The 57,161-nt window shown below is 59.3% G+C and carries 50 protein-coding genes; 29 read left to right on the top strand and 21 right to left on the bottom strand.

Annotated features, from left to right (window positions below):
- Positions 1–163 precede the first annotated feature (163 nt).
- The 7 genes from pstC (at position 164) to H8Z83_RS05895 (ending at position 6,606) form a co-directional block, all read left to right on the top strand.
- Entirely contained in the window at positions 164–1,123 is a 960-nt protein-coding gene (pstC, locus tag H8Z83_RS05925; RefSeq protein ID WP_187014215.1) for a phosphate ABC transporter permease subunit PstC, read from the top strand.
- A gap of 1 nt (position 1,124) precedes the next feature.
- The gene (pstA, locus tag H8Z83_RS05920) at positions 1,125–1,979 is read left to right on the top strand and encodes a phosphate ABC transporter permease PstA (RefSeq protein WP_187014214.1); all 855 of its coding nucleotides are present in this window, start codon (positions 1,125–1,127) and stop codon (positions 1,977–1,979) included.
- Between the two features lie 9 nt (positions 1,980–1,988).
- Complete coding sequence (gene pstB, locus H8Z83_RS05915; protein ID WP_187014213.1) at positions 1,989–2,744, top strand: phosphate ABC transporter ATP-binding protein PstB; 756 nt, start codon at positions 1,989–1,991, stop codon at positions 2,742–2,744.
- Between the two features lies 1 nt (position 2,745).
- Positions 2,746–3,402, top strand: a complete 657-nt coding sequence (gene phoU, locus H8Z83_RS05910) for a phosphate signaling complex protein PhoU (RefSeq protein ID WP_187014212.1) — start codon at positions 2,746–2,748, stop codon at positions 3,400–3,402.
- Between the two features lie 10 nt (positions 3,403–3,412).
- A complete protein-coding gene (locus H8Z83_RS05905) occupies positions 3,413–4,087 on the top strand; it encodes a response regulator transcription factor (protein WP_187014211.1) in 675 nt (224 codons plus the stop codon).
- Positions 4,084–5,748, top strand: a complete 1,665-nt coding sequence (locus H8Z83_RS05900) for a sensor histidine kinase (RefSeq protein WP_187014210.1) — start codon at positions 4,084–4,086, stop codon at positions 5,746–5,748. The genes H8Z83_RS05905 and H8Z83_RS05900 overlap by 4 nt, the downstream gene beginning before the upstream one ends.
- Before the next feature lie 93 nt (positions 5,749–5,841).
- Positions 5,842–6,606 carry a TatD family hydrolase gene (locus H8Z83_RS05895; protein ID WP_187014209.1) on the top strand — a complete coding sequence of 255 codons (765 nt, stop codon included), beginning with the start codon at positions 5,842–5,844 and terminating at the stop codon, positions 6,604–6,606.
- 41 nt (positions 6,607–6,647) lie between these two features.
- On the opposite strand, the gene H8Z83_RS05890 is transcribed toward H8Z83_RS05895, so the two are convergent.
- On the bottom strand, positions 6,648–7,403 hold the full coding sequence (locus H8Z83_RS05890) for a sulfite exporter TauE/SafE family protein (RefSeq protein ID WP_187014208.1): 756 nt from the start codon (positions 7,401–7,403) through the stop codon (positions 6,648–6,650).
- A 180-nt stretch (positions 7,404–7,583) separates the two neighbouring features.
- Between H8Z83_RS05890 and H8Z83_RS05885 the strand changes: the two genes are divergently transcribed.
- The 5 genes from H8Z83_RS05885 (at position 7,584) to H8Z83_RS05865 (ending at position 10,218) form a co-directional block, all read left to right on the top strand.
- Positions 7,584–8,282: a M23 family metallopeptidase gene (locus tag H8Z83_RS05885; RefSeq protein ID WP_187014207.1), complete on the top strand. Its 699-nt coding sequence runs from the start codon at positions 7,584–7,586 to the stop codon at positions 8,280–8,282.
- A gap of 210 nt (positions 8,283–8,492) precedes the next feature.
- Positions 8,493–8,789, top strand: coding sequence for a 30S ribosomal protein S6 (gene rpsF / locus H8Z83_RS05880; protein ID WP_187014206.1), 297 nt, complete (start codon positions 8,493–8,495; stop codon positions 8,787–8,789).
- An 11-nt stretch (positions 8,790–8,800) separates the two neighbouring features.
- Positions 8,801–9,259: a single-stranded DNA-binding protein gene (locus H8Z83_RS05875; RefSeq protein WP_187014205.1), complete on the top strand. Its 459-nt coding sequence runs from the start codon at positions 8,801–8,803 to the stop codon at positions 9,257–9,259.
- A gap of 24 nt (positions 9,260–9,283) precedes the next feature.
- Entirely contained in the window at positions 9,284–9,538 is a 255-nt protein-coding gene (rpsR, locus tag H8Z83_RS05870) for a 30S ribosomal protein S18 (RefSeq protein WP_187014204.1), read from the top strand.
- A gap of 203 nt (positions 9,539–9,741) precedes the next feature.
- Entirely contained in the window at positions 9,742–10,218 is a 477-nt protein-coding gene (locus tag H8Z83_RS05865; protein ID WP_187014203.1) for a hypothetical protein, read from the top strand.
- A gap of 68 nt (positions 10,219–10,286) precedes the next feature.
- On the opposite strand, the gene H8Z83_RS05860 is transcribed toward H8Z83_RS05865, so the two are convergent.
- The 3 genes from H8Z83_RS05860 to H8Z83_RS05850 all read right to left on the bottom strand — a co-directional run bounded on the left by H8Z83_RS05860 (position 10,287) and on the right by H8Z83_RS05850 (position 16,056).
- Entirely contained in the window at positions 10,287–13,340 is a 3,054-nt protein-coding gene (locus tag H8Z83_RS05860) for an S-layer homology domain-containing protein (RefSeq protein WP_187014202.1), read from the bottom strand.
- A gap of 275 nt (positions 13,341–13,615) precedes the next feature.
- Positions 13,616–14,884, bottom strand: a complete 1,269-nt coding sequence (locus H8Z83_RS05855; RefSeq protein WP_187014201.1) for a DNA glycosylase AlkZ-like family protein — start codon at positions 14,882–14,884, stop codon at positions 13,616–13,618.
- 320 nt (positions 14,885–15,204) lie between these two features.
- Positions 15,205–16,056: a tyrosine-type recombinase/integrase gene (locus H8Z83_RS05850; protein WP_187014200.1), complete on the bottom strand. Its 852-nt coding sequence runs from the start codon at positions 16,054–16,056 to the stop codon at positions 15,205–15,207.
- Between the two features lie 231 nt (positions 16,057–16,287).
- On the opposite strand from H8Z83_RS05850, the gene H8Z83_RS05845 reads away from it, so the two are divergent.
- The 3 genes from H8Z83_RS05845 to H8Z83_RS05835 all read left to right on the top strand — a co-directional run bounded on the left by H8Z83_RS05845 (position 16,288) and on the right by H8Z83_RS05835 (position 22,037).
- Positions 16,288–17,139: a tyrosine-type recombinase/integrase gene (locus H8Z83_RS05845; RefSeq protein ID WP_366463854.1), complete on the top strand. Its 852-nt coding sequence runs from the start codon at positions 16,288–16,290 to the stop codon at positions 17,137–17,139.
- 338 nt (positions 17,140–17,477) lie between these two features.
- Positions 17,478–18,728, top strand: a complete 1,251-nt coding sequence (locus H8Z83_RS05840; protein ID WP_187014199.1) for a DeoR family transcriptional regulator — start codon at positions 17,478–17,480, stop codon at positions 18,726–18,728.
- Between the two features lie 324 nt (positions 18,729–19,052).
- Entirely contained in the window at positions 19,053–22,037 is a 2,985-nt protein-coding gene (locus H8Z83_RS05835; protein ID WP_187014198.1) for an S-layer homology domain-containing protein, read from the top strand.
- 69 nt (positions 22,038–22,106) lie between these two features.
- Here H8Z83_RS05835 and H8Z83_RS05830 read toward each other — a convergent pair whose 3' ends face one another.
- Both H8Z83_RS05830 and H8Z83_RS05825 read right to left on the bottom strand, forming a co-directional pair.
- A complete protein-coding gene (locus tag H8Z83_RS05830; RefSeq protein WP_187014197.1) occupies positions 22,107–22,577 on the bottom strand; it encodes a hypothetical protein in 471 nt (156 codons plus the stop codon).
- 433 nt (positions 22,578–23,010) lie between these two features.
- Positions 23,011–23,922 (bottom strand): nucleoside recognition domain-containing protein, encoded by a 912-nt coding sequence (locus H8Z83_RS05825; protein WP_187014196.1) that lies wholly within the window; start codon positions 23,920–23,922, stop codon positions 23,011–23,013.
- Positions 23,923–24,022: 100 nt separating this feature from the next.
- Between H8Z83_RS05825 and H8Z83_RS05820 the strand changes: the two genes are divergently transcribed.
- The 7 genes from H8Z83_RS05820 (at position 24,023) to recD2 (ending at position 29,997) form a co-directional block, all read left to right on the top strand.
- Complete coding sequence (locus H8Z83_RS05820; RefSeq protein ID WP_187014195.1) at positions 24,023–24,316, top strand: YabP/YqfC family sporulation protein; 294 nt, start codon at positions 24,023–24,025, stop codon at positions 24,314–24,316.
- Positions 24,310–25,518: a sporulation protein YqfD gene (locus H8Z83_RS05815; protein ID WP_187014194.1), complete on the top strand. Its 1,209-nt coding sequence runs from the start codon at positions 24,310–24,312 to the stop codon at positions 25,516–25,518. Before H8Z83_RS05820 ends, H8Z83_RS05815 begins: the two co-directional genes overlap by 7 nt.
- Positions 25,519–25,534: 16 nt before the next feature.
- The gene (locus H8Z83_RS05810) at positions 25,535–26,509 is read left to right on the top strand and encodes a PhoH family protein (protein WP_187014193.1); all 975 of its coding nucleotides are present in this window, start codon (positions 25,535–25,537) and stop codon (positions 26,507–26,509) included.
- Complete coding sequence (gene ybeY, locus H8Z83_RS05805; protein ID WP_187014192.1) at positions 26,509–27,006, top strand: rRNA maturation RNase YbeY; 498 nt, start codon at positions 26,509–26,511, stop codon at positions 27,004–27,006. Before H8Z83_RS05810 ends, ybeY begins: the two co-directional genes overlap by 1 nt.
- 1 nt (position 27,007) lies before the next feature.
- A complete protein-coding gene (locus tag H8Z83_RS05800; protein ID WP_187014191.1) occupies positions 27,008–27,328 on the top strand; it encodes a hypothetical protein in 321 nt (106 codons plus the stop codon).
- 50 nt (positions 27,329–27,378) lie between these two features.
- Positions 27,379–27,717, top strand: a complete 339-nt coding sequence (locus H8Z83_RS05795) for a hypothetical protein (protein ID WP_187014190.1) — start codon at positions 27,379–27,381, stop codon at positions 27,715–27,717.
- A gap of 66 nt (positions 27,718–27,783) precedes the next feature.
- Positions 27,784–29,997 carry an SF1B family DNA helicase RecD2 gene (gene recD2 / locus H8Z83_RS05790; protein WP_187014189.1) on the top strand — a complete coding sequence of 738 codons (2,214 nt, stop codon included), beginning with the start codon at positions 27,784–27,786 and terminating at the stop codon, positions 29,995–29,997.
- Between the two features lie 53 nt (positions 29,998–30,050).
- Here recD2 and H8Z83_RS05785 read toward each other — a convergent pair whose 3' ends face one another.
- Genes H8Z83_RS05785 through H8Z83_RS05775 form a run of 3 tightly spaced genes read right to left on the bottom strand, consistent with a single transcriptional unit; the run spans position 30,051 to position 31,887 of the window.
- Positions 30,051–30,662, bottom strand: coding sequence for an ABC-2 transporter permease (locus H8Z83_RS05785; protein ID WP_187014188.1), 612 nt, complete (start codon positions 30,660–30,662; stop codon positions 30,051–30,053).
- Positions 30,659–31,513, bottom strand: a complete 855-nt coding sequence (locus H8Z83_RS05780; RefSeq protein ID WP_187014187.1) for an ABC transporter ATP-binding protein — start codon at positions 31,511–31,513, stop codon at positions 30,659–30,661. Before H8Z83_RS05780 ends, H8Z83_RS05785 begins: the two co-directional genes overlap by 4 nt.
- Entirely contained in the window at positions 31,510–31,887 is a 378-nt protein-coding gene (locus H8Z83_RS05775) for a GntR family transcriptional regulator (RefSeq protein WP_187014186.1), read from the bottom strand. Before H8Z83_RS05775 ends, H8Z83_RS05780 begins: the two co-directional genes overlap by 4 nt.
- A gap of 140 nt (positions 31,888–32,027) precedes the next feature.
- Between H8Z83_RS05775 and H8Z83_RS05770 the strand changes: the two genes are divergently transcribed.
- The gene (locus H8Z83_RS05770) at positions 32,028–32,318 is read left to right on the top strand and encodes a NifU family protein (RefSeq protein ID WP_187014185.1); all 291 of its coding nucleotides are present in this window, start codon (positions 32,028–32,030) and stop codon (positions 32,316–32,318) included.
- Between the two features lie 64 nt (positions 32,319–32,382).
- Here H8Z83_RS05770 and H8Z83_RS05765 read toward each other — a convergent pair whose 3' ends face one another.
- Positions 32,383–34,104, bottom strand: a complete 1,722-nt coding sequence (locus H8Z83_RS05765; protein WP_187014184.1) for an ammonium transporter — start codon at positions 34,102–34,104, stop codon at positions 32,383–32,385.
- A gap of 327 nt (positions 34,105–34,431) precedes the next feature.
- Positions 34,432–36,099, bottom strand: a complete 1,668-nt coding sequence (locus H8Z83_RS05760; protein WP_187014183.1) for a ribonuclease J — start codon at positions 36,097–36,099, stop codon at positions 34,432–34,434.
- A 477-nt stretch (positions 36,100–36,576) separates the two neighbouring features.
- Between H8Z83_RS05760 and H8Z83_RS05755 the strand changes: the two genes are divergently transcribed.
- Positions 36,577–37,602 (top strand): LacI family DNA-binding transcriptional regulator, encoded by a 1,026-nt coding sequence (locus tag H8Z83_RS05755; RefSeq protein ID WP_187014182.1) that lies wholly within the window; start codon positions 36,577–36,579, stop codon positions 37,600–37,602.
- 96 nt (positions 37,603–37,698) lie between these two features.
- Positions 37,699–38,886: an MFS transporter gene (locus H8Z83_RS05750; RefSeq protein ID WP_187014181.1), complete on the top strand. Its 1,188-nt coding sequence runs from the start codon at positions 37,699–37,701 to the stop codon at positions 38,884–38,886.
- A 263-nt stretch (positions 38,887–39,149) separates the two neighbouring features.
- On the opposite strand, the gene H8Z83_RS05745 is transcribed toward H8Z83_RS05750, so the two are convergent.
- The 5 genes from H8Z83_RS05745 to H8Z83_RS05725 all read right to left on the bottom strand — a co-directional run bounded on the left by H8Z83_RS05745 (position 39,150) and on the right by H8Z83_RS05725 (position 45,215).
- On the bottom strand, positions 39,150–40,445 hold the full coding sequence (locus H8Z83_RS05745; RefSeq protein ID WP_187014180.1) for a cation:proton antiporter: 1,296 nt from the start codon (positions 40,443–40,445) through the stop codon (positions 39,150–39,152).
- Between the two features lie 360 nt (positions 40,446–40,805).
- A complete protein-coding gene (gene gpmI / locus H8Z83_RS05740) occupies positions 40,806–42,320 on the bottom strand; it encodes a 2,3-bisphosphoglycerate-independent phosphoglycerate mutase (RefSeq protein WP_187014179.1) in 1,515 nt (504 codons plus the stop codon).
- 52 nt (positions 42,321–42,372) lie between these two features.
- Positions 42,373–43,146, bottom strand: a complete 774-nt coding sequence (gene tpiA / locus H8Z83_RS05735; RefSeq protein ID WP_187014178.1) for a triose-phosphate isomerase — start codon at positions 43,144–43,146, stop codon at positions 42,373–42,375.
- Between the two features lie 270 nt (positions 43,147–43,416).
- Positions 43,417–44,685, bottom strand: a complete 1,269-nt coding sequence (locus tag H8Z83_RS05730) for a phosphoglycerate kinase (protein WP_187014177.1) — start codon at positions 44,683–44,685, stop codon at positions 43,417–43,419.
- Positions 44,686–44,720: 35 nt separating this feature from the next.
- Entirely contained in the window at positions 44,721–45,215 is a 495-nt protein-coding gene (locus H8Z83_RS05725; protein ID WP_187014176.1) for a TrmH family RNA methyltransferase, read from the bottom strand.
- A 331-nt stretch (positions 45,216–45,546) separates the two neighbouring features.
- Between H8Z83_RS05725 and H8Z83_RS05720 the strand changes: the two genes are divergently transcribed.
- The 4 genes from H8Z83_RS05720 to mfd all read left to right on the top strand — a co-directional run bounded on the left by H8Z83_RS05720 (position 45,547) and on the right by mfd (position 51,368).
- On the top strand, positions 45,547–46,032 hold the full coding sequence (locus H8Z83_RS05720) for a hypothetical protein (RefSeq protein ID WP_187014175.1): 486 nt from the start codon (positions 45,547–45,549) through the stop codon (positions 46,030–46,032).
- A gap of 50 nt (positions 46,033–46,082) precedes the next feature.
- On the top strand, positions 46,083–47,042 hold the full coding sequence (locus tag H8Z83_RS05715) for a ribose-phosphate pyrophosphokinase (protein WP_187014174.1): 960 nt from the start codon (positions 46,083–46,085) through the stop codon (positions 47,040–47,042).
- Positions 47,043–47,151: 109 nt separating this feature from the next.
- Entirely contained in the window at positions 47,152–47,742 is a 591-nt protein-coding gene (pth, locus tag H8Z83_RS05710) for an aminoacyl-tRNA hydrolase (protein WP_187014173.1), read from the top strand.
- A 110-nt stretch (positions 47,743–47,852) separates the two neighbouring features.
- Positions 47,853–51,368, top strand: coding sequence for a transcription-repair coupling factor (gene mfd, locus H8Z83_RS05705; protein ID WP_187014172.1), 3,516 nt, complete (start codon positions 47,853–47,855; stop codon positions 51,366–51,368).
- Positions 51,369–51,490: 122 nt separating this feature from the next.
- Here mfd and guaA read toward each other — a convergent pair whose 3' ends face one another.
- The 5 genes from guaA to H8Z83_RS19390 form a co-directional block, all read right to left on the bottom strand.
- Complete coding sequence (guaA, locus tag H8Z83_RS05700) at positions 51,491–52,471, bottom strand: glutamine-hydrolyzing GMP synthase (protein ID WP_187014171.1); 981 nt, start codon at positions 52,469–52,471, stop codon at positions 51,491–51,493.
- Between the two features lie 96 nt (positions 52,472–52,567).
- Positions 52,568–53,146: a xanthine phosphoribosyltransferase gene (locus H8Z83_RS05695; RefSeq protein ID WP_187014170.1), complete on the bottom strand. Its 579-nt coding sequence runs from the start codon at positions 53,144–53,146 to the stop codon at positions 52,568–52,570.
- A gap of 209 nt (positions 53,147–53,355) precedes the next feature.
- The gene (locus H8Z83_RS05690) at positions 53,356–54,174 is read right to left on the bottom strand and encodes an Mrp/NBP35 family ATP-binding protein (RefSeq protein WP_187014169.1); all 819 of its coding nucleotides are present in this window, start codon (positions 54,172–54,174) and stop codon (positions 53,356–53,358) included.
- Between the two features lie 293 nt (positions 54,175–54,467).
- Positions 54,468–56,726, bottom strand: a complete 2,259-nt coding sequence (locus H8Z83_RS05685) for an ATP-binding protein (RefSeq protein ID WP_187014168.1) — start codon at positions 56,724–56,726, stop codon at positions 54,468–54,470.
- Between the two features lie 82 nt (positions 56,727–56,808).
- Positions 56,809–57,161: hypothetical protein (locus tag H8Z83_RS19390; protein ID WP_207732003.1), on the bottom strand; the 353-nt coding region annotated here is incomplete at its 5' end.

Genomic DNA, 57,161 nt, shown 5'->3' with positions numbered 1-57,161 from the left:
CATGGATTTCAGCAAAGGCTGAAATCCGGGCGATTAAAAAAGTGCAGGGAACCCTTCCTGGGTTCCCCGCACACACCCCTTCTTCCCGCAGCATGACAAGTCCGCCTCCATCCATAGCTGTGGGTGGAGGCTGTTCCCGTGAAAAACAAGAAAGGAGCCTAGCATGGACTCTGACGTAATTTTGACCGCCGTCAACGCGGTGGAAAGTATTACAAATCCCCCGCATACACCGGAGCGGAGCAGCTACCGCGCCCGCAAAACCGTGGAACAGATCATCCATTTGATTTTTTTGCTGTGCGGCATCGTGGCGGTGGCCTTTGTGCTGCTCATCAGCATTTATCTGATTCTCTCCGGTCTGCCCGCCATTCGGCAGATCGGCCTGTTTCAATTCCTGTTGGGCAAGGTCTGGGACCCCACCAACACCACCACCGGCGCACAGTACGGAATTCTGCCCTTTATCCTGACCTCTGTTTACGGCACTGCCGGTGCCATTGTCATCGGCGTTCCTGTGGGACTGCTGACTGCTGTATTTCTGGCGAAGGTGGCCCCACCGAAGCTGGCGGCGGTGATCCGCACGGCGGTACAGCTGTTAGCGGGCATCCCGTCGGTGGTGTACGGTCTGGTGGGCATGATCGTGCTGGTGCCGGCCATCCGGAACCTGTTCCACCTCAGCTCCGGCGCCTGCCTGCTGGCCGCTATGATCGTGCTGGCTATTATGATCCTGCCCTCCATCATCAACGTGTCGGAAACGGCGCTCCGGGCCGTTCCAAAGGAGTACGAGGAGGCCAGTCTCGCCTTAGGCGCGGCGGAGATGGAGACCTATTTCCGGGTCAGCGTCCACGCCGCCCGCAGCGGCATCGCGGCGGCGGTGGTGCTGGGCGTGGGCCGGGCCATCGGTGAGGCGATGGCCATCATTCTGGTGGCGGGCAACGTGTCCAATATGCCGGGGCTGTTTACGCCGGTGCGCTTTCTCACCACCGGCATTATCTCCGGCATGGCCTACGCCAGTGTAGGAAGCCTGTATCAGCAGGCGCTTTATTCCATCGGCCTGGTGCTGTTCCTCTTTATCATGCTCATCAATGTGTTTCTGAACGTGTGCGTTAAGAACCGGAAGGAGGGCTGACATGAACGGACAAACCTTATCCCTTCGCCGCCGGGTCTACAACCGGGGGATGCGTGCGCTGGTGTGGCTATGCGCCGGACTGACCTGCGCGCTGCTGGTGTTTTTGATCGGCTACATTTTCTGCCGGGGGATCCCGGGGCTGACCTGGGAGCTGCTGTCCGGCCAGACCAGCTATATTAAGAATACGATCGGTATTTTACCAAACATTCTCAACACTCTGTATATCATTTTGGCGGCCATGGTCATCGTTCTGCCCTTGGGCGTGGGGGCCGCCATCTATCTGACGGAGTACGCGGAAAACCGGCGGCTGGTGAGCCTCATTGAGTTCGCTGCCGAGACCCTGACGGGGATCCCCTCCATTATTTTCGGTCTGGTAGGGATGCTGTTTTTCGTGCAGAAAATGAATTTGCAGGCAGGCGTGCTGGCGGGTGGACTGACTCTGGTGGTGATGATTCTACCTACCATTCTTCGCACCACTCAGGAGAGCCTGAAAACCGTACCCCAGTCCTACCGGGAGGGAGCATTGGGGCTGGGGGCCGGAAAGTGGCGCATGGTCCGTACCGTGGTGCTGTCCAACGCCATCGACGGCATCGTCACCGGCTGCATTTTGGCCGTCGGCCGCATCGTGGGGGAAAGCGCGGCGCTGCTGTACACCGCCGGGTTTGGTCTGGTGCTCAACGATTTCTTCACGGCCCTTCATTCCTCCTCCGCCACGCTGACGGTGGCCTTGTACGTCTACGCCAACGAACGGGGCGAGACGGCGGTGGCCTTCTCCATCGCCACCATTCTGATGCTGTTGACCCTGCTCATCAACCTCTCCGCCGTGTTTCTGGGGCGGAAGCTGAAAAAGAATTGAGGAGACCCTATGGAACCGATTTTGGAAGCAAAAAAACTGAATCTCTGGTATGGCCCCAACCATGCCCTCCACGATGTATCCATCGCCATTCCCGAACACGAGATCACCGCCTTCATCGGTCCCTCCGGCTGCGGCAAGTCTACCTTCCTGCGGACGCTGAACCGGATGAACGACCTGATCCCCTCGGTGAAGATCACCGGCGAGGTGGATTTCCACGGACAGGACCTCTACGGCAGCTCTGTGGACCCCACATGGCTCCGCAAGCAGATCGGCATGGTGTTTCAGAAGGCCAACCCATTCCCTATGAGCATTTACGATAACGTGGCCTACGGCCCCCGGACCCACGGCATCCGAAACCGGGTGAAGCTGGACGAGATTGTGGAGAACTCTCTGCGTTCCGCCGCTATCTGGGACGAGGTAAAGGACCGGCTGAAGAAAAGCGCCTTGGGGCTTTCCGGCGGTCAGCAGCAGCGGCTGTGCATCGCCCGGGCTTTGGCGGTGGAGCCGGAGGTGCTGCTGATGGACGAATCCACCAGCGCTCTGGATCCCATCTCCACCTCTAAAATTGAGGATCTGGCGGCGGAGCTGAAAAGCCAGTACACCGTGGTCATGGTGACCCACAATATGCAGCAGGCCGCCCGTATTTCCGACAACACCGCCTTTTTCCTGCTGGGGGAGCTGGTGGAGTTCGGCAAGACAGAGCAGCTGTTTTCCACCCCCGCCGACAAACGGACGGAGGATTACATCACCGGGAGGTTTGGGTAAGATGCGCAGTAAATTCGACGAACAGCTTTTGCAGCTCAACCACGAGATGATCGAGATGGGGGCGCTGTGCGAGGAGGTCATCGCCCTGTCCTCTCAGGCGCTGACGGAGGGGGACACGGCGCTGGCCTCCAAGGTAGCTCCTCTGGACAGCGAGATCGACCACAAGGAGCGGGAGATCGAAAACCTCTGCCTGAAGCTGCTTTTGCGGCAGCAGCCGGTGGCCCGGGATCTGCGGCAGATCTCCGCCGCATTGAAGATGATCACCGACATGGAGCGCATCGGCGATCAGGCGGAGGACATCGCAGAGATCGTAGCCTTTTTAGACGGGAGGCAGGCGGAAAACGACGCCCTTTTGAAGGAAATGGCGAAGGCGGTCATACAAATGGTGACGGAAAGTGTGGACGCCTATGTGAAATGTGATATAATGTTGGCGAAAAAGGTCATCGCGGCGGATGACGTTGTGGACGAGCAGTTTGCCCGGGTCAAGCAGAGCCTGATCGGAAAGATCGCGGCGGACCCGGCAGACGGCGAATACGCCCTGGACCTGCTGATGATCGCCAAGTACTACGAGCGCATCGGCGATCACGCCACGAACATTGCCGAGTGGGTCATTTACTCCGTGACCGGGACCCACAAGGACGAAATCACACTGACATAAGGAGATTGCTATGATCTGGTGCGTGGAGGACGACGCCAGTATCCGGGATATTGAGCTGTACGCCCTGACATCCACCGGCTTTGAGGCCAGAGGCTTTGACGATGGAGCATCCTTCTGGGAGGCGCTGCAGACGGAAACGCCGGAGCTGGTGCTGCTGGACGTGATGCTGCCGGGGGAGGACGGTGTGTCTCTGCTGAAAAAGATGAAGGCCGCACCGGCCTTGCGGGACATCCCCGTCATCATGGCCACGGCCAAGGGCGCGGAATATGACAAAATTCAAAGTCTGGACTTAGGGGCCGACGACTATCTGGTGAAGCCCTTCGGCGTCATGGAGATGGTTTCCCGGGTGAAGGCGGTGCTGCGGCGGTGTCATCCCGCCGATACGGGCCATGTGCTCTCTGCCGGGGGCCTTTCTATGGACCTGGACTGCCGCACCGTGACGGCGGACGGCCAGCGGCTCCAGCTCACTTATAAGGAGTTTGAGCTTTTGCGGCTGTTTCTGTCCCATCCGGGAATGGCATTCACCAGAGAACAGCTATTCACACAGGTGTGGAATATGGAGTACATGGATGACAGCCGCACACTGGATATGCACATCCGCACCCTGCGGCAGAAGTTAGGGGCCTACGGCAAGCTGATCGAGACCGTTCGGAACGTGGGCTACCGTATGGAGATCGGCCTATGACCGGGAAGATCTTTCGTTCAACTCTGGCGGCGTCACTGACGGTGCTGCTGGCATCGCTGCTGGTGATCACCGGCTGCCTTTACACCTATTTCGCCACGGTGCGGGAACAGCAGCTTCAGACAGAACTGACACTGGCTGCGGCGGCGGTGGAAGCGGACGGCGCGGACTATCTGGCCCGCGTCCGGGACACGGCGGAGCGGCTGACCTGGGTGGCATCGGACGGCACAGTGCTGTATGACACCCGAACGGATACGCAGCCCATGGAAAATCATGGCCAGCGGGAGGAGATCCGGGAGGCGCTCACCGGCGGCAGCGGCAGCAGCGCCCGCTATTCCGAGACGCTGACGGAAAAGATGCTCTATCAGGCGGTGCGCCTGACGGACGGCTCTGTGCTCCGCATTTCCGGCAGTCAGAAAACGGTATGGATGCTGGTTCTTGGGATGCTCCACGCCGTCATCGTGGTGGCACTGTTGGCGGTGGGACTTTCCGCACTCTTGGCGAGCCGGGCGGCCCGACGGGTGGTGGAGCCGCTGAACCGGCTGGATCTGGAGCACCCGCTGGACAACAACGCCTATGAGGAGCTGTCTCCGCTGTTGGGGCGGGTCTACGCCCAGCAGCAGGAGATCCGCCACCGGACCAGAGACCTCCGGCAGCGGCAGGACGAATTTGAACAGATCACCGGCAGTATGCGGGAAGGTCTGGTGCTGCTGGACCACGGCGGGCGCATCCTCAGCATCAATCCGGCGGCCCAAGCACTGTTTCATGCGGACGGTACCTGCGTAGGACAGGATTTCTTGACAGTGGACCGCCATCCGGACCTGACCGCCGCCATCCATGCTGCCGCCGAGACCGGGCACAGTCAGCTGCGGGCAGAGCGGCGAGGCCGGGAATACCAGCTTGATTTCAGCCGTATCGAATCCAACGGCAAGGTGCTGGGTACGGTTTTGCTGGCCTTTGATGTGACGGAGCAGGCGGAAGCCGAGCGGATGCGGCGGGAGTTCACCGCCAACGTGTCTCACGAACTGAAAACGCCCTTGCAGTCCATTATCGGCAGCGCGGAATTGCTGGAAAACGGTCTGGTGAAGCCGGAGGACCAGCTCCGGTTCCTGAGCCGCATCCATCAGGAGGCGGACCGGCTGGTGGCGCTGATCAACGATATTCTCCGCCTGTCCCAGTTGGACGAGGGCGGTGCGTTGCCCCATGAGCAGGTATCCGTTTTGGAGTTGGCGCAGGAGGCGGCCCGCTCTCTGACAGCACAGGCGGCGGCACAAGCGGTGCACATTTCCGTGACCGGCATCGCCGGAACGGTTTTCGGCGTTCGGCGACTGCTGTACGAGATCGCCCGAAACCTCTGCGAGAACGCCGTGAAGTACAACGTCCCCGGCGGAAGCGTCACCGTAGAGGTGGCGGAAACGGATCGGGACGTGACCCTCTTGGTTCGGGATACCGGCATCGGCATCCCGGAGGGGGATCAGAGCCGGGTCTTTGAGCGGTTTTACCGGGTGGATAAGAGCCATTCCCGGGCCATTGGTGGCACGGGGCTGGGGCTGTCCATCGTGAAACACGCCGTAGCGTATCACCACGGTACCCTCCGGCTGGAAAGCCAGCCGGGGAAGGGAACCGTGATCACGGTGACGCTGCCCAAGGAGCCAACAGAATGAACTTCGGAAAACCGTGGGTCCTCCCACGGTTTTTCTTTTCAAACGGCCGCTTTCCGTGTATACTGGAACAAAAAACGAACGAGGTAGAGGATTATGCCGATTTTTGATACCCATGCCCATTATGACGCGGACCGCTTTGACAGCGACCGGGATGCGCTCCTTTCCGCCATGCCGGGGGTCGGCGTGGGGCTGGTGCTGGACCCGGGATGCGACCTGCCCTCCTCCCGTGCGGCGGCAGAGCTGGCGGAACGGTACCCGCATGTGTACGCCGCCGTGGGCGTCCATCCGGAGGACTGCGACGGCTTTCAGGACAGCGACCTGACGGAGCTGCGGCAGCTTTTGGAGCGGCCCAAGGTGGTGGCCATCGGGGAGATCGGACTGGACTACTACTGGGAGGACAATCCGCCCAGAGCGTTTCAGCAGACGGTATTCCGCAAGCAGCTGGCACTGGCGGCGGAGCTGGATTTGCCGGTGATCGTCCATGATCGGGAGGCCCACGGGGACTGTCTTGCCATCATCAAGGAATTTCCCACCGTCACCGGCGTGTTCCACTGCTTTTCCGGCTCACCAGAGATGGCGGCGGAGCTGCTGAAGCGGGGTTGGTATCTGGGCTTCGACGGGCCCATCACCTACAAAAACGCAAAGCGGGCCCCGGAGGTGGCGGCCATCACGCCCCTGGACCGGATGGTGGTGGAGACGGACGCTCCCTATATGGCTCCGGTACCCATGCGGGGCAAGCGGAATGACAGCCGCTATCTCCCCTATGTGATCGAAAAGCTGGCGGAGTGGAAGGGCGTGACGGCGGAGGAAATGACCCGCGTGACGTGGGAAAACGGCAGACGGCTGTTCCGAATTTGAGATAAAAACACTCCCGCACCGAAAAGGTGCGGGAGCGTTTCTTATGTATGCAGCAAAACGGATTTCACGATGATGCTGACGCCGCCCAGCAGGAAAAACACGATGGACAGCTTTTGCAGACGCTCTCCGCTGATGTGAGGGGAGAGGAGCCGGGCCAGCCGGGCGGCGCAGAAGGCGGCGGCCAGCGAGATAAGGCTGAAGCACAGGGAGGAGCGGTTCAGGAGCCCGGTGCAGAGATACAGCCCGGTGCGGAACAGGTTTTCACCCAGAAAGAGGAAGCAAATGCTGCCCTTGAATTCATCGTAATCCTTGGCAGTGCGTTGAAGGTAGGCTACCAGAAACATATTGATGCCGAACAGCCCCGCGCACATACCGGAGAAGAAGGCCACCAGATACCGCAGCCACGGGATCTCCCGACGGTCCGGGCGGATGGGGCGCAGCCGGCGAGTGGCCATTTCCAGTCCCAGAAATACCACAACGCCGCCCAAAACCGTTTTGATAATCCAAGGCAGGGAGAAGCGCAGCAGCCAGGTCCCGGGGACCACCCCGGCCACCATGGCCAGCAGCAGGGGAAGGATGGCCCGCCAGCGGAAGTTGTTCCGGTTTTGCCAGGTGATCCGGCCGTTGATGACCAGATCCGGCAGCAGACTGCCCGGTGTGATCAGGGTGTTGTCCAGCCGCATGGCCAGCAGCGGCGCGGAGATCAGGGGATTCCCGAACCCAATGAGCCACTTGAGGGTGTACGCCGCCAACTGGACGAGAAAAATAAACAGGATCATGCTTCCGGTGTAGTTCATGAGATCCCCTCCCACGCGAAGTTCTGTGTACGTTCCCAACTATACCACATCGTATCGGAGAAAAAAAGCTTTTTTCTCATTTCCGCGCCGCTGACAGTGGAAAATTGCCGGGTTTGGTATAGCCTTTGGATTTTTTGACCATACTCCTTCCGTACCTATGAACAGGAAGGGAGGTATTGTATGGAAAACAAGGTGAAAAACGTACTTTCGGGCATTGGCTTCTACGGCACGCTGGCGGTGTGCCTGCTGGTGGTGGGGGTGTGCGGCTGGGTCCTGCTGCAGGACCGGGAGGACCCGCTGCCCCAGCAGGCGGTGACGCCTCAGGTCCCCGTGTCGCAGCCGGTGGAAATGCCGGAGGTGCGGCTTCCGACAGTGGAGACTTTGGAGCCGGCGCCGGTGCCGGTCCCGCCAAAGGAAACCAAGGAGCTGCCGGAGGTGGAGGTGGATCACACGCCTGTGGCGGCGGAAGCACCCCGTCTGGTGGTGGCCCCGCTCCGAGGGGATGTGCTGACGGCTTTTTCCATGGAGGAGCTGGTATACAGTCCTACTTTGGGAGATTGGCGTACCCACAACGGCGTGGACATCGCCGCTCAGCAGGGAACCACGGTACTGGCGGCCTCCGCAGGGGCGGTGCTGTCGGTGACGGACGATCCCCTGATGGGCACCACCGTGGTGCTGGAGCATGACAACGGCTATCAGACCACCTATGCCAATCTCCAGGCCAAGCCCAACGTGGAGGCCGGGGACCCGGTGTCCGCCGGGCAGATCATCGGCGCGGTGGGGACCACCGCGGCGGCGGAGTCCGGACAGCCCCATCTGCACTTCGCCGTCACCAAGGACGGCAAGGCCGTAGACCCCAACGAATATTTGAGCGGTTGAGCGGAACAAGGCCCCGGATTTCCGGGGCCTGCCGCTTTTTTTAACCGTTTTCCCGGGGAAAGTTACATCAATTCGGATTTTTTCGAAAAAATTCAATATTTTCCTTGACATTTGCTGTATTTCGGATATAATGATAAGGCTTGCAATATGTAAGTAAATCCTTGCCCTCATCTGAGAATGAGGGCCATTTGTCCAAAAGGAGGTGCAAATATGGCAAAGATTACTGCCAATTACGAGGTCGTCTATGTGCTCGACCCTGCACAGGGTGAGGAGGCTATCGCCGCTCAGGTTGCGAACTTCAAGTCCCTGGCCGAGCAGAACGGCTCTGACGTCGTGGTTGAGGAGTGGGGCAACCGCAAGCTGGCTTATCCCATCAACTACAAGACCGAGGGCTACTATGTGCTCATGACCTTCGTCAGCGGCCCGGCATTCCCCCGCGAGCTGGATCGTAAGCTGCGAATCGCCGAAGGCGTCATGCGTTCCCTGATCGTCTGCAAGGGCGAGTAAAGGAGCAGCACATGCTGAATCGAATCATTCTCATGGGTCGCCTGACCCGTGACCCCGAGCTCCGGCGCACCGGCAGCGGTACGGCGGTGACGTCCTTCTCTCTGGCTGTTGACCGGGACTTCAAGTCCCAGTCCGGCGAAAAGGAAACGGACTTCATTGACATCGTGGCCTGGCGCAACACCGCCGAATTTGTGAGCAAGTACTTCACCAAGGGCCGCATGGCCGTGGTGGAGGGCCGCCTGCAGATCCGGGACTGGACCGACAAGGACGGCGGCAAGCGCCGCAGTGCCGAGGTCGTGGCCGACAATGTGTATTTCGGGGATTCCAAGCGCGACGGCGGCGACAATTCCGGCTACAACCCCGGTTATGCTCCCGCCCCCGCTTCCCACAGCGCCGCTCCCAGCAATTTCAGCGCCAGCGGCTCTGACTTCGCCGAGATCGGCGAGGATGACGGCGAACTGCCGTTCTGATATTACTATAAGGAGGAAGCAATCATGGCTTTCGATCGTGAAGCTCGTCCCGCCCGTCCCGCACGCGGCAACAAGCGCCGTAAGGTCTGCCAGTTCTGCGCCGAGAAGTGCGAGTGCATTGATTATAAGGACGCCGCCAAGCTGCGTCGTTTCATTTCTGAGCGTTCCAAGATCCTGCCCCGTCGGACCACCGGCACCTGCGCCATGCATCAGCGTGAGCTGACTGAGGCCATCAAGCGTGCCCGTCAGATCGCTCTGCTGCCCTACGTCACCGACTAAAAGCGGCTGAATCGAATCAATCGACTGAAAAAGTCCCGAAGGTTTTCCTTCGGGGCTTTTTTTGTCATGTTTTGAGGGAAATGAAAAGTGTTGCAGCAATTTTGCACCAACGCTGCACGGCTTCGTGCGATCTTTTTCCGCGGGCGGGGGAGGCGAATATGGCAGATGCAATTCGTTACGACTGCATAACAAGGAGGAATCGCATGGAAAACACAAGCAATTACGGCCTGAAGCGCTGGGACCCGGAGGACCGCATCCTGCACACGGAGTTCAACGACAACTGGGACAAGATCGACACGGCGCTGAAAAGCAACGCCGACGGCGTGGCGGCGCTGCAAACGGCGCTGGCCAGCTGCGGAAACTGCAAGATCGTATACGGCACATACACAGGAAGCGGCAAATCCGGCAGCGCGAATCCCAACAAGCTGACCTTTGACGGAAAGCCCGTGCTGGTCATTGTACAGGAGGAAAAGCAAACCGCTGATATGGATATAAATCTCCGTATGCTGCGGCCCTGTACTTGGGCACAAGGCGCAGCAACCAACGACAACTGGGTGAACGCTGTCACTTGGGGTGCAGCACAGGTACAATGGTATAGCCGGAACGACTACGCGCCGACACAATTTAACGAAACCGGTAAAAAATACTACTATCTGGCTTTAATTGATGCGGCTGTTTGAAAAGAGAAGCCCCCGGACTTTCGTCCGGGGGCTTCTCTTTAGTTGGAATCGCTAATATCTAATCTAAATTAGAATGCGAAACCCTTGACAGCGGTAGTAGCAGAAGCCACAACCTTGCCGTCCTTGTCCAGAATGCGAATCACAGCATAGTAGTCGCCGTTCTGAGCGATGGCAGAAGAAATCTCAGAATGATCGTCCTTGTTACCGCTGACGCCGGTAACAGAATCCTTCAGATACTCCTTGGTGCCGTCAACCAGATAGAAGTCAACAACGTACTTGGAGCCTGCATATGCATTGTTATCGGTCCAAGTGGCAACCAGCTTGCCGGAAGCATCCTTGGAGATAGCGGCCTCGGTGATCTTGCCGGTGGTGTTGTCCTTGATGTGGCCGTCCTTGGCAACCTTGTCAACCAGAACAACACTGGACACAATGCCGTCCTTGAACATCAGGTAGATCTCGCCCTCGAAGGTTGCGAACTTATCCTTGGTGTCATAGGTCTCCATGGAGCGGACAGCCTTCTCAACGGTGGTGTACTCGACGGTATCGTCGATCTCCCAGTTACCCTTGCTGTCCTTGTTCAGCTCAACGATGACAGCGGGGCACTTGTCGGCCAGAGCGAAGCCGCGCTTTGCGGTCTGATCGGTGATCCACAGGGTGTCCTTCTCAACCTGAACCTTCTCAGAAGTGAACTCACCCTTATTGGTAATGATGTTCAGATCATCGGGCTTCTGGTTATTGTACTTGGACAGCAGGATGTAGTCGTTATCAATGCCTTCCTTCAGCTTATCGGCGTCAACGGCATAACCGTCCTTATCGTAGGACAGCTTGAACATGCCGCCCTCAACGCCCATGGTGTCCAGAACGGTATCCTTGAAGGGCAGGTCGGACTTGAAGGTAACAGTGGTCTTCACGCCGTCGATGACAGCGTCCATCTCCCAATAGTAGACGTCCTCGGACTTGTTGTAGCGCTCGTAGTTGGGCTCGTCATACAGGTAAGCATAACGATCGCTGACGGAACCGTCATCGCCCACCACGATGGAAGCGCGGGCATAAGCCTTGTTCTTCTCGTAGACGGTGTAGATGCCATAGGTCACGTCCGTAGCGTTGGGCAGCTCAGCCTCAGTCTTGGCCTTGGCCTTATCCCAGACGTTGATGCTGACGTTCTTCACGCCCTTGACAACGCTCTCGACCTTGTCAACAGCAACCTTGTCATTCACATCATCAATGCTGACGGTGATGTAGTTGGTGTCGGCATTGCCGTAGTAGTAATTGCTATCAGCCTTCTGAGTAGCGGTGTTAAAGCCCTTCTGGCTGACGTGCTTGGAGTCGATCTTATCGGTGTCGGTGTCGTGGATCTGAGTGGCAGCCAGAGTCAGCTCGTAGGAGTCGTTCTTCACGGTGTACTCATACCAGCGGTTCTCGTTGGTCTTGCCCTTCTCGCCCGCAGTCCAATCGGTGACAACGTCATCATCGGACTTCTTCAGGTTGACCTCGATGTCCTTGGTGGTGCCGTCCTCGAAGATGGCGGTGGCCTTGGCGGTGCGGTTGGTCATCCACTTGCTGGTGACCTCATAGGAGGTGATGAAGACGTACTCCACGTCATCCTCAACCTGCTCAATGCCGATCAGGTAGCCGTACTGATCCAGATACAGATCGAAGGTCTTGTCGTCCAGGTTCTTGTTGTCGTAATTGTTCAACTCATCAATGCCGAAGGAGCCATCCAGCTTGCCGGTAGCGGCGTAGCTGTACTTCTGGCCGGCGTTGACATAATCCTGCTTGGAGAACTCGTCAATCTCGGTGCCCTTCACGGTCTCGGCAGGAGTGATGGTCTTGACCTCGCCGTTAGCGATGGTCAGCAGGACCATATCGCCGTCCTTGTAGTCCTTGATGGAAGCGATGTCGTCCAGCTCGACGGCCTCAACAGCCTTGACGAGCTTCTTGGTCAGCTTCACATCGCCGTAACCATAGATCTCGTTGAACTTCAGGGTTTCCTTCTTCTCGTTGTAATCGTCGGTCTTAGCCAGATAGGTGTTGATCTCAACGATAGTCAGAGCCTCGTCGTCGTTGTCCACGAAGATCTGGGTCAGAACGCCGTTGCCGGAATCGCCCATCTTGTCGTCGTTCTTCTTGGCAATGTAGGAGGACTGAGTCTTGACAGCATCCTTCTCCAGCTTCACGCCGTCGACATAGTAGGTCAGATCATAGTCAGCAGCCACGGAGCCGATGTCGGAATAGACATTGCCGCCCTTGACCTTGGTGGTGTACTCAGAGACCAGCAGGTCATAGTTGACATAGGTGCCGACGTCCTTCTTGTCATAGGTCCACTTGCTGGCGGGCCGGCCGAAGTCGTCGGTGTCATCGGTGCGGGTCAGCTTCTCGAAGTACTGCTCGCCGAACTGGACATAGCCGTCCTTCTTGATCTTGCCGTCGTTCAGGGTGCCCTTGTTCCAGGTCAGGTCCTTACGGACGCCGGAGATGGCAACAGCGGAGCTGCCCTCGCCGACAACGATGCGGTTGTCATACTCGACCATGGTAGCCTTCAGGGTGTTGAAGGCATACAGGCAAGCCTCTTCACGGGTCACAGCCTTGACGCCGTTGAAGCTGCCCTTCAGGCTGTTGTTCAGGCCGGCGTTGATGGCCTGCTTGGCAACAGCGATGGACCAGTTGGCGCCGGTGTAGCCCTCGATGGCAGAGTCATAGCCCAGAGCGCCCAGCAGCATCTTCATGAAAGCATAGCCGGTCAGGGTGTTGCCGGGCTTGAAGGTGCCGTCAGCGTAACCGGAGATGATGCCTTCCTTCTGGCAGTAAGCGATGTAGCCAGCGAAGGTGCTGTTGGTGGGAACGTCCTTGTAAGGAGCGGCGTCAGCCACCAGAGCAGAGGCGGTGGTGGGGCCAAGGATCAGGTTGCAGATGATCTTGGCGGCAGCGCCACGGGTCAGGGTGTTGGTGGGACGGAAGTCACCTTCGGCATAGCCGTCGATGACCTTTGCGGCGGACATCACGGCAACGGCTTCATCATAAGTGATCTTGTCGTTGTCGGTGAAGTCCTTGGCACCAGCGCTGACGGTGACCAGAGACATGGTCATCACCAGAGCCAGTACCAGAGAAAGGAACTTCTTCATGGGATTTCCTCCTTGATAAAATGTCGAAACATTCCCTTGGATCTCCCCGCCCCCGGTTCCGGGTTTCGTGTCGGGGCTAGCCGAACCTGCGATGTGCAGGCCTACACCAAGCACGGAGCTTGGAGGCAGTTTGCCCGCGGTTCTGTTTCGCAAGCCTAATGTAACAGGCCCCGGCCGGGATGTAAATAGATTCGCCCGGTTCGTAATGCAGATGTAAAAAAGTGCGGAAATAACGTAATTTCCGCACTTTTTGTTGTTTGCAAACGTGGCAATATTCAGTTCGTTTCAAGGGGCTTTTCCTTGGGGGGCAGGGCGTACCGCTTGCCGGTGAGGAGGAGCTCGCCCCGGTCTGCCATGCGCCGCAGCAGCGCCGTACACTGGGCGGGGGGCAGATTCAGAAGCTCCGCCAGCTCCTTCCGAACGGCGGTGCCGTGAGCGGCGAGGTAGGCCGTCACCGCGGCGGACTGGTCCTCCGGCAGGACCACGGCCCCCGCCGGGTAGTAGCACCCGCCTATACGGACCACGGCTCCGTCCTGACGGAGCTGGTTCAGCAGCTTCAGCGCGGCGCTTTTGGACACGCCCAGTAGGTCCATGACCTCCTCGCGGGTCATGGAGCCGACTGCGGAGAGACGGGCCAGCACGGTCTGACGTTGGCTGCCCCGGCGGCTGAGGCGGCTCAGATCCCCTAAGCTGAGCTGTTCCAGCCCGCCCCGGATCAGGGCAGTGCGGATCACGGTGGAGAGGCGGGCCAGGTCCATGGGCTTTCCGGTGCCGGGGGTCAGGAGGACACGGTCCTGAGCGGGGTCCTTGCGGTGGTCGCAGACATCTCCCAGCAGGCGGCTGAGGCGGCTGCCCATGGGGATTTCCCGGTCCGGCAGGCGCAGGAGACCCCGGTCCAGATCCACCTGCGACCATGTGAGATTCAGAATTTCTCCCGGCTGCATCTGAAGCTTCCAGCCCATCCAGAGAGCCAGTCCTACCACGGAGCTGCCCTCCTGCTGAACGATCCGCCAGAGGAGATATTCGCTGTCCGGCGGCAGCTCCGGCGCGGCGTCCCGGTGGTCTTGGAAGTATTGGGAAAAGGAACCCCGGAGGGTGGAGACCGCCATGCCGCTGACCCGGGCGGCGTAGGTCCAGTCATGAGTCTGAAGCTGGCGGATGACGAAGTCCTGACGGAGATCCTTGAGACTGACCTTCTGGCCCTCGGTGTCCAGCGCGGTCCGGGCCAGCCGGGAGACGGACTCCGGCGGCATGGGCCGCTGATATCGGTCGGAAATGATGACATGGGGGTCCCGCTGGGCGTACAGGCGATAGCGCTCCCGGAGGCAGTCCTCCGCGGAGGGGGCCAGCGGGACGGTCCGATCCGGAAGGGTCAGGGCATTGCCCTCAAACTGCACCTGATCCCAGGTGAGGGCGGCGATCTCCTCCCGGCTCAGGCCCTCCAGCCACGCCAGACGGAGAATGGCCCCTTCCGGGCTGTACGGGAACTGAGTCAGTATCCGCTCCATAGCAGCCGGGTCCGGCCGTTTGAATGTATACCCCATTCCGGGACCTCCCCTTCTCCGCCGGGAGTCCCGGCGGGAAAAATCAAGGCCGATGGGGCGTATACAAAATAACCCTTTTGTAAATATTCGCCCTCTGACGAGGGCCGCAGGCCGCCCACGGAACCAAACGAATCGGGGTGGAAGCGAAAAAAGCCGCACTGAATGAGATCGGTTTTAAAAGTTTCAGAACCGATCTCATTCAGTGCGTTCAAAGCGGGATTTCCCTTGCTTTTTCCGCTGCTTTTCAGTAAAATTAGGTTGTCGATGTGGGGCGGCGCTTTTCTTTTGGCGCTGCGCAGATAACAAAAGGGTTATTTTGTCTAACAGAGCAGCCCCAGACGTTCCAGCCGCCGCAGATGCTCCGTGCCGGTGGTCAGCAGGTAGATCCGTGTGGTCTCGATGGAACTGTGGCCCAGAATATCCGCCAGCTTCACTACGTCCTGACAGGCCCGGTAAAAGGTCCGGGCGAACAGGTGCCGCAGATTGTGGGGGAAGACCTTATCCGCCGCCACGCCGACAGCGCAGCACAGCCGCTTCATCTCCGCCCAGATCTGCACCCGGGAAAGACGTTTTCCGCCTCCGGTGAGGAATACCTCACCGGAGGTGATTTTTTGCCGTTTTACGTATTTTAAGAGCTTTTTGCACAGCTTCTCCGGCAGCAGGATCGTGCGGACCTTACCCTTCAGGGCCACCACCGCCTTTCCACGGCGGTGAGCCTCCACCGTGATATACGGAACTTCGCCCACCCGGATGCCCGTAGCACAGATAGTCTCCATCACCAGCGCCAGCCGCTCCCTCCCCAGCGTTCTGGCGGTGCGGACCAGCGTGCGGTATTCTTCCCGGTCCAGTTCCCGTTCCGCCTCCCGGAAGCTGCGGCGCTGGAGCCGCAGCGCCTTCACCTTACATTCCGGCCAGCCCATAAAGGCGAAAAAGCGGTTGATACCTGCCAGCATGGCATTGACGGTGGCAGGGGCATACCGGGCTGTGAGCTGCGCCTTCCATGTCAGGACCAGCCCCCGCTCCACCTCGCCACCGCTCCACCGGGCAAAGGCCCGGACTGCCCGGAGATAGTTCTCCGCTGTTCCGACGCTGTATTCCTTCCGCAAAAGCTCCGCCTGAAAAGCTGTCAGCCGGGCGGGGTCGATCCGGCGCAAGCGCTCCTGTGTCTCCATCTGTATCCTCCCATTTTATTGACGACGGTCTCTGAGAACCGTGTTTTTTCTCTGATCTATGCAACAGCATACTCCCCACAGCCGCCGCAGACAAGAAGGCCGCCCTGATCGGGCGGCCTTTTCCTAATGGCGATATACGGTGAAATAGAGGTTCACACCCAGCGGTTCCTGTGTGAAAATAAGGAAAGATGTCGGAGATCACCGGCGGATATGCTGGGAGGGGGAAGAAACATGAAACAGAAAAAGGGAATGGAGCTTGTCACGGAGCGGACGGTGGATGGTTTCCGAAGAGAACTCCTCCGCCGGGAATACAGCCACGGCACGGCGGAGAGTTATGTGCGGAGCATCCGGGCCTTCGCACGATGGAGCGGCGGCGCGGTGGATCGGGGCCTGGTCCTGACATGGAAGGCTCGGCTAACGGCCCAATACGCCCCCGCCACCGTCAACGCCATGCTGGCGGGACTTAATCGGTTCTTTGATTTTGCTGGGCGGCCGGAGTGCCGGGTAAAGGTCCTGCGGCTTCAGCGCCGCAGCTTCCGGGAGGCTGAACGGGAACTGGACCGTGGAGAATACCGGGCATTGGTCCGCACCGCCCGAACGCTGGGTCGGGAGCGGCTGGCGTTGGTGATGGAGACCATCTGCGCCACGGGCATCCGGGTGGGCGAAGTTCCGTATATCACGGTGGAGGCCGCCTGCCGGGGGCGGACGGATGTTGCCTTAAAGGGCAAGGTCCGTACTATTTTTCTTCCTGACCGACTGTGCCGTCGGCTGCTGCAATACGCCCGGAAACAAAAAATCACCTCCGGCGAGATCTTTCTCACCGGAGGCGGAAAACGGTTGTCCCGCACACAGATCTGGGCGGAGATGAAGCGGCTGTGCCGCGCCGCCGGTGTGGCGGCGGGAAAGGTCTTTCCCCACAATCTGCGGCACCTGTTCGCCCGGACCTTTTACCGGGCCTGTCAGGACGTAGTGAAGCTGGCGGATATTTTGGGTCACAGCTCCATCGAGACCACTCGGATCTACCTGCTGACCACCGGCACGGAGCATCTGCGGCAGCTGGAACGGCTGGGACTGCTCTGTTAGACAAAATGATGATTTTGTCACATATCGGCGGCAAAAAAGCCGCCGGTCCCCGCCGACAACTGAAAGTTTACTTGAAAAATTAAGAAAAAGCAAGACGTTCTTCGCTTTGCGGCGTGCTGAACAGACGGGACCTCCGGTCAGAACAGGCCCCGTCTGTTCAACATGCCTTTTTGTGTGCTTGGCCCGGTAAAACGGCGGGAGCTGCGCCCGGTATCCCACCGGAAACCGTACTTTTCCGGCATCCTATTACAAAATCATCATTTTGTCCTTCCATCCCCGCGGCAGACGATCGTTCCGCCGCGGCGCTGTTTCTGCGGCGACAGATGGGAGGCTTTTCCATGGGACACACGTTCAATCGGCCGGACGCGGCCGCCATGCTGCGCATTTTGGAGCGGCACCCCCACAGCCCGGAGGGGGCCATTCTCCGTCTGGCCTGGCTGGAGGGCTTGAGCCGGAGCGAGATCACAGAACTCCGCTGGGATCAGGTGGACTTTGAGGGCAAGGCCATTCAACTCCCGGACCGCACGGTCCCGCTGGAACCCTCCACGGAAGCCTGCCTCCGGGAGCGGCACGTTCGCTGTGCCCTCCGGGACCCCCATGTGGTGATCTCCGAGCGCAGCAAGAAGCCTATGCCGCCGGAGTCCATTTCCCGGCTGTCCCGGCTGGCGCTGGACAGCGAGGGCCAGAAGGTCAACCTCATGGACCTGCGCCACGATTTTGTGATCCGCCAGCTTCAGACCCATGACTGGCCCTATGTGGCCAGGGTCAGCGGCATGGCGGTGTCCACCCTGCGGGATGCCTTCTCGCCCTATCTCACCAAACCCGCCGCGCCGGAAAATCCTCTGGCCCAGCGGGACGAGGCGGAGTATCTTCTCTGGCGTGTGATCCAGCAGGAGGGCTCGTCTCCCGCCGGACTGGCCCTCTGGATGGGCTGGAAGCTCCAGATGCAGCCCGGAGAGATCGCCTCCCTCACCTGGGGGCAGGTGGATTTCGACCAGAACCTCATCCGCCTGCCGGACCGGACGGTCTCCATGGGCAGCCGTCTGCGGCGGCTGCTGCTGGACGCTTGGGACCGCCGCAAGGACCCCGCGGAGCCGCGGGTCTTTACCGCACCCACCACCGGGCGGCCCATGGACCTCTCCCGGCTGACCACCGTCACCCGCACGGCGCTGATCCGGGGCGGCTTGGAGCATGTGAACCTGCGGAACCTCCACACCTGGGTCCGTCAGGGGGATCGGGCCCAGCTTTTGATGGCTCAGGCCGAGGAGCAGGGCTGGCTGACCCGTGAAGCGGTCATGGAGCGGCTGGGCGTGTCCAAAAGCACTGCCCGGCAGTACCTTCTGGAACTGCGGGAGGCGGGCAGGCTGGTGCGGGTGGGCACCCGGTACTACCCCGCCGGGGCGGTGGCGGACCCCGATGACCATCTGGACATCATCCGGGCCTATCTGCAGGAGCACGGCACCGGCCGCCGCCAGGATTTCATCCGCCTGCTGGGCCTTGAGCCGGAGCAGGGGACGCTGCTCCTCCGGCGGCTGACGGACCGGGGCGAGCTGGTCCTCACCGGGCGGCATTACACCCTGCCGGAGTAGGAGAAATGACCCTCGTTTTGCCCCGAAAACACCGAAACCGGTCAAGGTCCGCCTTGGCCGGTTTGTTACGTTCAAACGTTGCATGAATGGCACAGTTCTGCATAAAAACGCTGCTTTTTTGCACTTGTATTACATCCCGACCGGAACTATTTACATTCGGAAATGGGGCTGATAAAGTGGCCTTGCAAAGCAGGATACCCGGAACATGCCCCCGGTTCAGATATTGGGTAGGCTAGCCACGATATGTAAATCGGGGCGGTAAAGGGGAAGCCGGTTTTGCAAAAATCCACTCCCGAACGGGAGAATCTAAAAGGAGGAAACCCCATGAAGAAGTTCCTTTCTCTGGTACTGGCTCTGGTGATGACCATGTCTCTGGTCACCGTCTCTGCTGGTGCCAAGGACTTCACCGACAGCAGCAAGATCACCTATTCTGAAGCTGTCGACGTGATGTCCGCCGTGAAGGTCATCGACGGCTATGCCGAAGGTGACTTCCGTCCCACCGCCACCCTGACCCGTGGCGCTGCTGCCAAGATCATCTGCAACCTGATCCTTGGCCCCACCACCGCCTCCGCTCTGGTGGCTGACGCCGCTCCTTACAAGGACGTCCCCACCAACCACACCTTCGCTGGCTACATTGCTTACTGCCAGAAGGAAGGCATCATCTCCGGTTACGCTGACGGCACCTTCAAGCCCGCCGCCACCCTGACCGGCTATGCCTTCATGAAGATGCTGCTGGGCGCTCTGGGCTATGACTCTGCCATCGAAGGCTACACCGGCGCCAACTGGTCCATCGCTGTTGCCAAGCAGGCTATCAACGCCGGCCTGAACAAGAGCCTGAAGGGCAGCTTCAACGGTGTCAAGGCTGTCACTCGTGAAGAGGCTTGCCTGTATGCCTTCAACACCCTGAAGGCTACCATGGTCGAGTATGACAACCGCATCGTTGTCGGCGAGGGCAGCTCCGCTGTTGCCATCTCCGGCGTCCGCAAGGACCTGACCTGGAACAAGGGCACCCTGAACGACGGCAAGATCAAGAAGGACGGCTATGTCCAGTTCGGCGAGCAGTACTTCGAGAAGCTGGTCCGCACCGACGATACCGACGACTTCGGCCGTCCCACCAACAACTGGACCTATGACAAGAAGGATATCGGCAACTATGTCAACACCGACCTGCTGACCGCTTCCTACACCGCTAAGGTCAAGGGCGGCGATGTCTATTCCGACATCGGCTCCAACGCTTGCGACTTCGCCCTGACCTACTGGGTCGACGGCGTGAAGCTGGACAAGAAGGCCCTCTCTGTCGAGGCCGACAAGCTGGTCAAGAAAAACGATGATACCATGAATTCCACCGGCAAGGGTGTTTTGACTGAGATCTATGTGGACACCGACGCTGAGGAGACCACTGTCGTTGTCATCAACACCTATCTGGCTGAGGTTGCTGCTGACTACAACACCAAGACTGAGGATGTCCGTCTGAATGTCTACACTGGTGTGAATAAGGCTACCGCAGCAGACAAAACTCCCACCACCATCAGCGTCCCCTACACCGTCGAGTCTGAGGACGTGGACGGTCTGGAGAAGCTGAAGGAAGATGACATGGTCCTGGTCACCATTGCCAAGAGCGACGTCATGACCGTCACTCCCGTTGAGACCGTTAAGGATGTTGCCATCACCTCTTACTCCACCGACTACGCGGATGCGGACAAGAAGGATGAGTATAAGCTGACCAAGCTGACTGCCGGCGGCAACAAGTATGAGACCGCTAAGAAGGCTTTCGAGGATGCTGAGGTTCTGTACGACTACAATGTCGAGCAGCTGGACGACGCTACCTTCGATCTGTATCTGGATCCCTATGGCTATGTGATCGGCGCACGTCAGGTTGAGGGTGACGACAACTTCATGTTCGTTGTTGGCTATGACCGCAGCAGCACCGTTCTGGCCAAGGCTGTCGATAAGGCTCTGGCTATCTTCACCGATGGCACCATGGAGACCATCGATGTCAAGAGCGGCGACCTGGAGGGCGGCCGTCTGGCAGAGTCCGCTACTACCAACACCTGGTTCAAGTACACCGTGAAGAACGGCGTCTACAACCTGGAAGAGGTTGCCGACAAGCAGATCAAGGACAGCACCACCACCAAGCTCGACAAGCAGAACAACACTGTTGAGCAGGGCAAGACCATTGCCTACGGCAACAACGACACCGTCCTGATCGCTGTCAAGGCTGATGACGATGTCATCAAGGCAGGTTCCATCGTGAAGGTCGAGGGTGTTACCACCGGTATCAAGCACTCCAGCGTTGAGGTCAAGTATGACTCCAAGCTGACCAACTTCGATGGCGTTGCGAATAAGAAGAATGGTGAAAACAGCCCGGAGACTGAGGACGATATGATCTTCGCTCTGTACAACAAGAACGGCTACATCACCTATGCTGTGGTCGTGGGCAAGACTGCTGGCTCCTCTGAGTCCATGGTCTACCTGACCTCCGGCATCAAGTCCAAGTCTCTGGAGAACGGTGACTACATCTACACCTATGAAGCCATCACCAAGGACGGCGCTGTGACTGTGAAGTCCTTCGAGTCCAAGGATAACAGCACTCCGAGAGACAACCTGGTTCTGGGCAACCTGTACGAGGGTACCTTCGATAAGAACAATGTCATCACCGAGATGGAAGCTCAGGCTTACACCGCAGCCAACAAGTGGAGCACCAAGCAGTACAAGGATGACGGCTATGCCTTCCTGAATGTTGCGAATGTCTCCGAGCTGACGGCTAAGGGTGCCACTCTGTGGATCGACGATGCTGCTTCCAACGATAAGTACATCCTGCTGGATGAGGATTGCAAGATCTTTGTCCGCGCCAGCGATGACGATGAGGATGACTACACCGAGTACAGCAACATCAAGTCTGCTCTGAGCGCTCTGGGTGAGACCAACGAGTTCACCGGCACCATCGCTGCTTTCGTGAATGACGCTGGCATTGCTACCACTCTGATCCTGAACGACACCTACAAGGCCAACGATAAGCCCAATACCAACCCCAGCAAGCCCACCAGCACGGATGTTGATTCTGTTAAGCTGACCATTAAGGGTTCTAAGGGTCTGATTGAGCTGTTCAACAAGAAGGGTGACGCTCTGACTGATACGACTGTCAAGCACAGCTTCGAGCTGTATCAGTATGTTGGTGGTCAGAACAACTATGTGAAGGTTGATGAGGGTGACTACTTCTATGGCGTGACCCCCGCCTTCTCTGTGGCTGGCGGTAACAGCTACTATGTTGTGATTGACGGTGTTCAGTCCAACATTGCCCGTGCTTGATCTCTGATTTAAGAGTTTAAGTACTTGCGATTAAGAACAAGGCCCCGGACGGAAGTCCGGGGCTTTGTTTTATTCTTGTGTAGCAAACAGCGCGATATAGGGATAGACAGAATCACTGGTATTGAATTGGTCACTACTGCTCTGACTGTTGTACCAAGAAAGAGAATGTTCCCCCCATGTAAGGTGGCAGACGGTAGATGAATCTGCGGAGCCTGTATATGCGGTATACCATCCGCGCATGGCCTGAATTCCCAATGTCGGAGCAGAACCGATGCTGCCCTTGATAATGACAAACAGTGGATCGCCGTCAAAGGTCAGCTTGTTGGGATTCGCGCTGCCGGCTTTGCCGGTTCCTGTGTACGTGCCGTATACGATCTTGCAGTTTCCGCAGCTGGCCAGCGCCGTTTGCAGTGCCGCCACGCCGTCAGCGCTGCTTTTCAGCGCCGTGTCGATCTTCTCGTTGTCGCTGTTGAATTCCTCCATCAGAATGCGGTCCGTCTTTTCCCACTGGGTCAACTGAAAATTGGCTGTTTTGTTCATAGATAACATCCTCCTGTCACACGGATGTAACTTTGGGGGCGCCGCCGTGTGCCCACCCTGTATGAGGGGCGTTTGCTGCACGGTCTCGTGCAACGGAAGTGAAAAAACCGCCGCACCGTTCACAAATGGTTTACAAGTTTTTCATCTTCCCTTCAGATTTGGGGTGTATACTGCGTACATCAGCAGGCGAGAGAGCCGTTTCCCGGCCCCGCCGCTGATCCGAGAGAAAAAGCCATTCTTTCAAATACACCCCTACGGCCCACTGCCCGCCCGGGAGGAGTCCCAAACCGGCAGACCAACGATCCCGCCGCAGGCAAGCGGCGTGTTGATAGATCTTTTCATACATGACCTCTCCAAAGCAAGGCGGGGCGTCGGTTTTCCAAACCGACGCCCCGTTTTGCCGCGTTTTGCCCGCGAGACCTGTTGAAAATTGTCAGAACAGCCAAAGGGAGACGAGGGCGGCCAGCAGCGCGGACAGCAGGCCGTGGGTCAACTTGCCCAGCAGACAGGGGGCGAGAGGGAGGTCCGTGCCGTCCAGAAGGGCGGCGGTCTGGCAGAGAACGGACAGCCCGCCCCATCCGGCGCACCCGGCGGCCAGCAGGAAACCGGTGCGGTCACAGGGCAGGAGGGGCGTCAGGGAGAACAGCTCCCCGCAGCCAACAGCCAGGGCCGCCCATGGGCCGGGGAGGGCCGTCAGGGGCGAGATCAGCACATAGAAGAACGTGACGAAGGCGCAGACGGAGAGCATGGTCCCGGCGCTGTCCCGGACGGATGACACAAAGGCCGCTGGCAGAGAGGGGGCCTGAAAGGAAATGGCGGGAGGAACGGTTTTCCGTCCCCGGCCCAGTCCCCGGAACAGCAGCCCGGTGAGGAGGGCGGCGCAGACGTGGATCAGCCAGAGCCACAGGCCCGCCCGGACGCTGCCGAATACCCCCACGCCCAGCACGCTGATGAGGAACACGGGGTTGGAGTTGTTGCAGAAGGTCAGGAGCCGCTCCGCCTCCTGCCGGGTCAGGTCCCCGGAGGCGTACAGTTCCGCCGCCGTGCGGGCGCCGATGGGATAGCCTCCTACCAGCCCCAGCAGCAGCGCGGACCCGGCGCAGCCGGGCAAGCGGAACAGGGACGCCATCAGGCCAGCCATATCGGGCGCCAGCCATTGTCCGAAGCCCAGCCGCACCAGCAGACCGGTGACGACCATGAAGGGGAACAGGGCGGGGATCACCGTCCCGGCGCAGAGGGTCAGGGCCTTGGCTGCCTCGAGCCGCAGCTGTCTGGCGTCCGCCAGAAACCAGACCAAGATCCCGCACAGGATCAGACACACATCCGTCCGTATCCGCCGTTTCATACGCATCACCCGCTATACCCTATGCGGGGCGGGGGCGGTTCATACGGCGGGACAGGCAAGCCGGGGGGAATTTCCGCATAGAGTTCGGTGAGGTGAGAGCATGGAGAAAAAACGGGACCGGGAGCAGGGCGGTATTCTGGGCGGCGTGGCGGAGCTGTTTGACCTGCCGGTGGATGTGGTGGCGGGCCTGCCCCGATTGGAGCTGATCGGGAACCGGCAGCTATATCTGGAACGCCACACGGGCCTGCTGGCTTACAGCGATACGCAAATCGACGCCAACACAGGCTTCGGCGTTCTGCGAATTCGAGGAGAACGGCTGACGCTGGTGGCCATGACGGGAGAAGAACTGCGGATCGGCGGGAAAATCAACGGCGTGGAGTGGGTGTCATGCTGAAGGAGCTTATCAACAGGGTCCGGGGACAGGTGTGGCTCCGGGTGACGTGTCCCTACCCGGAACGGGTACTGAATCTGTGCTCCGCCCGGAAGCTGGCCTTCTGGGATCTGGAATGGGAGGGGACGGAGACCTTTACCTGCCGCATGAGCCGGGGGGATCACCGCGTCCTCAGCCGCGCGGCGGAAAAGCTGGACTGCACGATCGAAATCGTGCGGCGGGAGGGCGCGCCCTACACGCTGGCAAAGCTGCGGCATCGTCAGGCCTTGGCGGTAGGCATCGCGGCGTGTGGAGCGGCGGTGCTGATCGGGTCCTTCTTTGTGTGGGATATTCAGATCGCTGGAAACGAGACGGTACCGCGGGAGGTGATCCTGCGATCCCTGGAGAACAACGGCGTTCACCGGGGGTGCTTCGGCTTCGCCCTGAATGGGGAGGACATCCGCAATCATGTGCTGCTGGAAATTCCAGAGCTGAGCTGGGTGGCGGTGAACGTGTCCGGCTGTCGAGCCAATGTGGAAGTCCGGGAGCGGCGGACGGCCCCGAAGCCGCTGGACCGGAAGAAACCGTGCAATCTGGTGGCCCGGCGGGACGGGCTGGTGCTGCGGGTGCAGGCACTGGGGGGCGTCCCTCAGGTGCTGAAGGGAATGTCGGTGACGGAGGGGCAGCTCTTGATCTCCGGCGTGGAGGACACAGGGACCTTCGGTACCCGGTTCACAGCGGGACTTGGGTCCGTGGAAGGGCGGACGTGGTACACCCTGACAGCCAACGTGCCCCTCACCGGGGCAGAAAAACGGTATACCGGACGGGAAAAGCGGCTCCATTCCGTGATTTTCGGCAGCCGCCGGATAAAATTCTTTGCAAACAGTAGCATTGACAGCGGCCAGTGTGATAAAATAACCGAGAGAACGCCGGTTCGGGTGTGCGGGATCCCGCTTCCGATCATTTGGGAGACGGAGATTGTCCGGTTTTACGAAACGGAGCCGGTGACGGTCACGCAGGCCCGGCGGCAGAAGGAGACGGGGGCGGCGCTGGAAGCGTATCTCCACAGCCTTGTGGACCCATACGGCGAGGTAACGGCCAGTCAGGTGGCCTCCCGGCTCCGGGGGGATGTCCTGACGGTGACGCTGACGGCGGAGTGCCGGGAGGAACTCGGGACGCAGGCCCCTATTTATACAGCAAATGAACCGGACGGCGCGTCCGGATAACTTTAGGAGTGATGGCATGGAACAGAGGATCAGCATTGAGCGGATGGAGCAGGCAGTCAATATTTTCGGCTCCTTTGACGAGAACATCCGCCTGCTGGAAAAGGAATTTAATGTGACGGTGACCAACCGGGACGGCGAGCTGCGGATCAGCGGCGAGGCGGAGGACGTGATGCACGCCGCCAAAGCGGTGCAGGCCATGCTGACCCTGTCCTCCCGGGGGGAGGCACTGGGGGAGCAGAACGTCCGCTATATCATCGACATGGTCCGCACCGGCAAAGAGGAGCAGATCAGCGAGTTGGCGGGGGATGTGCTGTGCATCTCCGCCAAGGGCCGCCCGGTGAAGCCGAAAACGCTGGGCCAGAAGGAATATATCGCGTCGGTGCTGAAAAATACCGTTACCATCGGCGTAGGCCCCGCCGGTACCGGCAAAACGTATCTGGCGGTGGCGGCGGCAGTGCAGGCCTTCCGGGAAAAGCAGGTGAACCGCATCATCCTCACCCGCCCCGCGGTGGAGGCCGGCGAGCGGCTGGGCTTCCTGCCCGGCGATCTGCAAAGCAAGGTGGACCCGTACCTGCGGCCACTGTATGACGCCCTGTTTGATATGCTGGGGGCGGAGACCTACCAGAAGTATCTGGAGCGGGGCAACATTGAGGTGGCGCCACTGGCCTATATGCGCGGCCGGACGCTGGATGACAGCTTCATCATTCTGGACGAGGCCCAGAACACCAGCCGGGAGCAAATGAAAATGTTCCTGACCCGTCTGGGCTTCGGTTCCAAGATCGTCATTACCGGCGACGTGACCCAGATCGACCTGCCCGATGGCAAGCCCTCCGGTCTGCGGGAGGCCATGCGGGTGCTGAAAAAGGTGGAGGGCATCGGTATCTGCGAGCTGACCAACGCCGACGTGGTGCGTCATGTGATGGTCCAGCGGATCGTGAAGGCCTATGAAGAATACGAAACTGCCAAAAACGGCGGAAAGGGGAAGAAGTAATGGCAAAACGGCACTATATTCCCATCACCGCCGACGTGCCGGAGGTGAATGAGGGCCAGCGGGCCTTTATCCGCAAGGTCATCCGCACCGCTCTGGCGGCGGAGGGAGTGGACTTCCCCTGCGAGGTGGACGTGCTGCTGACCAATGACACGAATATCCATCAGATCAATCTGGATATGCGGGAGGTAGACCGGGCCACGGATGTGCTCAGTTTCCCGGAGTTTGACCTGCAGCCCGGCGAGCTGCCCGACGGGGAGGACGCCGACCCCGGCACCGGACTGGTGCCCTTGGGGGACATGGTGATCTCCATGGAGCACGTGGCGGCGCAGGCCAAGGAGTACGGCCATTCCAACCGCCGGGAGCTGGCCTATCTGGTGGTGCACTCCGTGCTGCACCTGCTGGGGTATGACCATCTGGACGAGGGCCCCCAGAAAAAGCAGATGCGGGGGAGAGAGGAAGCCATTCTGGCGGAACTGGGGATCACCCGGGAGGACTGATATGGGAAAATTTGCGTTATATACGGTTGGGTTCGCTTTACTTGCCTGTGTGCCGGCGATACTGTTGGCAGGGATGTTCAGCGGCGGTGGGGGAGATGTCGCACCATTTTTGCTGGGGCTGCTGGCGGTGGGAGCCGTTTTGGCGGGAGCCGTCTGTCTGAAGGACAAGCTGGATCGAATGGAGGAAACGCTGAAAGCGGTGTCCAAGACCCTCCAAGAGGTCAAAACAGAATTGGAAACAGTGAAGGGACGGCAGGAAGTCGCGGAGATCAAGCTGGATACTGTGGCGGCGAAGCTGGATACGGCCCGCGATATAGATTGAGTGTGTCACACAGGCGGAGATCTGGCCATATACTGTCCTGAGGTGATGGGATGAACGTATTTCGGGACGGCGTGATCGCCTTTTTCTCCGCCGTGGGGATGACCACGGTGGTGTGGCTGCTGGCAGGAGCGGTGCTCCACGCAGGGCGGCCCACGATCCCGGGGCTTTTGCTGGTACTGCCTGTGCGGGGTGAGGCGTTAGCCTTGGAGCACGATGTCCGGGAGCTGCGCCGGGTGCGGAGCAGTCTGCCGGGTGCACGGATCGTCATTGCCGACTGCGGCCTGACGGCGGAGGCCAGGGGACTTGCCGACTATCTGGCGGAGCGGGAGGACAACGCCGCCGTGGTGGACGGGGCGGACTTCCGGCTGGACGCCGGAGACAAGAGATAAAAATGCCGGTCAGGGACCTTGTGTAAGAAGGACTGCGCTGCACCGGCACGTTAAAGAGAGGAAGTCATGGAAGAACTGATCTGCCGGGAGGGTACAGTACATAGCGTTATTTTTCAGAACGCCGAAAACGGATATACGGTCCTCCGTCTCCTCACCGAGGAGGGGGAGGTCGTTACTGTGGTGGGATGTATCCCCTGTGTGGCGCCGGGAGAGCATCTGACCATTACCGGTACCTGGGAGGTCCATCCCCAGCACGGCGAGCAGCTGAAGGCGCAGGAGCTGGAGCGGACGCTGCCGGAGGAGGAAGAGGATATCTTCGCCTACCTGTCCTCCGGCGTCTGCAAGGGCGTGGGACCCACCACCGCCCGGCGGATCGTGGACCGGTTCGGCCTGGAGACCCTGGATATTTTAGAGGCAGAGCCGGAGCGGCTTCAGGAGATCCGGGGCATTACCGCGAAAAAGGCCATGGAGATCGGAGAGCTGTTCCGTCAGCACATGGGCTTGCGGCGGCTGATGGAATTTCTATCCCGGTATCAGCTGCCGCCGGTGCTGGCCATCCGGCTGCGGCAGCAGTATGGGGACGGGGCCATCCGGGTGGTGGAGAAAAATCCCTATCTGCTGTCAGACGATGTATGCGGCGTGGATTTTTCCGTGACGGACACCATGGCGCTGTCCATGGGATTTGCAGAGGACTGCACGGAGCGCCTTGAGGCGGCCCTCACTTTTGAACTGACCTATAACGAGAATAACGGCCATGTGTTTTTGCCGAAGGACAAGCTGCTTGCCGCCACCTGCCAGCTGTTGGGCTGCGGGATCGAGCAGGTGGAAGCGGCACTGGACGCCCTGGCGGAGCATCACGCCGTGGTGGTCCAGAGAATCGCCAATGTGGAGGCGGTGTACCTGCGGCGACTGTGGGAGGCGGAGACCTCCGCCTGTACACGCCTGCTGGCGCTGCTGGAAATGGACGCCGACGAGGGCCGGTTCGCGGATCGGACCGTGGCGGAAATCGAGAAGGAACAGGGCATTACCTACGCCCCCTTGCAGCGGCAGGCGGTAGAGCTGGCGGCGAAGGTTGGCGTCATCCTGCTGACCGGCGGTCCCGGCACCGGCAAGACCACCACCGTCCGGGGCATCGTGGCCCTGTTTCAGAAAATGGGGCTGAACATCGTGCTGGCGGCCCCCACGGGCCGTGCGGCGAAGCGCATGAGCGAGCTGACGGGCATGGAGGCTCAGACGGTTCACCGGCTGCTGGGGATGACATGGAATGAGGCGGCTCATCAGGTGACCTTCCAGAAAACGGAAAAGGAGCCGCTGGAGGCCGAGGCCGTCATTGTGGACGAGATGAGCATGGTGGACGTGTCCCTGTTCTCCGCACTGCTGCGGGCGCTGCGCCCCGGCACCCGGCTGGTGCTGGTGGGCGATGCGGACCAGTTGCCCTCCGTGGGGGCGGGAAATGTGTTTTCCGACCTGATCCGCAGCAAGAAGATCGAGACTGTGTTTCTCCGGGAGGTGTTCCGGCAGGCGGAGCAGTCCGCCATCATCCGCAACGCCCACCGGGTCAATCTGGGCGAAAGCCCGGACCTGAAGGGGAATCAGGGGGATTTCTTCTTCCTCTGCCGTCGGGACGCCCAGCGGGCGGTGGCGACGGTGCTGGAGCTGTGCAAGACCCGCCTGCCGGACAATATGCACATCCCGGCGGAGCAGATCCAGGTGCTGACGCCCACCCGGAAGGGGCCCTGCGGCACCATCAACCTGAACCGGCTCTTGCAGGAGGCGCTGAACCCCCGGACACCCGGCAAGCGGGAGATCCTGTGGGGGGAGCGGGTATTCCGGGTAGGGGACCGGATCATGCAGACCCGGAATGATTACGATGTGGTCTGGCAGAAGGATGACGGCACCGTGGGTACCGGAATGTTCAACGGCGACGTAGGCCGCATCGCGGAGATCGACGCCGGGGGCGAGTGGCTGGCGCTGGACTTTGACGGCCGGAAAGCGCCTTACAGCGTGGAAATGCTCAGCGAGATTGACCTGGCCTATGCCCAGACGGTCCACAAGGCTCAGGGCAGCGAGTACCGCTGCGTGGTGCTGGCGGCCCTGCCCTCGGCACCCAGTCTCATGGTGCGGGGGGTGCTGTATACGGCGCTGACCCGGGCCAGAGAGCTGCTGGTCATCGTGGGCGATGACGCGGCCATCCGCTCTATGGCGGCCAATGACCGGCAGCAGAAACGCTACTCCGGCTTGAAATGGCGGCTGTGCCACGCCGGGGATGCCAGCGAATAAAATGGATAAGAAAAAGCCGTCCGGCGGAGCCGGACGGCTTTTTTGACGTATTTTCATCGGTTTTCCCGATAGAATTTCAGGGACAGGGGGATGGAGACGGCGGTGGCGATGATGGTCAGCGCCGCCGGAAGCAGCAGCGCCGGGAAAGCTGCCGCCCCGGCAGGACTTCCGGCGTCCAGACCTTTGAGAAAACCCACGGAAGCAAAGACAAGGAATGTGATGAGGACGGAGACCATCCGGGCCTTTTCGGAGCCGAAGCGCAGCGTGAGGGGGACGTTGATGCTCAGCAGGATCGTTCCCACACACAGCGCCGTGTAGATCAGAGCGGGGGAGAGGCCGGCTGCGGCTTCTGTCCGAACAGGCAGGCAGGAAACAATCCCCTGACAGAGCGTTACAGCGGCGGTACCAATCAAAAGGGAGACCCAGCCAAGCGCATACCGGCTAAGCACCACAGTCCGGTCCGAATAGGGGAGCATCCGGGCAAACCTGTCCCAGTGGCTCCGCTGGTCATAGGCCATGGCGGTATAGGGGATCATGGCCCCGTAGACCACAGCCAGAAGATTCAGTACTTCGCTGGGGATAGCGCCCCAGACCAGAACGATGATGAGATAGGCCCAGGCCTGCTTCCGCAGAACATACCAGTCTTTCAGCAGCAGTGCTTTCATTGCTTTTCTCCTTTCACCAGAGCGAGGATGATGTCCTCAATGGTGGGCTTTTCCAGTTGGAAGCCCACCGGGGCTAGGTCCCGCCGCACCAGCGCCCGGACGCCGCCGTAGGGCGTGGTTTCCATGGACACGATGGCTTCCGGCATGAGGGCCTCCGCTTGCTCCGCCGTGTCGTTGAAGATGCCGTATTGCTCCAGAAGGGCGTCCTTTTCCTCGCAGAACAGCAGCCGCCCCTGATGGAGAAAGGCGATGTAGTCGCAGAGCTTTTCCAAATCGCTGAGAATGTGGGAGGAGATCAGGACGGAGTGGGTCTCGTCCCGGGTAAACTCATTGAAAAGCTCCAAGATCTCGTCTCGGACAATGGGGTCCAGTCCGGCGGTGGCCTCGTCCAACACCAGAAGTTGTGCCTGATGGCTGAGGGCAACGGCGATGGTGAGCTTCATTTTCATACCCCGGGAATAGTCCTTGAAGGCGGTTTTCTCCGGCAGAGCGAAACGGCGGCAATAGGCGTCGAAGGTATCCTGCTCCCAGCGGCGGTAGGTGGCGGCCATCACGCGGCCCACCTGCGGGGCGGTGAGGGTCTCAGGAAAGCACCCCTCGTCCAGCACCACGCCGATGTCCTCCTTGGCGTTCAGAAACTCCGGGGCGGAGACGTCCACGCCCAGCGCGGCGGCGGTGCCGCTGTCCGGCCGCAGCGCGCCCATGAGAATGCGGATGAGGGTGGATTTGCCCGCGCCGTTCTCGCCCACCAGACCGCAGATGGTCCCGGCGGGAATGGCGAGAGTCACGTTCTTCAGAGAAAATTCTCCGAAGGATTTGCTGATATGGTTCAATTCGATAGCGTTTGTCATAGAGATCCCTCCCACTTGTGGCGCAGCAGCTCCGCCAATTCCGGCTCTGAAAGGCCGCAGGTCCGCGCCAGCTCTGCGGCGGCGGCCAGATGGTCCTCGAGCAGGTGGAGCGATTGCTCCCGGAACAGAGCCAGATCCGGCTCCGCCACAAAGCAGCCCTTGCCGGCCACGGTGTTGATCAGCCCTTGGGCCTCCAGTTCGTCATAGGCCCGCTTGGTGGTGATGACGGATATTTTCAGGTCCTTGGCCAGCCCACGGATGGAGGGCAGCGCGTCCCCCGGCGATAGAGCGCCGGAGAGGATCTGGGCCTTGATCTGCCCGCTGATCTGATCGTAGATAGGCTGGCCGCTGTTGTTTCGGATAATGAGTTCCATGGAAGTCCTCCGTTCGTACTGTACATACACAGTATATACAGTTGGTGCGAGATGTCAAGAGGGATTTTCAAAATTTTCCGTGGACGCTTCCGGGGAAGCGTGGTATACTGAGCGAAAAGAAGTACGCGGGAGGAACGAATATGAGCGATTTGGAGCGGATCGAAGCGGCGATGGAGGAAAAGGTGCGGCCTGCTCTCCGTTCCCATGGCGGTGACATTTCCATCGACCATGTGGAGGGGAAAACTGTGTATGTAAAGCTGCTGGGCCAGTGCGCGGGATGCCCCTCGGCAGACCTGACCAATGAGACCATCGTGGAGGCGGAGCTGAAGGCGGCCCTGCCGGATCTGGTGGAAAAGGCGGTAGTGGTCCAGACCGTCAGCGATGAGCTGTGGGAGCAGGCGAAAAAGCTGCTGCGGGAGCATCATCTGTAAAAGAAAAATAACAAAAACCCTCCCGGAAGCCTCAACTTCCGGGAGGGTTTTTGCAAATATGGATTTATTCTACATCCTGCAGGGCGTCATAGCCCTCCTCGCTGGTGCGGACCTTCACCACGTTTTCCACATCGTAGACGAAGATCTTGCCGTCGCCGATATGGCCGGTGTAGAGCACCTTCTTAGCGGTTTCAATGACGCTGCGGACAGGCACCTTGCTGACCACAATGTCCAGCTGGATCTTGGGCAGCAGGGTGGGCTCCACCTCCACGCCACGGTAATACTCCGGCTTGCCCTTCTGGATGCCGCAGCCAAGAACGTGGCTCATGGTCATGTCGGTGATGCCCAGCTCCAGCATAGCTGTTTTCAGGGCCTCAAACTTGGATTCCTTGCAGATGATCTCCACCTTGGTGAACTTGGGGGAGGTGCCGTCGGCAGTGTCGAAGGAGGGGACACGCTTGACGGGAATGGCCTCGGCGGCGGGCACACTGCCAGTGACGGCCACGGGGGCGTCGGTCTCCACGGCGGCGGTATCCGGCAGCATAGCGAAGCCAGCATAGGCGGTGAGCAGGCCGTGCTCGGAGACATCCAGACCGGTGATTTCTTCCTCCGGCGTGACCCGCAGGCCGATGGTGTGCTTCAGGATGGCGAAGACGATGGTGATGACCACAGCCACATAGAGGATCACGGAAGCAACGCCCAGGCACTGGACGCCAAAGAAGTGGAAGCCACCGCCGTAAAAGACCCCCTTTTCCGTGGACACGCCGGTGGCGAAGAGGACGGTGAGGATAGTGCCCAGGGCACCGCAGACGCCATGGACCGAGATGGCGCCCACAGGGTCGTCAATCTTGGCAACCTTGTCGAAAAACTCCACGGCCAGCACGATGACCAGACCGAAGACGATGCCCATAACGGCGGCACCCAGAGGGGATACAGCGTCACACCCGGCGGTGATGCCCACCAGGCCCGCCAGAGCGGCGTTGTAGGTCATGGAGACATCTGGCTTGCCGTAGCGCAGCCAGGTGAAGATCAAGGTGGTGCAGCAGGCCACGGCAGTGCAGAGGTTGGTGTTGAAGAACACTAGACCGGCGCTGACGATCAGCTCGTCGGTGTCCATGCCTACGGTGGAGGCACCGTTGAAGCCGAACCAGCAGAACCAGAGAATGAACACGCCCAGAGCGGCAAAGGTCAGGTTGTGGCCTAAGATAGCACGGGGCTTGCCGTCCTTACCATACTTGCCGATGCGGGGGCCCAGCATCTTGGCACCGATCAGGGCGCAGACGCCGCCTACCATGTGGACACAGGTAGATCCGGCAAAGTCATGGAAGCCCAGCTCACTGAGCCAGCCGCCGCCCCAGATCCAGTGGCCGGAAATGGGGTAGATCAAAAGGGAGATAGAGGCGGAGTAGATGCAGTAGGCGCTGAACTTGGTGCGCTCCGCCATAGCGCCGGAGACGATGGTGGCGGAGGTGGCGCAGAAGACGGTCTGGAAAATGGCGTAGGCCCACAGGGGGACGCCGGAGGGAAGGATGCTGCTGTAATCCTTCATGATCATGGGGTCAAACCAGCCGAAGAGGCCGGTGCCCGCGCCGAACATGATGCCGAAGCCGACAAGCCAGAAGCAAGGGGTGCCGATGCAGAAGTCCATCAGGTTTTTCATCAGGATATTGCCGGTGTTTTTGGCCCGGGTGAAGCCGGCCTCGCACATGGAGAAGCCCGCCTGCATGAAAAAGACCAGCGCTGCGCCCAACAGGACCCAAATGGTGTTGACAGAACTGAATTCCATAGTTGTTTCCTCCCATTTTTGTCGTTTTCTTCCAGCGAACGGTTCTGCATATAAGAAGGCAATGGAGCCTTCCGAACGGTAAGACTCCATTGCCTTGCGTTTTGCCGGGAGACAGGAGCGGGTTCGCTTCCACTGTCCGGCAGTTATATGCAGAAAAGATCGGGGGAAGAGAGAAAGCGTCTTAGAGCATGCACTCTAAGACGCCTTTGCCTTGATGGGGGCATTATACACGGTTTGTCGGCTCTGTCAATCATACCGTGCCAATTTTGGCTGTTTTTACAAAAGCAAGACAGGGCAAACCGGGAATGTGTGTGTTTTCCCGTGATGTTACAGCCGGGTCACCACAGGAATGACCATGGGGCTGCGCTTGGTGTTTTTGAACAGGTAGCTGCTGACAGCGGACTTGACCGCGCCGCGGAGCTCACCGTCATCCCGGCCGCGCTTGCGGCTGCCGGTGACGCTGTCAGCGGCGTTCATGGCAACGTTTTGCAGCTCCTTCATCAGATCGCCGGATTCCTTCACATAAATGAATCCGCGGGTGATGATCTCAGGCGGGGACAGCAGCGCGCCGTCCTGCGTGGCGATGGGAAGGACCACCACCACCATGCCGTCCTCTGCCAGACGCTTGCGGTCCCGCATGACCACGGCACCCACGTCGCCCACGCCGGAGCCGTCCACATACACCTCGCCGGCGGGGACGGAGTTGGCGGACAGCTTCATGGACTTGCCGGTGATTTCAATGACGCCGCCGTTATCGGCGATGGCGATGTGATTGCGGTCCATGCCCATCTGCTGAGCCAGCTGGCAGTGGATCTGCAGCATCCGCTGCTCACCGTGGAGCGGGACGAAGAAACGGGGCTTCGTCAGGGCGTGGATGATCTTCAGCTCCTCCTGGCAGGCGTGGCCGGAGACGTGAAGCATATCCGCCCGGTCATAGACCACGGTAGCACCCTTGCGGAACAGCTCGTTGATGACACGGCCCACCGTGACCTCGTTGCCGGGAACGGCGGAGGCGGAGAGGATCACCTTGTCGCCGGCGCCGATCTCCACCTGCTTGTGGGTGGAGAAGGCCATGCGGTACAGGGCGCTCATTTCCTCGCCCTGAGAGCCGGTGGTGACGATGACCTGCTTGTTCTTGGGCAGGCCCTTGAGCTTGTTGATGTCCACCAGCGTGTTCTTGGGGACCTTCATGTAGCCCAGCTCCGTGGAGACCTTCATCATGTTCTCCATGCTGCGGCCGGTAACGGCCACCTTCCGGCCGCACTGGGCGGCGGCGTCCAGCACCTGCTGGACACGGTGGACGTTGGAGGCGAAGGTGGTGACGATGATACGCTCGTCGCAATTCTGGAACTGGCGCATGAAGGTGGCGCCCACCACCTTTTCGGAGGGGGTGAAGCCGGGGCGCTCCACGTTGGTGGAGTCGGCGCACAGGCACAGGACCCCCTCCTTGCCCAGCTCACCCAGGCGGGCCAGGTCGATGACCTCCCCGTCAATGGGGGTGGAGTCGATCTTGAAGTCGCCGGTGTGGACGATGGTGCCCATCTTAGTGTGGATGGCGAAAGCCACGGAGTCGGCGATGGAATGGTTCACATGGATGAACTCCACGGTGAACTTGCCTGCCCGGACGCTCTTGCCCGCCTCTACGGTGATGAGCTTGGTGGATTTCACCAGCTGGTGCTCCTCCAGCTTCAGCTTGATGAGACCGGCGGTGAAGCGGGTGCAGTAGATGGGCATGTTGATCTGCTTGAGCACATAGGGGATGGCGCCGATGTGGTCCTCGTGGCCGTGGGTGATGAACAGGCCCCGAATCCGGGATTTGTTCTTGATGAGATAAGACACATCGGGGATCACGCAGTCGATGCCGTACATGTCATCACCGGGGAAGGCCATACCACAGTCCACCACGATGATCTCACCGCCGTATTCATAGGCGGTCATGTTCTTGCCGATCTCGTTGAGACCGCCAAGGGGAATGATTTTCAGTTTTTCTGCCATAGATATAGAAACTCCTTTGCTGAACGCCCTGAAAAGGGCGGAAATATGTAGGAGCTTTTCAGAGAATACGGATGACGTAAAGTGGACGCAGGCGCCTAAAGAGGCACGGCAAATAAAGACGTCCGTTGTCCGCACGGCCCCGTTTCGCCGGCGGAGGTTCGGTCACGTCTGTCCGATCTCGTATGAAAAGCTCTATTTATTCAACCGCAGGCTCTCGGGCCGCGGAAAAATACAGGTGAAATAAATAAAATGTAAGAAAACGGCAGGGAAGCCTTGCCCCCCGGTGCCAGATTTGATATAGTATAGCACAGAAAAGAGTATTTGTATACATAAAATTTTGAATGAGACGGAAATGCGCTGCAACACGGACAATAAAAAGGCAAATTGTTGCCGGGAGAAAGAATTTTTCGGCACCTATTGACAATTCCTAAAAATCTGCTACTGTATGCGCGTTGACATAGGACGGAGGAACCAACCATGCGGACCACCATTAAAATGATTGCGGAGCGGGCCGGTGTATCCATCGGCACAGTAGACCGGGTGCTCCATGACCGGCCTTATGTAAAGGCGGAAGTCCGGGAGCGGGTCCTGCGCGTGATGGAGGAACTGGACTATCATCCCAACCGGATGGCCAGCGCCCTGGCCACCAGCGGTACGCCCCGGAAGCTGGCGCTGGTGCAGCCGGAATGGGAAGAGGGCTTTGTGCGGGATGAGATGGATGCCGGTACAGCCCGCTTTCTGGAGGAATACAGAGATTACAATGTGTCGCTGGACATCCGGAACTACCCGTCGGGGGACGAGGCGGAATGTCTGCGTTTGCTGAATGAGGCAGTGGAAAACGGCGCACAGGCCGTCGCGCTGTGTGCTTCCGGCACCGAGGAGATCCGGCGGGCGCTGGAACGGCTGTCAGAGCGGGGGATCCCGGTGGCGACCTTTAACTCCGACGTGCCTGGTGGACGGCGGATCTGCTATGTGGGCGAGGACGGCCATCGGGCCGGACGGGTGGCCGGAGAGATCGCATCCTGCTTCCTGAGCCGTGGTGATGCGTTTCTGGTCATCTATGCCGATCCGAAATATACGGCGCATAAGGCCCGTGTGGACGGGTTTCTGGAGCGGCTGGCGGAGCGGGGGATCCCGGAGGAAAACGGTGTGATCGCCGCCACCCACCGGGATTACCGGAAAACGGCGGAAACGGTGGAAAGTGCATTGGCGGCGCATCCAAATTTGCGGATGGTGTATATGGCGAACCCCAGCGTCCCGGCCTGCGCGGAAGTTCTCCGGAGCCGGGGCCTGGCAGAAAAGGTCCACATCCTTTCCCACGACTGCGGCCCGGAGATCCAGGAGCTGCTGAAAAGCGGCGAGGTGGATTTTACTATCGGGCAGGATCTGGCGTATCAGCCTTATCAGGCGCTGTCTGTGCTTTTTGAGGCCCTGATGGGACAGCGGCCTGACCGGGATACCTATGTGACCGCTTGCCCCATTCTCAATTCGGAGAGTATTTGACGGTAAATATGGAAAGAAACGGGGGACTGCGGTCCTCCGCTGTTTCCGGGCAAAACTGTGTACGCACACATATAAACACATAGTAAGGAGCGCATGATGAAAAAGCATCGTTTACCGGCGGCTGTGCTGGCACTGGCCGCTTTGGGCTTTACCCTGGGCACCTGTGAATTTGTGATCGTGGGTATCCTGCCGGATATTGCGGCGGGGCTGAACGTATCTCTGGCCGCCGTGGGGCGGTTGGTCAGCGTATTTGCCGCCTGCTATGCGGTAGGAACGCCGCTGCTCACGGCCCTGACCGGACGGATGGACCGCTTCCGCCTGCTGATAGGGCTGATGCTTCTGTTTCTGGGTGTGAATGTCCTGAGTATGCTGGCTCCAGGCGTGACGGTGCTGTATGCATCCCGTGTAGTGGCGGCGCTGGTGTCCGGGACCCTCACCGCAGTGGCTATGCTGTATGCGAAGGAGGTTTCTTCCCCGGAGCAGACGGCCCGGGCCATTTCCGCCGTGTACGCGGGCTTTTCCGTGGCGGCGGTGGCGGGGGTGCCCATCGGTACAGCGGTGTGCCACGCTCTTGGCTGGCGGGCCACCTTTGGCGTGATCCTGGCAATGGGACTGGTGCTGCTGCCGGTGCTGGCCCGACTGCTACCCAGAAAGATTGAGCTTCCCGCGGCAGAGGGCAGCTTTCTGCGCCAGTTCGCAGTGCTGCGGGACAGTCGCTGCTGGCACTGTGTTTTGATGGTGCTGTTCAGCGCTTCCGCTACCTATACGGTCTACACCTATCTGACACCGACGCTGACCGGTACGCTGGGTCTGCCGGAGACGGCGGTCAGTCCGGCCCTGCTGGTGATGGGCCTTTGCAGTGCCGCCAGCAATTTGTTTTCCGGACGCCTTGCGGAAAAAGGGGGCCTGAAGCCCCTGCCGGTGTTCTTTGCCGCGCAGGTTCTGCTGTTTGCCGTGCTGCCTCTGCTGCTGGTGAACCGGTGGCTGGGATTGACAGGGCTGTTTGCCATGGGCCTGCTGATGTATCTGCTGAATACGCCGGTGCAGGTCCATTCTCTGGGATTGGCAGAGGCGGAATACCCGGCGGCAGCCAGCCTCTGCGCGTCGGTGCAGCCGGTGTCCTATAACTTTGGCATCGCCGCAGGCTCCTTTGCGGGCAGTCTGGTGCAGGATGCTTGGGGACCGCGACTGTTAGGCGTTCCGGCGGCGGTATTCGCTCTGCTGAGCCTGTGGCAGTGCAGAGGATTGCTGCGGTCCATTCAGCGCAGGAAAACCCGCCGGTAAGCACAGACAACAGAACAGATAGGAAAACAACACCATCCGAATGGATGGTGTTGTTGAGACTGTCAATAAAGTGGTAAATCCTCCGCAACGGTAAGGAAGGGTGTGCGCGGGAAACCCAAGAAGGGTGTCTCGCGCCATTAAAATCCTAAGTTTCCAGAACTTTTATAAAGTTCTGGAAACTTGCTCAGCGGGGCGAAAAAATTTTTTCGACACGCTGAACAACACCATCCATCCGGATGGTGTTGTTTTTTTGGACAGATACTTTACGCCCGGCTCCGCTTGGCGGAGCGTACCCGAGCCGGACGGCGCTGGCAGACCTCGGCGGACAGAGGCTGGATGTCCCCGGCGGCCATCAGGGCCTGCCGTGTCAGAAGAGGACCGACCATTTCATAGATCAGCACAGAGAAGAGGGTGATGTTGCGGATCAATCCGCCCTGCTCTCCAAGCTGCATAGCGGTTGTGCACATTCCCAGCGCTACACCTGCCTGAGGCAGCAGGGTGATCCCCAGATATTTACAGATCTCCGGTCCGCATTTCATATATTTGGAGCTGGCAAAGGCACCGATATATTTGCCGGCAGAGCGGAACAGGATGTAGACCAGACCAATGCACACGATGGCCCAATCCGTAAAGACGCCCAACTCCAACTCCGCGCCGCTGATGACGAAGAACAGCGCAAAAAGGGGAGAGGTCCATTTGTCTGCGGCTTTCATCAAATCGGCAGACTGGGGGCAGAGATTGCAGAACACCGTTCCCAGCATCATGCATACCAGAAGAGAGGAAAAACTAATAGTCACCGGCCCAAGGGTAATGTGCGACATGGACAGGGCCACCGTCAGAAAAACGAGGGAAATGGTCATGTTCAGGCGGTTTGTGTTGGAATGAAAGAGGACCTCCAGCTTGGTCAGCAGCCAGCCTGCGGCGGCACCCAATGCCAGAGACGCGACGATCTCCAGCAAGGGGTTGAGCAGAATGGAGATCAGATCCAACTCGCCGCTGACCAGCGCTTTGGAAATGCCGAAGCTGACCGCAAACACGATCAGACCCACTGCGTCATCCAGTGCGACGATGGGCAGAAGGAGATTGGTCACCGGACCCTTTGCTTTATACTGGCGCACCACCATCAGCGTGGCGGCCGGCGCAGTAGCCGTCGCAATGGCGCCCAGGGTGATCGCCTGAGCCGCGGACAGCTTTTCCGGCAGCAGCATGTGGACCGTCAGCAGTGCGGCGTCCACCAGCAGGGTGGCGGTCAAGGCCTGGACAACGCCGATGACGGCAGCCTGGTTGCCCGTGGATTTCAGGTCCTCCAGACGGAACTCATTTCCGATGGAAAAGGCGATGAAGCCCAGCGCGACCTCGGAGACCAGTTGCAGACTGCTTACCGCATCGGCTGAGACCAGCCCCAGACCGGTAATATGCATACTCCCCAGAACATAGGGGCCGATCAGCACACCGGCCACCAGATACGCAGTTACGTCCGGCAATCGCCACAGATTGAATACGCGCGTCATCAGAAGTCCCGCCAGAGCCGCGATGGAAACAGATAAGAGTGTAGACATGTGAATGAATCCTTCTCTCCTGCATTTGATTGCATCAGTATACACCTTGGCTTTTATAAAATCAATGCAAACGTTTGCAATATTTACAAAATCTTTATGTGGAATTTTTCGACTGTTTATGCGCGTATATCGATCATTGAAAAATAATTTTGTAAATAAAAGACAAAAATAACGATAACGTTTGCGCTTTGAAGACAGCCTCGGACTTTGGCATTTTCACACGAGGGCAAAGTAAAAAAGAGAAGCCCCATGGAATGGGGCTTCTTTGGATCATATGCGGTTGTGGCTGCATTTAGGTACGGCTTACGTTCAGCCCTTGCGAGGGAAGCCAGCCGTCCTATGGCGGGAGGTTTTAACGGATCATTTCACGATCAGGGTCTGACCGTCCATTTCCTCCGGCGCGGCAAGGCCCATCACATCCAGAATGGTGGGGGCAATGTCCGCCAGACGGCCCTGACGCAGCTCCGAGCCGGCGCCGCAGAGGATGAAGGGCACCAGATCGGTGGTGTGGGCGGTCATGGGAGAGCCGTCCTCCTGGGTCATGGTTTCGGCGTTGCCGTGGTCGGCGGTGATCATGGCGATGCCGCCCATTTTCATGGTGGCGTCCACCACCTTGCCCACGCACTCATCCACGGTCTCCACGGCCTTCACCGCCGCGTCAAAGACACCGGTGTGACCCACCATGTCGCAGTTGGCGAAGTTCAGGATAATGACATCATACGCACCGGATTCGATCCGCTCCACGCACTTGTCGCACACCTCGTAGGCGCTCATCTCCGGCTGGAGATCGTAGGTTGCCACCTTGGGAGAGGGCACCAGCACCCGGTCCTCGCCGGGGAACTGGGTCTCCACGCCGCCGTTGAAGAAGAAGGTCACATGGGCATACTTCTCCGTTTCCGCGATGCGGAGCTGGGTCAGTCCCAGATTGCTGAGATACTCACCCAGACCATTGCGGACGGCCTGACGGGGGTAGGCCACCTCCACATTGGGCATGGTAGCGTCATACTCCGTGGTGCAGACGAAGGTCACGGGGAAATACTGGCGGGTGAAGCCGTCGAACTTCGGGTCCACAAGGGTCCGGGTGATCTCACGGGCCCGGTCAGGGCGATAGTTGAAGAAGATCACACTGTCATTATCGGAGATGGTGCCGTCCCCATCACAGATCACCGGCTCGATGAACTCGTCGGTGACGCCGGCGGCGTAGGCATCCTTCACCGCTGCCACGGGCAGGGGATTGACGTGGGCGCTCTCACCGTAGACCATGGCGTCATAGGCGGCTTCCACACGGTCCCAGCGCTTGTCGCGGTCCATGGCGTAGTAACGGCCCATGAGGGTTGCGATCTTACCCACGCCCAGCTCCCGGCACTTCTCCACCGTCCGGGTCACATAGTCCGCGCCGGAGGTGGGGGAAACGTCCCGTCCATCCAGAAATGCGTGGATGTAGACCCGCTCAAGGCCACGGTCCTTTGCCATCTGCATCAGGGCGAAGAGGTGGTCGATGTGGGAGTGGACACCGCCGTCGCTGAGCAGACCCATGAGGTGAAGGGCAGAGCGCTTTTCCTTGCAGGCGTCCATGGCGTGAACATAGGCGGGATTCTGGAAGAAATCTCCGTCATCAATGGATTTGCTGATCCGGGGCAGGTCCTGAAACACCACCCGGCCTGCGCCGATGTTGGTGTGGCCCACCTCACTGTTGCCCATCTGGCCTGCAGGCAGACCTACATCCAGACCGGAGGCGGACAGCTCTGTATGGGCATACTCCTGAAAGAACTGATCCAGACGAGGGGTGTTGGCGGCGGCAACGGCGTTGCCCTCCGTCTCGGTCCGGAGACCGAATCCGTCCATAATGATGAGTGTGGTCGGTGTTTTGTTCATAGAAACCTCATTTCGCATAAAGGGGGGGACTGTGTCCCCCCGCTTTTCCGCATTATTCCTGATTGGCCGCGTTGATGATGTCCACGAACTGCTCGGGCTTCAGAGCAGCACCGCCGATGAGGCCGCCATCGATATCGGGCTGGGCCAGCAGCTCAGCAGCGTTCTTGGGGTTCATGCTGCCGCCGTACTGAATGGTGACGCTGCGGGCCACGCGGGCACCGTACAGGCCACGGATGGCAGCACGGATGTTGGAGCAGACCTCACCGGCCTGCTCGGCAGTGGCGGTCTTGCCGGTGCCGATGGCCCAGATGGGCTCATAGGCGATGATGCAGCGGCGCAGTTTCTCAGCAGGGACACCGTTCAGAGCGCTCTTGACCTGCAGAGCGATCCACTCGTTGGTGATGCCGGTTTCGCGCTGCTCCAGGCTCTCGCCCACGCAGATGATGGGGTTCATGCCGGCGTTCAGCACAGCGTGGACCTTCTTGTTGACAGTCTGGTCAGTCTCGCAGAAATACTGACGGCGCTCGCTGTGACCCACGATGACGTACTTCACGCCCAGATCCTTCAGCATATCGGCGGAAACCTCGCCGGTGTAAGCGCCCTTCTCCTCAAAGTAGACGTTCTCAGCACCCACGGAGATCCGCAGATCCTTGAAAGCCTTCATAGCGGTGGAAATATTGCAGGCGGGGACACAGATCAGGGTGTCGCACCACTTGGCGCGGGGCATGATCTTCTTCAGGTCCTCAGCGAATTTCTTGGTCTCGGTGGCGGTCATGTTCATCTTCCAGTTGCCGGCGATGACAGTCTTACGGTATCTGCGGTTCATAACTCTTTTTTCTCCTTTTGTATCTTTGATAACGATGATCGGACCGTTTCGGAGGGCCGTCAGGGCGGTCCGAAAAAGGCTCGACAATAAAACTTATTATTTTATAGCGAAAACGAGGGGATTTGTCAAGTATTTTTGAAAAATTCGACTGTTTTTGCGAAAAAATCGTATGGAAAGCGGCAGAATGCTCTGCCGCTTTGTGGGATCGAACTATGTGGAGATCCTGATTTTGCCGGACAGCGATAGCGGGCAAAGCCCGCTGCGCTGCAATTATTTATCCAGCAGGCAGGCCACGCCGGGAAGCTCCTTGCCCTCCATGAATTCCAGGGAAGCACCGCCACCGGTGGAGATGTGGGTCATCTTGTCAGCATAGCCCAGCTGCTCCACAGCCGCAGCAGAGTCGCCGCCGCCGATGATGGTGATGGCGGAGGTCTTGCTGAGAGCCTCGGCCACAGCCTTGGTGCCCACAGCAAAGGCGGGGAACTCAAACACGCCCATAGGACCGTTCCAGATAACGGTACCGGCATCGGCCACAGCGTCGCAGTACAGCTTCACGGTTTCGGGGCCAATGTCCAGACCCTGCCAGCCGGCGGGGATCTCACCGGACTTGACTACCTTGCTGTTGGCGTCGGGAGAGAAGGCGTCTGCGATCACGGTGTCCACCGGCAGCAGCAGCTTTACGCCCTTGGCCTTGGCCTTTTCCAGCATTTCCAGAGAATAGGCTTCCCAGTCGGATTCCAGCAGGCTGTCGCCCACCTGACCGCCCTGAGCGGCAGAGAAGGTGTAGGCCATGCCGCCGCCGATGATGATGGTGTCGGCGATCTCCAGCAGATTGTTGATGACGCCAATCTTGGAGGAGACCTTGCTGCCGCCAAGGATAGCCACCAGAGGCCGCTTGGGGTTAGCCAGAGTGCCGCCGATGACTTCCAGCTCCTTCTCAATCAGGAAGCCGGAGACGGCGGGGAGATAAGCCGCCACGCCGGCGGTGGAGGCGTGAGCCCGGTGGACGGCGCCGAAAGCGTCGGACACGTAGACCTCGGCCATGGAAGCCAGCTTTTGTGCGAAGGCGGGATCGTTCTTGGTCTCGCCCTTTTCAAAGCGGGTGTTTTCCAGCAGCAGGACCTGACCGGGCTGCAGGGCCGCAGCCTTAGTCTGGGCATCCTCACCCACAACGTCGCTGGCGAAGATAACTTCCTGTCCCAGCAGCTCTGCCAGACGGGCGGCTACGGGAGCCAGGGTCAGCTTCTTCTGCTCCTTGCTCCAGGCAGCCTCGGTGAGTTCTGCGGGATCCTTACCCTTTTCTGTCTGCTTTTTGACCCATTTGTCAAAATCCGGCTGGGGCTTTCCCAGGTGAGAGCAGGCAATCACCGCCGCGCCCTGATCCAGCAGATACCGAATGGTGGGCAGAGCGGCCACGATGCGCTTGTCACTGGTGATGGCACCGGTCTTTTTGTCCTGAGGGACATTGAAATCGCAGCGGAGAAGGACCTTCTTGCCCTTCACGTCGATGTCGCGGACGGTCTTTTTCTGGTAATTCATAAGCAAACTCCTATACGATCGTTGATTTGCAGTGATTAAGGGGTTTTCGCCATTTCCCCCACACCCAGCAGGCCGGGGAAATCATTTTGCCGCAGCGCCTCGTACACGCATACGGCCACCGTGTTGCTGAGGTTCAGGCTCCGGGCCTCGTCGATCATGGGCAGACGGATGCAGCGGTCCCGGAAACGCTCTCGGAGATCCAAGGGAAGTCCGGCGGTCTCTTTGCCGAAGAAGATCCAGCTATTCGGGGAGAACCGGGCTTCCTGATAGGACCGGGGGGCTTTTGTGGTGGTCAGCCAGCAGTCCTGCGCGGCCTCCGGATGCTTTTCAAAAAAGTCATCCAGATTTTCGTAGTCAAAGACCTCCACCAGATGCCAGTAGTCCAGTCCCGCCCGCCTGACAGCCCGCTCGGAGATGTCAAAGCCCAGCGGCCGGATCAGATGCAGACGGCTGCCGGTGGCGGCGCAGGTGCGGGCGATATTGCCGCAATTCTGAGGGATCTCAGGCTCCACTAATACGATATTCAGCACAGATATTCCCTCCTTTTGGCTCGAATGGATACTATTGTAATCCTTTACCGATAGAAATTCAACTGTTTTGTGGTGAATTTTGCGATTCTTAGGGCGGTTGAATGGTTTGCGCGGGGGGAGTGGGTATGTATTCTCAAAAAATTGAGGTTTTTTAGTTAATTTGCTGGATTTCCGGTGTCTTTGATAAATTCAAACAGAAAAGGACGAAAGATTTGGAGGAAATTACCTTGAACTTTTTCCGGGAAGGGGTGGATTTCCATAAAAAGTTTGGTATAATGACAGTGATAAGATTCCGGTCGCCATGCGGCCTGACGGACAGGAGGGACTTACCATGGATCACACGTGTCGTGCTGTGTTTATTCTGGAAGAGGATCACTCTATTCCTGCAGGTCACAAACCGCTGATGCTGGAAGCCATATTGCACCGCCCAATCATGGAGCGGGCCGTTGTGCAATGTTTGGCGGATGGCGTTCAGCGGTTTTTTGTTGTCTGCTCGCCCCGCTTTGCTGATGAGGCGGCTGCCTGCTTCCCGGAGGGAACGGATGTTGTGATCTCTGAGCAGCATGCCGAGCTTCTGGATTTTCTGGACAATGACGAGAGCACTTTGGTGCTCTGCCGCGCGGCTCTGCCTATGGCTCAGGCCGGCCCCGGCTTTGCCTATTCCGCACCGGGACGGGAGCTGCGGGCAGTCTGGAAGGACAAGATGACCAACGCCGTATCCGGCGCTTCGCTGGTGTCCGGCTGGCTGCCGATCTTCGGACCGGAGACCATCGCTGAACTGGAACCGGTTTTGGCGAAGATGGAACAAGAATCGTAATTTTGAAATTTTGAACATATAAAATATACAGAAAAGAGAGGAAAATTCCTATGATTTCTCACGGGAAGGACATCAAAGTTTTCTGCGGTAACGCAAACCAGCCTCTGGCGGCTGAGATCTGCCAGATGATGGGCACCAAGCTGGGTGAATCTGAGGTCAAGAGCTTCGCTGACGGCGAGGTCTCCGTCTCCCTGTACGAAACTGTCCGCGGCAGCGATGTGTTCGTGGTCCAGTCCACCTGCAAGCCTGTCAATGACAACCTGATGGAGCTGCTGGTGATGATCGACGCGCTGCGCCGCGCTTCTGCCGGCCGCATCACCGCCGTCATTCCCTATTTCGGCTATGCCCGTCAGGACCGCAAGGCCAAGGCCCGCGATCCCATCTCTGCCAAGCTGGTGGCCAACATGATCACCGCTGCCGGCGCTGACCGTGTGCTGACCATGGACCTCCACGCCTCCCAGATTCAGGGCTTCTTCGACATCCCCGTGGATAACCTGCTGGGCAACCCCGTCTTTGTGGATTATTATGCCAAGAAGTTCGGCGACAAGTGCGAGGATATGATGGTGGTCTCTCCCGACGTTGGCTCTGTGGCCCGCGCCCGCGCCTTCGCGCAGAAGCTGCACATGCAGCTGGCTATCGTGGACAAGCGCCGCCAGAAGGCCAACCAGTGCGAGGTCATGAATGTCATTGGCGACGTGAAGGGCAAGGACTGCATCCTCTTTGATGACATGGTGGATACCGCGGGCTCTCTGTGCAACGCTGCCAAGGCCATCGTGGAAGTGGGCGGTGCCAACAAGGTCTACGCCTGCGCCAGCCACGGCGTCCTCTCCGGTCCTGCCATTGACCGTCTGGAGTCCAGCAACATTGAGGAGCTGGCTCTGCTGGATACCATTCCCGCCCATCCCGAAGCGGTCCGGGCACGGATCAAGTATCTGTCCGTGGCTTCCATGTTCTCTGAGGCCATCGAGCGTACCTATCAGGAGGTCTCCATCTCCAAGCTGTTCCGGTAACGATCCGGCCCAAAACCAGCGCATTGAGTGTAATATAAAAAACGGGGAAGCAGACTTGCTTCCCCGTTTCCTTTGGTATATGATACAAGCAAACAAGGAGGAATTCCCTATGATCTTTGAAAAATCCGGCGGGGCGGTGGACTGGCTCATCGTGGGCCTGGGCAACCCCGGCCAGAAATACGAGCACACCCGTCACAACATGGGCTTTCTGACGGTAGACCTGTTGGCGGAGCAGCTGAACGTGAAGCTTAATAAAGTGAAATTCAAGTCTGCCTACAACATCGTCCGCTTCGGCGGGCAGAAGTGTCTGGTGATGAAGCCGCAGACTTATATGAATCTTTCCGGTGAGGCTGTCCGTGAGGCGGTGCAGTTCTATAAGATCCCTGCCGATCATGTGCTGGTGATCTATGACGACGTGTCCCTCCCTGTGGGCAAGCTGCGGGTGCGGCCCACCGGCTCCGCCGGCGGACACAACGGTATCAAGAATATCATCGCCCATCTGGGGACGCAGGAGTTTCCCCGCATCAAGATCGGCACAGGCGCCCCATCCGGCGGCGGTGCGGAGATGATCGACTGGGTCATCGGCGTGCCCTCTCAGGCGGAGCGGAAGATTCTGGTGGAGAGTTTTGAAAACGCCGTCAAGGCGGCGGAGGATATCATCGAAAACGGCTGTCAAAAGGCCATGAACGATTATAACTGACCGGCCTGACGGGCATATAATAGCATAGGAAAACAGCAGCACACCCCGGCCACCAGGGCCGGAGTGCGCCCATTTGCGCGTAAAGCATGACTTTTGTCAGGAGGTGTCGGATGGACGCGTTTCTGAAAACTCTACAAACGCTGCCGGAAGTGGCTGAGCTGGTGAGCCGGGTGGAAAACGGCGGATGCCCCGCTGTCCTCACCGGCACCCAGCCAGTACAGCGGGCCTGCGTCGGCGCGGCGGTGGCCGCCGGAGCCGGACGGCCCATGGTGTTTCTCTGTGCCGACGAGCGGGAGGCCCGTCAACTGGCGGGTGATCTGCAAAGTCTGACCGGTGAGATGCCGGTGACGCTGCTGGCGAGAGAATGGCAGTTCCGGCCCAACGCCGTTTCCTCCCGGGAGTGGGAGCGGAGCCGCTTGGCAGCGCTGCACCAGATGGCGGCGGGCAATGCGCCGGTAGTGGTTGCCACGGTGGACGCCCTCTTGGCCCGGACCATGCCGCCCCATCGGTTGGCAGAGCTGTCCATGACACTGGAGACAGGCGGCCGGGCGGACCTGAAGGAACTGACGGACCGCTTGTTACAGGCGGGGTATAGCCGCTGCGATCAGGTGGAGGGCGTGGGCCAGTTCGCTCTGCGGGGCGGTATTCTGGATGTGTTCTCCCCCCTGATGGAGCAGCCGGTGCGGTGCGAGTTTTTCGACGATGAGATCGATTCTCTGGGACTGTTCGACCCCGGCACCCAGCGGAGGACGGAAAACGTCTCCTCTGCGCTGCTGCTGCCGGCGGCGGAGGTGCTGCCGGGGCTGGCCCCCGGCGGGCTTACCCATCTGGCGGAGCAGATCGAAAAGCTGGCCGTCAAGTACGCTAAGAAAGAAAACGGAGAGAAGATCGCCCAGACCCTCCGGGGAGACGCGGAGCGTTTCCGCAGCGGCGCGGAGGTCAACGGCCTGGACCGCTATCTGAGCCTGATCTACCCGGACGCCGCCGGAGGCGCGGACTACCTGCCGCCGGACGCCGTGGTGTTCCTCTGCGAAGGAGGGCGCGTTGAACAGCGGGTGAAAACCGTGCTGCTTCAGCTCCATCAGGACACGGAGGCCCTTATGGAGGCCGGTCTGATGGTGGGGGACGCGGCGGAGGTCTGTCTTTCCGGAGAGGCGCTGTTCGCGCAGTTGGCGGATTTTCCGGTGGTGATGCTGGACGCGCTGCCCACCTCCCGGCACCCCCTGAAGCCCCGCGGCCTGCTGGCCATCAACGCCCGGCAGCTCAGCTCCTACGGCGGCAGTCTGGAGACCGCCGTCACGGACTTGGAGCACTACCGGAACACCGGCAGTGCTGTGCTGGTGCTCTGCGGCGGTGAGGTCCGGGCGAAGAACCTGCTGCGGCTCTTGGAGGAGCGGAGCATCCCCGCCGTACTGGATCTGAAGGGGGCCGCCATGCCGAAACCCGGCGAGCTGCGGATCACCGTGGGAGCGCTGTCCGCGGGCTGTGAGTGGCCGGCGCTGAAGCTGGCGGTGCTGACAGAGGGGCAGTTAACGGCCCCCACCCAGAAAAAGCTGAAGCTGAAAAAGGATTCCAACCGCCAAAAACTCCAATCCTACACGGATTTGTCCCCCGGCGATCTGGTGGTCCACACCCACCACGGCATCGGCCGCTTCGCGGGCATCCAGCGGATGCCGGTAGACGGCGTGGAGAAGGATTATATCAAGATCGATTACGCCGGGGGCGACTGCCTGTATGTGCCTGTGACCCAGTTGGACATGGTGAGCAAATACATCGGCGGCGGTGAGGATCAGGAGCGGACCCGGCTCAATAAGCTGGGCGGAACGGAGTGGGCCAAGCAGAAAACCAAGGCCCGGAAAGCCGCCAAGGATCTGGCAGCGGGGTTGACCAAGCTGTACGCCGAGCGGCAGTGCCGCCCCGGCTTTGCCTTCTCGCCGGATTCCCCGTGGCAGACGGAGTTTGAAGAGGCCTTCCCCTACGCCGAGACCGGGGACCAATTACAGGCCATTGCCGACATCAAAAAGGACATGGAAAAGCCCCGGCCCATGGATCGCCTCCTTTGCGGCGATGTGGGCTACGGCAAGACGGAGGTGGCGCTCCGGGCCATTATGAAATGCGTCCTGGACGGCAAGCAGGCGGCAATTTTGGTGCCCACCACCGTTCTGGCCCAGCAGCACTACGCCACCGCCTGCGGCCGGTTCAAGGACTTCCCGGTGAAGATCGAGGTCCTTTCCCGATTCACCACCGCCAAGGAGCAGAAACGCATTTTGGAGGCTGCCCGCACCGGCGGTCTGGACCTGCTGATCGGCACTCACAAGCTCTTGCAGAAAAATATGGAGTTCAAGGATCTGGGGCTGCTGGTCATCGACGAGGAGCAGCGCTTCGGCGTGACCCACAAGGAGCGGCTCAAGGAGATGAGCCGTCAGGTGGATGTGCTGACCCTGTCTGCCACCCCCATCCCCCGGACGCTGAATATGGCCCTCTCCGGTCTGCGGGATATGTCTACCATTGAGGAGCCGCCAGCCGACCGTCAGCCGGTGCAGACTTATGTGCTGGAGCATGACTGGGGGATCCTGGAGGACGCCATGCGGAAGGAATTGGCCCGGGGCGGTCAGATCTACTACCTACACAACCGGGTGGAGACCATTGACCTCACTGCCTCCCGCATCCAGAAGCTGCTGGGGCCGGAGGTCCGGGTGGCAGTGGGCCACGGCAAGATGGGCGAGCAGGAACTGTCCGCCGTCATGCAGGCCATGGTGGACGGAGAGGCGGATGTGTTGGTCTGCACCACCATCATTGAAACCGGCATCGACATTCCCAACGTCAATACCCTCATCATGGAGGATGCCGACCGGTTGGGCCTTGCCCAGCTCCACCAGATCCGGGGACGGATCGGACGCAGCACCCGCCGGGCTTACGCCTACCTCACCTACCGGCAGGGGAAGATCTTGCAGGAGACCGCCGCGAAACGGCTGGCGGCCATCCGGGAGTACGTGGAATTCGGCTCCGGCTTTAAGATCGCCATGCGGGATCTGGAGATCCGGGGCGCGGGCAATCTGCTGGGGCCAGAGCAGTCCGGCTACCTGATGAGCGTGGGCTATGACCTGTATCTGAAGCTGCTGGAGGAGGCGGTTTTGGAGGAACGGGGCGAGGAAAAGAAAATCGAGACGGAATGTGCCGCCGACCTGACCCTGAATGCCAATATCCCGGAACGGTATGTGACCTCCCCGGAGCAGCGGATGGATCTCTACCGCCGCATTGCGGCTATCCGCACCAACGATGACGCCTCCGACCTGATGGACGAGATGATTGACCGGTACGGCGAGCCGCCGAAGCCGGTGCTGGCACTGCTGGATGTGGCGCTGCTGCGCGCCGCCGCCGCCAAGGCCGGGGTGTCCGACATCACTCAGAAGAAGGACGCGCTGCGCTTCACATTGGCGGTGTTCCGCCCGGAGGCGCTGGTGCATGTGTGCGGATTGACAAAGTACAAATTCCGCCTGACCCTCTCTGCCGGGGAGACGCCTATGCTGACGCTGAAGCTGAAGCCCGGCGCCAACGTGCTGGACACGGCTTTGGAACTGGTGGAGGATCTGAAGCTGGCAACACAGGCGCTGGAGAAAGCGTAAAGTTCTGCTTTGCCGGATGGTGCGGTTGCCCAAAAGAAATAGTGAACAAAAAAGAGCTATCTGATCTCACCTGAGACCAGATAGCTCTTGATTCTTAATGATTCGGCTTTTTGAGGAGTGGCTTATTCCCATTCGATGGTGCCGGTGGGCTTGGGAGTCAGATCCCACAGAACACGGTTGACGCCGGAGACCTCGTGAGTGATGCGGTCCACGATGTGCTGCATCATGCCAAAGTCCAGCTGGGCCACCTCGGCGGTGACGGCATCCACGGTGTTGACGGCCCGGATGATAACCGGCCAGTCGAAGGAACGCTTGCCGTCGATGATGCCGGTGGACTTGATGTCGGGCACTACGGTGAAGTACTGCCAGACCTTGCCCTCCAGACCGTTCTTGGCGAATTCCTCACGGAGGATGGCGTCGGATTCCCGAACGGCCTCCAGACGGTCACGGGTGATGGCGCCGATGCAGCGGACGCCCAGACCGGGGCCGGGGAAGGGCTGACGGTAGACCATGTTGTCGGGTAGCCCCAGCGCCTTGCCTACCACACGGACCTCGTCCTTGTAGAGCAGCTTCACCGGCTCCACCAGCTCAAACTGCAGATCCTCGGGCAGGCCGCCTACGTTGTGGTGGGACTTGATGCCGTCGGATTCCAGAATGTCGGGGTAAATGGTGCCCTGAGCCAGGAAGGAGATGCCCTCCAGCTTCTGAGCCTCCTCAGCGAAAACGTCGATGAACTCCTTGCCGATGATCTTGCGCTTCTGCTCTGGGTCGGAAATGCCGGCCAGCTTGTCCAGGAAGCGATCCACAGCGTCCACATAGATGAGGTTGGCGTCCATCTGGTTCTGGAACACCTCGATGACCTGCTCAGGCTCGCCCTTGCGGAGCAGACCGTGGTTCACGTGAACGCAGATGAGCTGCTTGCCGATGGCTTTGATGAGCAGAGCGGCGACTACGGAGCTGTCCACACCGCCGGAGAGGGCCAGCAGGACTTTCTTATCACCGATCTGCTGACGCAGTTCTGCGAGCTGCTGGTCGATAAAGCTCTCTGCCAGAGCGGGGGTGGTGATGCGCTCCATGGTTGCGGGACGAACATTGCTTGACATGGTAGGTTCCTCCTTGTATTTTGAATTGAATAGATTCTGTTGAAAAAGGGGAGGCAGCGTCATGATGCGCCGCCTCCCGCGGAATGGTGAGGACGATCAGTCGTCGTCCCGGAACACAATGTTGCCGGGCTCAGCGGATTCAATAATGGCCAGAGACTTCAGGTTGACGCCGGCAGCGCGCAGACGGTCACCGCCGCCCTGAAAGCCCTTTTCCACGGCGCAGCCGATACCCATCAGGGTGGCGCCGGCGGCGGTCACGATGTCACACAGGCCGCGCATAGCTTCACCGTTAGCCATGAAGTCATCAATGATGAGGACCTTATCGTCAGAGGAGAGCCACTCCTTGCTTACCAGCAGGGTGACCTTCTTCTTGTAGGTATAAGAGTAGATGTCGCTCTGATAGAGGCCGCCCTCGATGTTGTCGCTCTTGGCCTTCTTGGCAAAAATCATGGGCTTATGGAAATAGGTGGCCACAGCGGTGGCCAGAGCAATGCCGCTGGCTTCTGCCGTGAGGACCATGGTGACCTCGTCCATATTAAAATACTTGCCGAATTCCTCAGCGATCCGGGTCAGCAGTCCGGTGTCGATGCGGTGGTTCAGGAAACCGTCCACCTTGATGATATTGCCGGGCAGAACCTTGCCCTCTTTTACGATCCGCTCCTTCAGCTCCTGCATTTGGTGCTCCTCCTTTGTGCTTTCTATTTATATAATCGTTTTTTTTAAGTAGAGACTGCCTTTATTATCCCGGATTTCTACTGCTTTTGCAACTGCTTTTCCACACAAAAACTATTGCCGGGAAGTTGGTGACTTTGTGAAAATGCGTGCCGTAAACGGACAAAAAGCCGTGAAAAGCCGCACCGTGGAAAAACACGGCGCGGCTTCCCTTATTTTTCAGCCAGATGGTCAGCGACGGTCTTGAGCCAATCACCCTGGAAATCCTCGATACTGCCGGCGTCCGTCAGGGATGCCAGAACGGGATCGATGGGCATTTCCGCCAGAAGAGGCAGGTTGTGCGCGGCAGCGGCTTGAGCCGTTTTGCCCTCGCCGAAGAGGTAGATCTTCTTGCCGCAGTCCGGGCAGGCCACATAGCTCATGTTTTCCACCAGACCCACGATGGGGACATTCATCATCTCCGCCATCTTGACAGCCTTTTCTACCACCATGCCCACCAAATCTTGGGGGGAGGCCACGATGATGATGCCGTCCAGAGGGATGGACTGGAACACGGACAGGGACACGTCGCCGGTTCCGGGAGGCATATCCACGAACAGATAGTCGCAGTTCCACAGAACATCCGTCCAGAACTGCTGGACCACGCCGGAAATGACGGGACCGCGCCAGATCACGGGGTCGGTCTCGTTCTCCAGCAGGAGGTTGATGGACATGACCTGAATACCGGTCTTGGATTCCGAGGGGATTAGGGCGTTTTCCGTGCCCATGGCCCGGTCATGGATGCCGAAGGCCTTGGGGATGGAGGGGCCGGTGATATCAGCGTCCAGAATACCGACCTGATAGCCACGGCGGCGCATGGTAACAGCCAACTGGCTGGTGACCATGGACTTGCCTACACCGCCCTTACCGGATACGATACCATAGACCTTGCCCACATGGGCGTCGGCATGGTGGGCCTTCAGCAGGGACTGAGGCTCCCGGGAAGCACAGCTCTCCCCGCAGCTGGAGCAGTCGTGCGTACATTCACTCATAAGCTTGAATCTCCTTTTTCTATTTCAAATCTCACTATAAATAATAGTATGACCGGGATGATCAGAACTATCTTATACCCATTCCGGTCAGTTCGTCAACACCTTGATCATAAATGAGAGCGTCGATAAAGCGGTAAATTCACTGCAACGGTAAGGAAGGGTGTGTGCGGGAAACCCAAGAAGGGTGTCCTGCGCCATTGAAATCCCAAGTTTTCAAAACTTTTATAAAGCTCTGAAAGCTTGTTCAGTGAGGCGAAAAGACTTTTTCGACACGCTGAATAAATAACCGGTCATCACAGACGCTGAACGGCCACTTCCGGGTCTCTGGCAAAGAAATCGGCCTCCCGGCTGTGGCAGGTGAACAGGAGGATCTGCCGATGGGCTGCTGCCTGCTTCAGCCACCGGAGGGCGGTGGCGCAGCGCTCGTCGTCGAAATTAGTGAGAGCGTCATCCAGAATAATGGGGATGGATTTCTCCGGCGGCAGCACCAGCTCGCAGATGGCCAGCCGAGCGGAGAGGTAGAGCTGATCTGCGGCCCCGGCGGACAAAAGCTGGATGTCCCGGTCAATGGGGTCCCCGGCGGGGCGGGCAGTGAGGTGAAAGCTCCGGTCTAGAGCGGCGGCGGTGTAGCGTCCCTCGGTCAGCTCATGGAAGATCTCCGTCGTCCGGCGGCTGAGCTGGGGGGAAAATCGGTTTTGCAGGACGGTATTGGCACCGGCCAAAGTGTCCATGGCCAGACGCAGGGCGTCATATTCCTCCTGAAGCTGACCGGTCTGGCTTTGCAGAGATTCGGCGGAAGCCCGCAGCCCGTCAGGATCCCCCATAGCGTGAAGCTGACCGGTCAGGCGGTCGGTGGCGGAACGGGCGGCGGCCAACTGGACCTGCGCCTGTGCCAGCGCATCCGCGACGGTTTCCCGACTGCGAAGAGGAGGAGTTGATTCCATATCACAGCTGTCCGGGATGCCTTGCTGAACCAGAAGATCCAGACGGACCTGAGCTTCTCTGGCGGCGGTCTGGGCCTCGGACAGTGCCTTGCGGCGCTGGGCGGCCTGCCGCAGGACCTGATCGGCGGTGGGGATGTCAAAGGCGGCGGGGGCAAAGCGCCGGACCTCCAACAAAATTGCCTGTTCGTTGGTGGTCAGGGTATTGTAGTAAGCGTCGGCGGTGGCGGATTTGGTGTTCAGGTCCGCCTGCGCGGCGTCCCGGACCTCCACGGCGGCGGTATAGGCATCCGCAAAGGCAGTAATCTCGTTGGTATCCGTGGTGCCGAACCGCTTCATGAGGGCGATATTGCACAGCTTTTTTAAAGCGTGCTGTCGGTACTGGCGGGAAATATAGGTGCCGGCTGCTGCCACAACGGCTGCCGCCAGTGCGGGAAGGGCCCAGGGCACCAACTGAAAGAGGGGCAGAGAGAGGACGGACAACTGCGAGTACAGCAGGGCAAAGATGCCGCCTGCCGCCGCAAGAAACAAAAAGAAAATCGCCAGCTCTCGAAAAGCGATAGGGCCGGGGACCCGGTCGGATGAGGTGCCTTGGGCTTCCTTCCGGGCGCTCTCCGCCGTCTGACCGGCAAAGGGGCTGTCATTGACGTTCTTTTCCGCCCGGAGGAGGGCTTTCATGGCCTCGTCCCGATCAGTGCGGGCTTTCTCTACGTTCTTACGGACAGTTTCCAGATTGACGATGGCGCCCCGCAGCCGTCCGATGGTCTCCGTGTCCGGGACCCGGTCTTCCTCCAACTGCTGGGTCAGGCTATGGACCCGCTGGGCGGCGGTGTCGGCGGCATCGGTCAGCGCCGCTAATTGGCGTCGCTTTTGCGCGGCCTCCCACCGGTCATACTGGGCCAATTCATCGGAGAGGGCCTGCACATCGGACTCCAACGCCTGAGAACGTTCCAGAGCGTCTGCGAGCTGCTGCTGAAGCTGAACGGAGGAGTCCAACTGCTGCTGGACCTCCGCGAGCTCCGCCTCCAAGGCCGGGAGCTGGCCGCTCTTATTGAAACGGCGGCGGTTCAACTGCTTTTTCAAAGCGTCATAGGCCTCTGTATAAGAGGTATCCTCGTCGCCGGAGGAAATGAGGGACGCTACGCGGCGCTCCAGGCCGGCGTCCTGCGTGATGGCCAGTCCGCTTTGGCGGATGAAGGCGCTGCGCTCAAAGACCTCCCGGCTGACGCCCAGCAGCGTCTCCCCGCAATTCGTCCCGGTCAATCCATCGACAGGGGAGGCGGTGCCGGTGTAGACAGCTTGGAAGTCCGCCATAGGGGCGGTCTGCCGCCGGGTAGCCCGGGTGATGGTGAGGTCGGCACCGTCAGCGTGACATTCCAGCCGTCCGGACATGGAGCCGCCGTCCCACGGGGCGTAGCGGTTTTTGTCGGCGATGAAACCGGCCTTGTCCCGTTTACGGCTGTTGATGCCGTAGAGCATGGCGGTCAGAAAGGCACACCAGGTGGATTTTCCGGTTTCGTTGGGGGCTTCTATGATATTGAGACCGTCCTGAAGCTGCAAGGTCTCATTCCGCAGCCGCCCAAAGGCGGCGGACATACGTTGAATCAGCACAGTGATACCTCCGCAGAGCATATATAATATGGTGTCAGTATAGCATATCGGGGCTGTTTTGCACAGATTATTTTCGGCACTGTTAAGACGATAGTAAGGAATAAGAAATACTAATAATTAAAATCAAAAAAACTTGGAAAAAACCGTTGACAAACGGGGAAGTATCTGGTATTCTAACTAAGCTGTTTGACGGCGATGAAGTGAATGAGTCGGGTGCTTGAAGATCTGAAAAGATCTGAAAGAAAGATCTGAAAGAAAGATCTGAAAAAGATTTGAAAAAGTACTTGACAAATGAAACTGAGCCTGATATAATAGTGACTGTTCCGCTTGAGGGACGTGCACCTTGTAAATTAAACAACGTGAGAAAAGAAAGCACCAGCGGAGCGAGCTTTTCACGAGGCTCGCGACGAAGTTGTGGGTGAATAGGCCGTAGTC

The sequence above is a fragment of the Dysosmobacter segnis genome (assembly GCF_014297285.1).
GTDB classification, from domain to species: Bacteria; Bacillota; Clostridia; order Oscillospirales; family Oscillospiraceae; genus Oscillibacter; species Oscillibacter segnis.
Note: the sequence above shows the minus strand (reverse complement) of the source record. Positions and strands in the feature narration are given on the sequence as shown.

What these genes read in the sequence shown, in the direction of transcription:
- H8Z83_RS05845 (WP_366463854.1), top strand. Translation starts at nt 16,288, where the DNA reads ATGAAACAGAAAAAGGGAATGGAGCTTGTCACGGAGCGGACGGTGGAT.
- H8Z83_RS05800 (WP_187014191.1), top strand. Translation starts at nt 27,008, where the DNA reads ATGGGAAAATTTGCGTTATATACGGTTGGGTTCGCTTTACTTGCCTGT.
- H8Z83_RS05765 (WP_187014184.1), bottom strand. Translation starts at nt 34,104, where the DNA reads ATGGAATTCAGTTCTGTCAACACCATTTGGGTCCTGTTGGGCGCAGCG.
- mfd (WP_187014172.1), top strand. Translation starts at nt 47,853, where the DNA reads ATGGACGCGTTTCTGAAAACTCTACAAACGCTGCCGGAAGTGGCTGAG.
- H8Z83_RS05855 (WP_187014201.1), bottom strand. Translation starts at nt 14,884, where the DNA reads ATGGGGTATACATTCAAACGGCCGGACCCGGCTGCTATGGAGCGGATA.
- H8Z83_RS05900 (WP_187014210.1), top strand. Translation starts at nt 4,084, where the DNA reads ATGACCGGGAAGATCTTTCGTTCAACTCTGGCGGCGTCACTGACGGTG.
- H8Z83_RS05885 (WP_187014207.1), top strand. Translation starts at nt 7,584, where the DNA reads ATGGAAAACAAGGTGAAAAACGTACTTTCGGGCATTGGCTTCTACGGC.
- pth (WP_187014173.1), top strand. Translation starts at nt 47,152, where the DNA reads ATGATCTTTGAAAAATCCGGCGGGGCGGTGGACTGGCTCATCGTGGGC.
- H8Z83_RS05830 (WP_187014197.1), bottom strand. Translation starts at nt 22,577, where the DNA reads ATGAACAAAACAGCCAATTTTCAGTTGACCCAGTGGGAAAAGACGGAC.
- H8Z83_RS05875 (WP_187014205.1), top strand. Translation starts at nt 8,801, where the DNA reads ATGCTGAATCGAATCATTCTCATGGGTCGCCTGACCCGTGACCCCGAG.
- H8Z83_RS05895 (WP_187014209.1), top strand. Translation starts at nt 5,842, where the DNA reads ATGCCGATTTTTGATACCCATGCCCATTATGACGCGGACCGCTTTGAC.
- H8Z83_RS05840 (WP_187014199.1), top strand. Translation starts at nt 17,478, where the DNA reads ATGGGACACACGTTCAATCGGCCGGACGCGGCCGCCATGCTGCGCATT.
- H8Z83_RS05835 (WP_187014198.1), top strand. Translation starts at nt 19,053, where the DNA reads ATGAAGAAGTTCCTTTCTCTGGTACTGGCTCTGGTGATGACCATGTCT.
- recD2 (WP_187014189.1), top strand. Translation starts at nt 27,784, where the DNA reads ATGGAAGAACTGATCTGCCGGGAGGGTACAGTACATAGCGTTATTTTT.
- H8Z83_RS05730 (WP_187014177.1), bottom strand. Translation starts at nt 44,685, where the DNA reads ATGAATTACCAGAAAAAGACCGTCCGCGACATCGACGTGAAGGGCAAG.
- H8Z83_RS05820 (WP_187014195.1), top strand. Translation starts at nt 24,023, where the DNA reads ATGGAGAAAAAACGGGACCGGGAGCAGGGCGGTATTCTGGGCGGCGTG.
- phoU (WP_187014212.1), top strand. Translation starts at nt 2,746, where the DNA reads ATGCGCAGTAAATTCGACGAACAGCTTTTGCAGCTCAACCACGAGATG.
- H8Z83_RS05755 (WP_187014182.1), top strand. Translation starts at nt 36,577, where the DNA reads ATGCGGACCACCATTAAAATGATTGCGGAGCGGGCCGGTGTATCCATC.
- pstB (WP_187014213.1), top strand. Translation starts at nt 1,989, where the DNA reads ATGGAACCGATTTTGGAAGCAAAAAAACTGAATCTCTGGTATGGCCCC.
- rpsR (WP_187014204.1), top strand. Translation starts at nt 9,284, where the DNA reads ATGGCTTTCGATCGTGAAGCTCGTCCCGCCCGTCCCGCACGCGGCAAC.
- H8Z83_RS05850 (WP_187014200.1), bottom strand. Translation starts at nt 16,056, where the DNA reads ATGGAGACACAGGAGCGCTTGCGCCGGATCGACCCCGCCCGGCTGACA.
- ybeY (WP_187014192.1), top strand. Translation starts at nt 26,509, where the DNA reads ATGGCAAAACGGCACTATATTCCCATCACCGCCGACGTGCCGGAGGTG.
- H8Z83_RS05860 (WP_187014202.1), bottom strand. Translation starts at nt 13,340, where the DNA reads ATGAAGAAGTTCCTTTCTCTGGTACTGGCTCTGGTGATGACCATGTCT.
- H8Z83_RS05810 (WP_187014193.1), top strand. Translation starts at nt 25,535, where the DNA reads ATGGAACAGAGGATCAGCATTGAGCGGATGGAGCAGGCAGTCAATATT.
- H8Z83_RS05760 (WP_187014183.1), bottom strand. Translation starts at nt 36,099, where the DNA reads ATGGCAGAAAAACTGAAAATCATTCCCCTTGGCGGTCTCAACGAGATC.
- H8Z83_RS05745 (WP_187014180.1), bottom strand. Translation starts at nt 40,445, where the DNA reads ATGTCTACACTCTTATCTGTTTCCATCGCGGCTCTGGCGGGACTTCTG.
- H8Z83_RS05905 (WP_187014211.1), top strand. Translation starts at nt 3,413, where the DNA reads ATGATCTGGTGCGTGGAGGACGACGCCAGTATCCGGGATATTGAGCTG.
- gpmI (WP_187014179.1), bottom strand. Translation starts at nt 42,320, where the DNA reads ATGAACAAAACACCGACCACACTCATCATTATGGACGGATTCGGTCTC.
- H8Z83_RS05825 (WP_187014196.1), bottom strand. Translation starts at nt 23,922, where the DNA reads ATGAAACGGCGGATACGGACGGATGTGTGTCTGATCCTGTGCGGGATC.
- H8Z83_RS05695 (WP_187014170.1), bottom strand. Translation starts at nt 53,146, where the DNA reads ATGCAGGAGCTGAAGGAGCGGATCGTAAAAGAGGGCAAGGTTCTGCCC.
- H8Z83_RS05690 (WP_187014169.1), bottom strand. Translation starts at nt 54,174, where the DNA reads ATGAGTGAATGTACGCACGACTGCTCCAGCTGCGGGGAGAGCTGTGCT.
- H8Z83_RS05775 (WP_187014186.1), bottom strand. Translation starts at nt 31,887, where the DNA reads ATGGAACTCATTATCCGAAACAACAGCGGCCAGCCTATCTACGATCAG.
- tpiA (WP_187014178.1), bottom strand. Translation starts at nt 43,146, where the DNA reads ATGAACCGCAGATACCGTAAGACTGTCATCGCCGGCAACTGGAAGATG.
- pstA (WP_187014214.1), top strand. Translation starts at nt 1,125, where the DNA reads ATGAACGGACAAACCTTATCCCTTCGCCGCCGGGTCTACAACCGGGGG.
- H8Z83_RS05795 (WP_187014190.1), top strand. Translation starts at nt 27,379, where the DNA reads ATGAACGTATTTCGGGACGGCGTGATCGCCTTTTTCTCCGCCGTGGGG.
- H8Z83_RS05780 (WP_187014187.1), bottom strand. Translation starts at nt 31,513, where the DNA reads ATGACAAACGCTATCGAATTGAACCATATCAGCAAATCCTTCGGAGAA.
- H8Z83_RS05785 (WP_187014188.1), bottom strand. Translation starts at nt 30,662, where the DNA reads ATGAAAGCACTGCTGCTGAAAGACTGGTATGTTCTGCGGAAGCAGGCC.
- H8Z83_RS05750 (WP_187014181.1), top strand. Translation starts at nt 37,699, where the DNA reads ATGAAAAAGCATCGTTTACCGGCGGCTGTGCTGGCACTGGCCGCTTTG.
- H8Z83_RS05715 (WP_187014174.1), top strand. Translation starts at nt 46,083, where the DNA reads ATGATTTCTCACGGGAAGGACATCAAAGTTTTCTGCGGTAACGCAAAC.
- H8Z83_RS05720 (WP_187014175.1), top strand. Translation starts at nt 45,547, where the DNA reads ATGGATCACACGTGTCGTGCTGTGTTTATTCTGGAAGAGGATCACTCT.
- guaA (WP_187014171.1), bottom strand. Translation starts at nt 52,471, where the DNA reads ATGTCAAGCAATGTTCGTCCCGCAACCATGGAGCGCATCACCACCCCC.
- H8Z83_RS05815 (WP_187014194.1), top strand. Translation starts at nt 24,310, where the DNA reads ATGCTGAAGGAGCTTATCAACAGGGTCCGGGGACAGGTGTGGCTCCGG.
- rpsF (WP_187014206.1), top strand. Translation starts at nt 8,493, where the DNA reads ATGGCAAAGATTACTGCCAATTACGAGGTCGTCTATGTGCTCGACCCT.
- pstC (WP_187014215.1), top strand. Translation starts at nt 164, where the DNA reads ATGGACTCTGACGTAATTTTGACCGCCGTCAACGCGGTGGAAAGTATT.
- H8Z83_RS05890 (WP_187014208.1), bottom strand. Translation starts at nt 7,403, where the DNA reads ATGAACTACACCGGAAGCATGATCCTGTTTATTTTTCTCGTCCAGTTG.
- H8Z83_RS05865 (WP_187014203.1), top strand. Translation starts at nt 9,742, where the DNA reads ATGGAAAACACAAGCAATTACGGCCTGAAGCGCTGGGACCCGGAGGAC.
- H8Z83_RS05770 (WP_187014185.1), top strand. Translation starts at nt 32,028, where the DNA reads ATGAGCGATTTGGAGCGGATCGAAGCGGCGATGGAGGAAAAGGTGCGG.